This window comes from Paraliobacillus quinghaiensis, from assembly GCF_003426025.1.
GTDB lineage: Bacteria > Bacillota > Bacilli > Bacillales > Amphibacillaceae > Paraliobacillus_A > Paraliobacillus_A quinghaiensis.
Genome location: NZ_QJSH01000004.1, coordinates 173,014 through 230,684, shown reverse-complemented (window position 1 = coordinate 230,684; position 57,671 = coordinate 173,014). Strand labels below are relative to the sequence as shown.

Annotated in this window: 51 protein-coding genes, 1 tRNA gene and 1 riboswitch (2 of these 53 only partly in view); of the genes, 39 read left to right on the top strand and 13 right to left on the bottom strand. The window is 34.9% G+C overall.

Annotated features, from left to right (window positions below):
* A protein-coding gene (locus tag D2K40_RS04790; protein WP_117153512.1) for a hypothetical protein crosses the window boundary here: on the bottom strand, window positions 1-100 show its beginning. The gene continues 230 nt to the left of window position 1, outside the view; 100 of the gene's 330 nt are visible here — the first part of the coding sequence; the start codon lies at window positions 98-100; its stop codon lies off the left edge, out of view.
* A gap of 102 nt (window positions 101-202) precedes the next feature.
* Window positions 203-311: riboswitch (SAM riboswitch) on the bottom strand.
* A gap of 221 nt (window positions 312-532) precedes the next feature.
* Between D2K40_RS04790 and D2K40_RS04785 the strand changes: the two genes are divergently transcribed.
* From D2K40_RS04785 to glsA, 3 genes are all read left to right on the top strand, one after another.
* Entirely contained in the window at window positions 533-1,132 is a 600-nt protein-coding gene (locus D2K40_RS04785; protein WP_117153510.1) for a DUF6438 domain-containing protein, read from the top strand.
* A 132-nt stretch (window positions 1,133-1,264) separates the two neighbouring features.
* Window positions 1,265-3,463, top strand: coding sequence for an alpha/beta hydrolase family protein (locus D2K40_RS04780; protein ID WP_117153508.1), 2,199 nt, complete (start codon window positions 1,265-1,267; stop codon window positions 3,461-3,463).
* Window positions 3,464-3,623: 160 nt separating this feature from the next.
* Complete coding sequence (glsA, locus tag D2K40_RS04775) at window positions 3,624-4,592, top strand: glutaminase A (protein WP_117153506.1); 969 nt, start codon at window positions 3,624-3,626, stop codon at window positions 4,590-4,592.
* A gap of 164 nt (window positions 4,593-4,756) precedes the next feature.
* Here the strand turns inward: glsA and D2K40_RS04770 are convergent, their stop codons facing one another.
* Window positions 4,757-5,335: a Maf family protein gene (locus D2K40_RS04770; RefSeq protein WP_117153504.1), complete on the bottom strand. Its 579-nt coding sequence runs from the start codon at window positions 5,333-5,335 to the stop codon at window positions 4,757-4,759.
* A gap of 161 nt (window positions 5,336-5,496) precedes the next feature.
* Between D2K40_RS04770 and D2K40_RS04765 the strand changes: the two genes are divergently transcribed.
* A complete protein-coding gene (locus D2K40_RS04765; RefSeq protein WP_117153502.1) occupies window positions 5,497-5,790 on the top strand; it encodes a hypothetical protein in 294 nt (97 codons plus the stop codon).
* Between the two features lie 136 nt (window positions 5,791-5,926).
* On the opposite strand, the gene D2K40_RS04760 is transcribed toward D2K40_RS04765, so the two are convergent.
* Both D2K40_RS04760 and mscL read right to left on the bottom strand, forming a co-directional pair.
* Window positions 5,927-7,654, bottom strand: a complete 1,728-nt coding sequence (locus D2K40_RS04760) for a methyl-accepting chemotaxis protein (protein WP_117153500.1) — start codon at window positions 7,652-7,654, stop codon at window positions 5,927-5,929.
* 437 nt (window positions 7,655-8,091) lie between these two features.
* Complete coding sequence (gene mscL, locus D2K40_RS04755; RefSeq protein WP_117153498.1) at window positions 8,092-8,586, bottom strand: large conductance mechanosensitive channel protein MscL; 495 nt, start codon at window positions 8,584-8,586, stop codon at window positions 8,092-8,094.
* 177 nt (window positions 8,587-8,763) lie between these two features.
* On the opposite strand from mscL, the gene D2K40_RS04750 reads away from it, so the two are divergent.
* From D2K40_RS04750 to D2K40_RS04740, 3 genes are all read left to right on the top strand, one after another.
* Window positions 8,764-9,831 (top strand): LLM class flavin-dependent oxidoreductase, encoded by a 1,068-nt coding sequence (locus D2K40_RS04750; protein WP_117153496.1) that lies wholly within the window; start codon window positions 8,764-8,766, stop codon window positions 9,829-9,831.
* Between the two features lie 3 nt (window positions 9,832-9,834).
* A complete protein-coding gene (locus D2K40_RS04745; protein ID WP_117153494.1) occupies window positions 9,835-10,401 on the top strand; it encodes an NADPH-dependent FMN reductase in 567 nt (188 codons plus the stop codon).
* A 76-nt stretch (window positions 10,402-10,477) separates the two neighbouring features.
* Window positions 10,478-10,768 carry a hypothetical protein gene (locus D2K40_RS04740; protein ID WP_117153492.1) on the top strand — a complete coding sequence of 97 codons (291 nt, stop codon included), beginning with the start codon at window positions 10,478-10,480 and terminating at the stop codon, window positions 10,766-10,768.
* A 198-nt stretch (window positions 10,769-10,966) separates the two neighbouring features.
* On the opposite strand, the gene glnA is transcribed toward D2K40_RS04740, so the two are convergent.
* Window positions 10,967-12,274 carry a type I glutamate--ammonia ligase gene (gene glnA, locus D2K40_RS04735; protein ID WP_117153490.1) on the bottom strand — a complete coding sequence of 436 codons (1,308 nt, stop codon included), beginning with the start codon at window positions 12,272-12,274 and terminating at the stop codon, window positions 10,967-10,969.
* 164 nt (window positions 12,275-12,438) lie between these two features.
* A complete protein-coding gene (locus D2K40_RS04730; RefSeq protein ID WP_117153488.1) occupies window positions 12,439-12,771 on the bottom strand; it encodes a YppG family protein in 333 nt (110 codons plus the stop codon).
* Window positions 12,772-12,971: 200 nt separating this feature from the next.
* On the opposite strand from D2K40_RS04730, the gene D2K40_RS04725 reads away from it, so the two are divergent.
* Window positions 12,972-13,814, top strand: a complete 843-nt coding sequence (locus tag D2K40_RS04725; protein WP_117153486.1) for an MBL fold metallo-hydrolase — start codon at window positions 12,972-12,974, stop codon at window positions 13,812-13,814.
* A 210-nt stretch (window positions 13,815-14,024) separates the two neighbouring features.
* Window positions 14,025-14,924 (top strand): 5'-3' exonuclease, encoded by a 900-nt coding sequence (locus D2K40_RS04720; protein ID WP_117153484.1) that lies wholly within the window; start codon window positions 14,025-14,027, stop codon window positions 14,922-14,924.
* Between the two features lie 106 nt (window positions 14,925-15,030).
* Here D2K40_RS04720 and D2K40_RS04715 read toward each other — a convergent pair whose 3' ends face one another.
* Window positions 15,031-15,564: a CueP family metal-binding protein gene (locus D2K40_RS04715; RefSeq protein WP_117153482.1), complete on the bottom strand. Its 534-nt coding sequence runs from the start codon at window positions 15,562-15,564 to the stop codon at window positions 15,031-15,033.
* Window positions 15,565-16,037: 473 nt separating this feature from the next.
* On the opposite strand from D2K40_RS04715, the gene D2K40_RS04710 reads away from it, so the two are divergent.
* Together D2K40_RS04710 and D2K40_RS04705 are read left to right on the top strand one after the other, a co-directional pair.
* The gene (locus D2K40_RS04710; protein WP_117153480.1) at window positions 16,038-18,680 is read left to right on the top strand and encodes a cation-translocating P-type ATPase; all 2,643 of its coding nucleotides are present in this window, start codon (window positions 16,038-16,040) and stop codon (window positions 18,678-18,680) included.
* Window positions 18,681-18,825: 145 nt separating this feature from the next.
* On the top strand, window positions 18,826-20,493 hold the full coding sequence (locus D2K40_RS04705; protein WP_117153478.1) for a sensor domain-containing diguanylate cyclase: 1,668 nt from the start codon (window positions 18,826-18,828) through the stop codon (window positions 20,491-20,493).
* Between the two features lie 79 nt (window positions 20,494-20,572).
* Here the strand turns inward: D2K40_RS04705 and D2K40_RS04700 are convergent, their stop codons facing one another.
* Complete coding sequence (locus tag D2K40_RS04700) at window positions 20,573-20,707, bottom strand: lmo0937 family membrane protein (protein WP_117153476.1); 135 nt, start codon at window positions 20,705-20,707, stop codon at window positions 20,573-20,575.
* A 940-nt stretch (window positions 20,708-21,647) separates the two neighbouring features.
* Here D2K40_RS04700 and D2K40_RS04695 point away from each other — a divergent pair.
* From D2K40_RS04695 to D2K40_RS04645, 11 genes are all read left to right on the top strand, one after another.
* Window positions 21,648-21,721 (top strand) — tRNA-Gly (locus D2K40_RS04695).
* 152 nt (window positions 21,722-21,873) lie between these two features.
* Window positions 21,874-23,574, top strand: a complete 1,701-nt coding sequence (locus D2K40_RS04690) for an ABC-ATPase domain-containing protein (protein WP_117153474.1) — start codon at window positions 21,874-21,876, stop codon at window positions 23,572-23,574.
* Between the two features lie 24 nt (window positions 23,575-23,598).
* Window positions 23,599-24,744: a tRNA epoxyqueuosine(34) reductase QueG gene (gene queG, locus D2K40_RS04685; protein ID WP_117153472.1), complete on the top strand. Its 1,146-nt coding sequence runs from the start codon at window positions 23,599-23,601 to the stop codon at window positions 24,742-24,744.
* A gap of 60 nt (window positions 24,745-24,804) precedes the next feature.
* Window positions 24,805-25,677 (top strand): amidase domain-containing protein, encoded by an 873-nt coding sequence (locus D2K40_RS04680; protein WP_117153470.1) that lies wholly within the window; start codon window positions 24,805-24,807, stop codon window positions 25,675-25,677.
* A 95-nt stretch (window positions 25,678-25,772) separates the two neighbouring features.
* Window positions 25,773-26,252 carry a tRNA (cytidine(34)-2'-O)-methyltransferase gene (locus tag D2K40_RS04675; protein ID WP_117153468.1) on the top strand — a complete coding sequence of 160 codons (480 nt, stop codon included), beginning with the start codon at window positions 25,773-25,775 and terminating at the stop codon, window positions 26,250-26,252.
* Window positions 26,253-26,411: 159 nt separating this feature from the next.
* Window positions 26,412-28,307: a PrkA family serine protein kinase gene (locus D2K40_RS04670; protein ID WP_117153466.1), complete on the top strand. Its 1,896-nt coding sequence runs from the start codon at window positions 26,412-26,414 to the stop codon at window positions 28,305-28,307.
* Window positions 28,308-29,051: 744 nt separating this feature from the next.
* Entirely contained in the window at window positions 29,052-31,931 is a 2,880-nt protein-coding gene (locus tag D2K40_RS04665) for a 2-oxoglutarate dehydrogenase E1 component (RefSeq protein ID WP_117153464.1), read from the top strand.
* Between the two features lie 34 nt (window positions 31,932-31,965).
* Window positions 31,966-33,201 carry a 2-oxoglutarate dehydrogenase complex dihydrolipoyllysine-residue succinyltransferase gene (odhB, locus tag D2K40_RS04660; RefSeq protein ID WP_117153462.1) on the top strand — a complete coding sequence of 412 codons (1,236 nt, stop codon included), beginning with the start codon at window positions 31,966-31,968 and terminating at the stop codon, window positions 33,199-33,201.
* A 416-nt stretch (window positions 33,202-33,617) separates the two neighbouring features.
* Window positions 33,618-34,775 carry a sporulation protein YhbH gene (gene yhbH, locus D2K40_RS04655; protein WP_117153460.1) on the top strand — a complete coding sequence of 386 codons (1,158 nt, stop codon included), beginning with the start codon at window positions 33,618-33,620 and terminating at the stop codon, window positions 34,773-34,775.
* A gap of 99 nt (window positions 34,776-34,874) precedes the next feature.
* Window positions 34,875-35,609, top strand: a complete 735-nt coding sequence (locus D2K40_RS04650; protein WP_117153458.1) for a sirohydrochlorin chelatase — start codon at window positions 34,875-34,877, stop codon at window positions 35,607-35,609.
* 146 nt (window positions 35,610-35,755) lie between these two features.
* Window positions 35,756-36,259: a hypothetical protein gene (locus D2K40_RS04645; RefSeq protein ID WP_117153456.1), complete on the top strand. Its 504-nt coding sequence runs from the start codon at window positions 35,756-35,758 to the stop codon at window positions 36,257-36,259.
* Window positions 36,260-36,292: 33 nt separating this feature from the next.
* Here D2K40_RS04645 and D2K40_RS04640 read toward each other — a convergent pair whose 3' ends face one another.
* The gene (locus tag D2K40_RS04640; RefSeq protein WP_117153454.1) at window positions 36,293-37,657 is read right to left on the bottom strand and encodes an MATE family efflux transporter; all 1,365 of its coding nucleotides are present in this window, start codon (window positions 37,655-37,657) and stop codon (window positions 36,293-36,295) included.
* A 439-nt stretch (window positions 37,658-38,096) separates the two neighbouring features.
* Between D2K40_RS04640 and D2K40_RS04635 the strand changes: the two genes are divergently transcribed.
* The 6 genes from D2K40_RS04635 to D2K40_RS04610 all read left to right on the top strand — a co-directional run bounded on the left by D2K40_RS04635 (window position 38,097) and on the right by D2K40_RS04610 (window position 44,126).
* On the top strand, window positions 38,097-39,167 hold the full coding sequence (locus D2K40_RS04635) for an undecaprenyldiphospho-muramoylpentapeptide beta-N-acetylglucosaminyltransferase (protein WP_117153452.1): 1,071 nt from the start codon (window positions 38,097-38,099) through the stop codon (window positions 39,165-39,167).
* Window positions 39,168-39,215: 48 nt separating this feature from the next.
* Complete coding sequence (locus tag D2K40_RS04630) at window positions 39,216-39,545, top strand: hypothetical protein (RefSeq protein WP_117153450.1); 330 nt, start codon at window positions 39,216-39,218, stop codon at window positions 39,543-39,545.
* Between the two features lie 312 nt (window positions 39,546-39,857).
* Window positions 39,858-40,850: an ABC transporter substrate-binding protein gene (locus tag D2K40_RS04625; RefSeq protein ID WP_117153448.1), complete on the top strand. Its 993-nt coding sequence runs from the start codon at window positions 39,858-39,860 to the stop codon at window positions 40,848-40,850.
* 250 nt (window positions 40,851-41,100) lie between these two features.
* Window positions 41,101-41,958, top strand: coding sequence for an ABC transporter permease (locus tag D2K40_RS04620; protein WP_117153447.1), 858 nt, complete (start codon window positions 41,101-41,103; stop codon window positions 41,956-41,958).
* Complete coding sequence (locus D2K40_RS04615; protein ID WP_117153445.1) at window positions 41,958-43,193, top strand: quaternary amine ABC transporter ATP-binding protein; 1,236 nt, start codon at window positions 41,958-41,960, stop codon at window positions 43,191-43,193. The genes D2K40_RS04620 and D2K40_RS04615 overlap by 1 nt, the downstream gene beginning before the upstream one ends.
* A gap of 108 nt (window positions 43,194-43,301) precedes the next feature.
* Window positions 43,302-44,126: an aldo/keto reductase gene (locus D2K40_RS04610; protein WP_117153443.1), complete on the top strand. Its 825-nt coding sequence runs from the start codon at window positions 43,302-43,304 to the stop codon at window positions 44,124-44,126.
* A gap of 52 nt (window positions 44,127-44,178) precedes the next feature.
* Here D2K40_RS04610 and D2K40_RS04605 read toward each other — a convergent pair whose 3' ends face one another.
* Window positions 44,179-44,727 (bottom strand): beta-class carbonic anhydrase, encoded by a 549-nt coding sequence (locus D2K40_RS04605; RefSeq protein WP_117153441.1) that lies wholly within the window; start codon window positions 44,725-44,727, stop codon window positions 44,179-44,181.
* 889 nt (window positions 44,728-45,616) lie between these two features.
* Between D2K40_RS04605 and D2K40_RS04600 the strand changes: the two genes are divergently transcribed.
* The 3 genes from D2K40_RS04600 (at window position 45,617) to D2K40_RS04590 (ending at window position 48,378) form a co-directional block, all read left to right on the top strand.
* Window positions 45,617-46,429 (top strand): S1C family serine protease, encoded by an 813-nt coding sequence (locus tag D2K40_RS04600; RefSeq protein ID WP_117153439.1) that lies wholly within the window; start codon window positions 45,617-45,619, stop codon window positions 46,427-46,429.
* Between the two features lie 251 nt (window positions 46,430-46,680).
* Window positions 46,681-47,415 (top strand): RNA polymerase sigma-I factor, encoded by a 735-nt coding sequence (gene sigI, locus D2K40_RS04595; protein ID WP_117153438.1) that lies wholly within the window; start codon window positions 46,681-46,683, stop codon window positions 47,413-47,415.
* 48 nt (window positions 47,416-47,463) lie between these two features.
* Entirely contained in the window at window positions 47,464-48,378 is a 915-nt protein-coding gene (locus D2K40_RS04590; RefSeq protein ID WP_117153437.1) for a Gfo/Idh/MocA family protein, read from the top strand.
* A gap of 53 nt (window positions 48,379-48,431) precedes the next feature.
* Here D2K40_RS04590 and D2K40_RS04585 read toward each other — a convergent pair whose 3' ends face one another.
* Entirely contained in the window at window positions 48,432-48,668 is a 237-nt protein-coding gene (locus D2K40_RS04585; protein ID WP_117153534.1) for a YhdB family protein, read from the bottom strand.
* A 246-nt stretch (window positions 48,669-48,914) separates the two neighbouring features.
* Here D2K40_RS04585 and D2K40_RS04580 point away from each other — a divergent pair, with 246 nt between their 5' ends.
* The 5 genes from D2K40_RS04580 (at window position 48,915) to D2K40_RS04560 (ending at window position 53,574) form a co-directional block, all read left to right on the top strand.
* The gene (locus D2K40_RS04580; protein ID WP_117153436.1) at window positions 48,915-49,601 is read left to right on the top strand and encodes a YhcN/YlaJ family sporulation lipoprotein; all 687 of its coding nucleotides are present in this window, start codon (window positions 48,915-48,917) and stop codon (window positions 49,599-49,601) included.
* A gap of 205 nt (window positions 49,602-49,806) precedes the next feature.
* Complete coding sequence (locus D2K40_RS04575; protein ID WP_117153435.1) at window positions 49,807-51,177, top strand: dipeptidase; 1,371 nt, start codon at window positions 49,807-49,809, stop codon at window positions 51,175-51,177.
* Window positions 51,178-51,389: 212 nt separating this feature from the next.
* Window positions 51,390-51,755, top strand: a complete 366-nt coding sequence (locus D2K40_RS04570) for a hypothetical protein (protein ID WP_117153434.1) — start codon at window positions 51,390-51,392, stop codon at window positions 51,753-51,755.
* A gap of 25 nt (window positions 51,756-51,780) precedes the next feature.
* On the top strand, window positions 51,781-52,041 hold the full coding sequence (locus D2K40_RS04565; RefSeq protein WP_117153433.1) for a metal-sensitive transcriptional regulator: 261 nt from the start codon (window positions 51,781-51,783) through the stop codon (window positions 52,039-52,041).
* A 108-nt stretch (window positions 52,042-52,149) separates the two neighbouring features.
* A complete protein-coding gene (locus D2K40_RS04560) occupies window positions 52,150-53,574 on the top strand; it encodes a SpoVR family protein (RefSeq protein ID WP_117153432.1) in 1,425 nt (474 codons plus the stop codon).
* Window positions 53,575-53,688: 114 nt separating this feature from the next.
* Here D2K40_RS04560 and D2K40_RS04555 read toward each other — a convergent pair whose 3' ends face one another.
* On the bottom strand, window positions 53,689-54,006 hold the full coding sequence (locus tag D2K40_RS04555) for an ArsR/SmtB family transcription factor (protein ID WP_117153431.1): 318 nt from the start codon (window positions 54,004-54,006) through the stop codon (window positions 53,689-53,691).
* A 21-nt stretch (window positions 54,007-54,027) separates the two neighbouring features.
* Entirely contained in the window at window positions 54,028-54,924 is an 897-nt protein-coding gene (locus D2K40_RS04550) for a cation diffusion facilitator family transporter (protein WP_117153430.1), read from the bottom strand.
* A 359-nt stretch (window positions 54,925-55,283) separates the two neighbouring features.
* On the opposite strand from D2K40_RS04550, the gene D2K40_RS04545 reads away from it, so the two are divergent.
* From D2K40_RS04545 to qoxA, 3 genes are all read left to right on the top strand, one after another.
* The gene (locus D2K40_RS04545; RefSeq protein WP_117153429.1) at window positions 55,284-56,360 is read left to right on the top strand and encodes a metal ABC transporter solute-binding protein, Zn/Mn family; all 1,077 of its coding nucleotides are present in this window, start codon (window positions 55,284-55,286) and stop codon (window positions 56,358-56,360) included.
* Window positions 56,361-56,482: 122 nt separating this feature from the next.
* On the top strand, window positions 56,483-56,947 hold the full coding sequence (locus D2K40_RS04540) for a GNAT family N-acetyltransferase (RefSeq protein WP_117153428.1): 465 nt from the start codon (window positions 56,483-56,485) through the stop codon (window positions 56,945-56,947).
* A 230-nt stretch (window positions 56,948-57,177) separates the two neighbouring features.
* On the top strand, window positions 57,178-57,671 hold the 5' portion of the coding sequence (gene qoxA / locus D2K40_RS04535; RefSeq protein WP_229666618.1) for a cytochrome aa3 quinol oxidase subunit II. The gene runs 481 nt beyond the window's last position; 494 of the gene's 975 nt are visible here — the first part of the coding sequence; it begins with the start codon at window positions 57,178-57,180; its stop codon lies off the right edge, out of view.

The following is a 57,671-nucleotide window of genomic DNA, read 5'->3' as shown; positions in this document are numbered from 1 at the left end:
CCTGAAGTTGCTGCTCAACCACCCTAACTACATGATACAAATATTTTTCTCCTTCTTGATTTTTAGCCATATAGCCGCGAATAAATCCAGTCGTGTTCATTTAGCATTCCTCCTATTATTTTCATACCAATAGGTTTCAAGACCAATGAGATTGAAAAAGCCCTTTGCAGCAATGAATGCATACAAAGGGCTAAAGCACCGTTCGTTATCATTCAAAGCAAATTTTGCTTTGCTGGAGGGAGCACCTTACCTGTTCAGGTAGGTTGCTGTGAAGTCATAGAGCCAGTACTCTCGTTCACTCTTGATAACCATATTGAATTAGTTATATTCTACCATGAAATATGCTATGGTGCAAAACTTTTACCTATAGTAAAAGGAACCCCATTTGTAAGTGACCCTGAAGGTGTAATAGCTAAATATAAAGTTTATAACTCATTGTGCAACATAATAGAAAATAAGTATGCTCTTTTATTATGTTTTAATTATGTCTATAGTATTGTATAGATAGATTAAATGAAAAGGTGATGAGACAATGTTTACTGAAATATTTATATCCAGAACACCTTGTATGGGTGACTGTCCAGAGTATCAAGTAATAGTGAACAACATTGGAAATGTTCAATGGAACGGTCAATGGTCCGTTTATCATCTTGGGAAAGCAGATTTTAACATAACTAAAAGCAAAATAAAGAAAATCGAAATGCTATTAAAAGAATTTGATTATCGCTCGTTTACTTATCCCGAACCAGATATGTTTGCTACCGATCAACCTTCTTGTATTACAAAAGTTATTTTTGATGATGGATTTGTAAAAGAAATTGACCATTATTTAGGTGATACACAAAGCTACGATAAAGAAAGTAAACACTCCATAGCAAACTTAGAGAAATTCGAAAAAAAGTTAGAGCAAATTCTTGGTTTGCGCAAGTATATCAAACACCCACCATTTTATTTATATTATTTAAAATGTACTACTTGCAATGGTTATGAATCTGTTATATCTGCACCTAACGAAAATCAGGCTATTCAATTGGCGACTGAACATCACTATCATCATCAATGGGAAGTGAAGAAGATTGGAAAAGATGTTAGAAATACTTGCATGCCTCATCTTGTTATTGGTAACAGTTAAAAATGAAGGTTACAGGTTTAGCAGACACACCAACAACATAAAGACATTAAAAGTCCATGCTTATCGCTTATATAAATGGTAATATAGAAACATATAATAGTAATCTACATCGGAATTTTAGGTGGTGGAGTAGTGAGAAATTTTTTTGTTAAGGTAGGACAATGGTTATGTCGACGACTGGTAAGAACTCCAGAAAGAGATCGTATCATTGCAACTTGGTTTATTATTGGTTTATTCATGGCGACAACTATAGCTAGTATAATAGAAGCGCTGGGAAATCCAACAGGTGTAGGTTTTGTTTCGCGGTACATGGATATATGGAAGGCAGTTTCAATTAATGGACTCTATTTTCTCTTATGGACGGTCATTATTGGTGTATTCCTATCTCTTATTTACCTTCCCTTACCACGTCTGTTTTTGGGGAGTATTAGTTATGCAATATATTCTAGTATTGTCATGTTACTAAATGAAAATAGTGGGGAAGTCTTTTCCTATATTGTGGGTGTTAGCTACAGCATAGTTAGCTTATTAGTTGTCCTAATTTTGCTCCTTATTTGTCATAAAAGAATGAGGAAAGTAGTTATTCTATTTCTTCTGCCTACAGTACTTATATCGACTACCATTTATCTTGTTTTTTATACAATAGAAAACAAAAATCAAAGTGTAAAATCGCAACCGGCTTTTGCAGATGTTACAGATATGATTTTAGATGAAAACCCTGCTGAAAAAGGGGATTATCCTTATACATTTTTAACTTATGGTAATGGAAACGATAAATATCGAAAAGAGTTTGGTGAGAGTGTTGATATTACTACCAAAGCCGTAGATGCTTCTAGTTTTATAACTAAATGGGGTGAAAAACGACAAGAGTTTTGGGGATTTGATCAATCAGAGTTACCTGTTAACGGAAGGGTATGGCTTCCCAAAGGCGATGGACCTTTTCCAGTCATACTAATTGTCCACGGAAATCATACAATGGAGGATTTTTCAACCAGTGGATATGATTACTTAGGAGAGTTATTAGCAAGTCGAGGCTTCCTTACCATTTCTGTTGATGAGGATTTCATTAATTATTCAAATACTTCAGGGAGTCCTAATCGTAATTATGAATTGCGTGTCTGGACGATACTGGAACATTTTATTCAACTACAAGAAATGAATCAAAATACTGAAACTGCTTTATTCAACAAAATAGATTTCGAACGGGTTGGTTTAATCGGTCACTCACGAGGAGGTCAGGCTGTTCAGATGGTTGCTGATTATGAAAGATTTTTTGATGATAATAGATTCGTAGATAGTATGGAAAACATTCAAATTAAAGGAGTTGTATCACTTGCCCCAACAGATAAAATAATAAAAGGAAAGCGTCCTCGTTTAGATAATATTTCTTATCTACTATTGCAAGGAGCAAGAGATGGTGATGTGAATAATCTACGTGGTGAGCGACAATTTTATCGTACCAATTTTGATAAGGAGAGCGATGGATTTAAAGCTTCTCTTTATATAGAAGATGCAAATCATAGTCAATTCAATACAAACTGGGGACGAATGGACAATAGCTTACCAAGAGGGCTTTTTCTGAATCAGGCGCAAATAATGGAACCAGAAAGTCAACGTCAAATAGCTAAAGTTTATATTTCAGCATTTTTTGAAAGAGTATTCCATAATAAAACCTCCTACGAAAAACTTTTTCGAGACTATCAATATGGAAAACACTGGTTACCTGATACGACTCTAGTTAGTAAATACCAAAATTCAACTTATACGCCGATCATAGAACATCAAGATGATAAAGCGGTATTTGAAAATGGAGTTATTGCTACTGCAGATGGATTTAATGTATGGAAATGGATCACACCAGAGGACCGACGTGGTAATAATCGACCTGTCGATGCGACTCTGCTTGAATGGGAAGATCATGCGACATACAGTATTAGTCTACCAGACAACTATTTAAGCAATCTTGATTCGGAGAACATCAGATATATCTATATAAGAATGGCGAATTTGCAAACTGAAGAAGACATACCAGATATTCAGGTTGAGTTAGCAGCGGATGGTATTTTTGTAGAGCATTCATTAGATGACTTTATTCCATTTCCACCAGTTATTTTAACAAAGTATACCCACTTTGGATTAATGGATAGGTATTTTAGAGATGGAAAATACGAAAACGCATGGGAGCCTATTTTTCAAACTTTTGCAATACCAATTGAAGCATTTGAAGAAGTAAACCAAGAATTTGAGAAAGAAGACATAAACAATATAACATTACATTTCACCTCACACTCAGGAAAAGTATTGTTGGAAGTAATTGGAGTTGGTTCGTAACACATAACGAAAGATATTGGATATTAACGTGGAGGCATTTTCCTTTTCCATATCGGAACAGGGGAATGCCTCCACTTTGTTAGATTATTAAATTTTTGTTTGTATATCTTCTTATAATATTAGCAACACTAACTGTTCATACTAGTAAGGGGTGATGTGTATGTTTTGTGAATCAAACAAGGAACTTAAGACATTAGTTGAGGAAGCAAGGACTTATACAAAGGATGGAAAAGTTGCCGATTATATCCCTGCACTTGGAAAAGCAAATCCAAATGATTTATCAATTGCTATTAACTATCCCGATGGTCACTGTGTCTCAGCTGGTGATGTAAGCGAAAAGTTTACCCTTCAAAGTATTTCAAAAGTAATTAGTTTAGCACTTGTTTTGATAGATAGAGGGTCAAAAGAGGTATTTGAACATGTTGGGATGGAACCAACTGGAGACCCATTTAACTCGATTGCTAAATTAGAAACAATGATCCCTGCTAAACCACTTAATCCTATGATTAATGCTGGTGCTCTAGTTGTTACACATTTGTTAAAAGGGAGTACAAATGATGAGAAGCTTGACCGACTTTTAGCGTTTATTCAAACATTAGCAAACGATTCAACAATCGGTTATAGCGAGGAAATAGCTCGTTCTGAATATGAAACAGCTGATTTGAATCGAGCGTTATGTTATTTTTTAAAACAGCATAACCGCATGAATGAGGATGTAGAACAACTATTGAATCTATATACAAAACAGTGTGCGATTGAAATGAACTGCTTGCATCTTGCTCGCATTGGTATGGTGTTTGCGATGGATGGCGTAGATCCAGAGACGTCTAAACAAGTGATACCGAAAGAAGTGGCGCGTATTTGTAAAACATTTATGGTGACATGTGGCATGTATAATGCTTCTGGTGAATTTGCCATAAATATTGGGATCCCTGCCAAAAGTGGCGTAGCTGGTGGTATTATGGGGGCAGTCCCGGGAAGATTTGGTATTGGTATTTTTGGTCCAGCATTAGATGATAAAGGAAATAGTATTGCTGGCATAAAGTTATTGGAAATGTTATCAAAAAATTATCGGTTAAGTATGTTTGGAGCTACGCACGAAAATATTATTAACGTTTTTAACAACTGATAAAAAGGCTGATTGTAATAACAGCCTTTTTTACACTGATAGGAAAGTATAAAATTTTAGCATGGGTGAATATTCAACGTAGTAAAAATTTCTAGGAAATCAGTATAAGTGCAACTAGGCAATCACTGGCGCCAGGAGGCTTGGTGCTAGCTAAGTTTTCTTTATTAGCTATTTTTCGGGTAAATAGAAAAATTCCTCAATTCCCTAACAACGCGTGAGATAGGTAACCCAACAACATTGTAATAGTCACCAAATATTTGTTTAACAAACATTGCTCCATAACTTTGAATTCCGTAAGCACCTGCTTTATCATAAGGATCTTTTGTGGATATGTACCAATTGATTTCATCTGATGATAAAGGCCAAAATTCAACCTTTGTTCTTTCAACAAATACAACCTCATTATCTAATGATTTAATCATAAAACCGGTAAATACCTCATGTATCTCTCCACTTAGGGAAGCAATCATTTTATAAGCTTCTTCTTTATTTTTTGGTTTCTCAAATATAGTTTGATTATAAGAAACAACCGTATCAGCAGTTAAGATTACTTCATCCTCAGTTTCAATTTGAACTTCTTGAGCTTTTCGTATCGCTAATTGCTTTACTTTTTCATAAGGATCATTTGTTTTAATTTGCGATTCATCTATGTCCGGTTTTCGAATGCTGAAGGGAATATTAACTTGTTCTAAGAGTCCCTGTCTCCTTGGGGATGACGAGGCCAATATCAACTGTTTTGACATAGTAATACCCTCCTTTTAAAATGTAATAATTTTTATTCTACCCAGATTAACAGATTTTCATTAAGAGTAAAGTTTCCGGTGAAAATTTTGAAAAGTAAAGAGTATGATTTAGGAATACGGTAAAAACTATTGATTGACTATAGATATGGAGGAAAAAAATTATGCCTATTCAAAATGAATTTGAGATACAGCAACTCACAGAAGTTTCTCGAAAATTAGAGGATGCAGCTAACCATGCGAAAAATAATGCAGACCTTGATAAGATGCAACAGCTTCATGAAGAGTTACGAAATGTTCAAGACAAAATTCAAGGTGCACGTGGTAAAGCGATTAATGGAAGCGGCACATCAACTGAACCGTTATTCGAAGCACAGTTACGTGTGGAAGAAGCACAGCAACAGATGGAAAGAGCGATTCTGAATTTGAATGCGCAAGAAGATAATACACACTATTAAGTATAATTTTACTTTTATTAGACAAAAAGTGGTGCTCTAGCAATATAAGCTGTCCGTACCACCAAGTTTTACTGTAACAAAAAAGGATGAGGTAAACCTCGTCCTTTTTTTATAGTTAATTAAAATTCCTAGTTAGTTACAATTTAAATTTGTTGATTAGGTTATTTAAATTATTTGTAAGGTCAGTTAGTGACTTAGAAGCAACTGATACACGGTCCATTGCTTCTTTAGTTGTTTCAGTAGAAGCGGTAGTCTCTTCAACACCAGCTGCAGACTCTTCTGAAATTGCAGCAATGTCTTCTATAGCAGTATGCATTTTTTCACTAGAGTTTTTAATTGTACCTAAGTTATCAGAAATGGCTGTAACATCCTTACGCATGTCGCGAATAGCAGTTTCTATACTTTGGAATGTTTGCTTAGTTGTAGTTAAATGACTGGTTCCTTTTTCAACTTGTTCATAACCTGTCTCTAATGTTTTAGTAACTGAATCAGTTTCTTTTGTTATGTCGGTAACAATTGAAGTAATATCAGAGATTGAAACAGATACTTGTTCGGCTAATTTTCTTACCTCATCTGCAACAACCGCAAAGCCTTTACCGTGCTCACCAGCTCTTGCAGCTTCAATTGCAGCGTTTAAGGCTAATAAATTTGTTTGATCAGCTATATCTTTAATTACATCTACAATCTTATTTATTTTTGTAGATTGGTCTCTTAAATCACTTACTTTGTTGACTGACTTTTTCACTATCGCATCAATTGCCTCCATTTGTTGGACAGATTGTTGCATAACATTACTTCCATCTTCCGTCAATTGAACAACATTATTTGCACCTTCACTGACTTGATTTCCTTTTTCATTAGCTTCTTGGATGATTGTATGGAAGGAGGCCATATTTTGTGCTAAGTCTGTAGATGTATTAGCTTGATTTTGTGCACCTAAAGACAATTCTTGCATTGTCGCTGCAATTTGTTCACTACCCTTGTTTACCTCATCAGTAGTAAAATTTAGATGATTGGTTTGTTTTTTTACTTCCCCAGAAGTTTTTTTAATTTCCTCTAATAATTCTTGTAATTGAAATGTCATATCGTTGGTGGCATGAATTAAATCACCAACTTCATCATTTCTTTTTGTTTGTAATGGCTCGTGATTTAATTCTTTTTGCGAAATCGATTGCATTCTTTCGCTGACTTTTTTTATAGGATTACTAATAGAACGAGATAAGAAAAATGAGATAATTAATCCAATAATAGTGATTACTACAATTAGTGCGATACCGACGATTAATAAATAGTTAGTATTTGATATAAGTGTCTCACCACTAGAAGTGATCTTTGCATCTTGATTGGCTGCAAGTTCATCATAACCATTTATAATCCGATCGGTTAATGTGTTTACAATAGTTAAATTTTCAATTGCTAATGTGTTGTCGGAAGTATCATATTTGTTAAATATATTATTTTGCGTTTGTATTGCTAATGTTTTGCTATGCTCAATTGTTTTGTCTAAAATCTCATGGTCTATTTTTGATTGCAATTCTTCTTCCAATTGATTGCTTTCTTCTATTAAAATGTTATAACGTTCCAAATACGCTTCATAACCAAATACAACATACGCCCGGGTTAAACTAACTCGCTCGGAGACATTTAAACGCAATTGATCAATTAAAAGTAATTCAGAAAGTTCATGATCCACAATGTTTTCTGTTTCTTTCTTAATATTATTTAATGAGTATAAATTAAATGCACCAAAAAAAATCGTTAACATAATGATAATTAAAAAACCTGACAGTAACTTTCCATAGAGAGATGTAAGAGAAAAAAATGTTTTTTTGTTTTTTGTTTTTATTTTGTTTTTTTTCAACAATGGTTCTCACTCCTTAATTTTGTGAAAGCGGTTGCGCAAATTAGTTAAAAAAATTTGCAATTGAACAAATCCTATAAAGGTGTATTTAAATAACTAACGAATATTAAATAGGAACATATTTCGAGTGTTAATGTTTATTATACGACATATTTCCATGTTTTGCACTCACTAATTGTATCTCTAAGTTTATTGAATTGATAGATAGTAGACCAAAAAAATATGTTATATATTAACATAAATATAAAAACAAAAATATTTTTATCCCAGTGTTATCGTCCGTAAGACTCCCACTTCAAAACATCGAGAAAAATTAAAGTTGTTTAACAGGGAATAAACGTACGCTAACACCCCGAATGGTTCAGAGGACTTTAGGTCAAGCTTTAGGGCTAACAATCAGTGAGGGTAGGGCAAAAACCCCCACTGATTGAAGGTTCACTTTATCTGATTCTCAATCGTGGTTTACTTTGTTTATTAAAATTATCAGGTGGATCACTAATAGATGAGGAACAATTTGGACATATAATTGCTTGATTGGGAATGGATGTAAAACAATAAGGACAATCTTTTTTTGCCATTGCATCTAACGGATGTAAATGTGGTTTTTTCCATCGATTAATTTGACGAATAACGAGAAATATTACAAATAAAACAATTACGAATCTTACGGTTGCAGTAATGAACAAGCCATAATTTATTGTTGCAACACCAGCTTCTCTAGCATCTGCTAAGGAATCATACTGATGTCCACTTAATGTAATGTGTAAGTTTTCAAAATTCATTTTGTTGTAAAATATTCCAATTGGTGGGAGGAGGATATCTTTGACTAGTGAATCAATAAATCCACTAAAAGCAGCTCCTAATACTACACCGACCCCCATATCAACTGCACTACCTTTCATCGTAAACAGGCGGAATTCATGAAAAATCCCCAATTTGTCTACCTCCTTTTCTGTTTTATCCTATGAGTCAGCTGGACAAACTATGAAGATTATTAGGTGGAATGATTTATCTTAAGCATTTTATTGTACAAGTAACTTTTGAGGGTATAGATTATAAAGAGAATTCTACAAAAAGTATAGTTATAACATAAAAGAGGTTGAAAAATATATATGGAAAATTATCGTATTGATCAAAGTAAAGGTTTAGAATTTGGAATTTATACATTAGGCGATCATTTGGCGAACCCTTTAACGGGGGAGCGTATTTCTGCAGAACAACGCATTCATGAAATTATTGAATACGCAAAGCTAGCAGATCAGGCTGGACTTGATTTTTTTAGTGTTGGGGAAAGTCATCAAGCATATTTTGCAACACAAGCACACGCTGTTGTTCTTTCAGCTATTGCACAGGCGACAGAAAAGATAAAAATTGGCAGCTCAAGTACAATTATTTCTACATCTGATCCAGTTCGTGTCTATGAGAATTTTGCAACGCTTGATTTGATTTCAAAGGGAAGAGCAGAGCTGATTGCTGGACGTGCTTCAAGAATTGGACTTTTTGATTTATTGGGTTATGATGTTAGAGATTATGAAGGATTGTTTGAGGAGAAATTTGATTTATTGCGAAAGATTAATGAAGAAGAAGTAGTAAATTGGAGTGGTGAATATCGCGCTGCTTTAAATAATGCAGAAATTATTCCACGTCCACAAAATGGTTCATTACCGATTTGGCGTGCAGTTGGTGGAACACCTGCTAGCGCGATTAAAGCAGGATATGCTGGTGTTCCAATGTTCATGGCACATTTGGGTGGACCGGCATCAATATTTAAACGGACAATTGATGCTTATCGTGAGGCTGCAAGTCGAGGTGGTTTTGATCCCGCACAGTTACCTGTTGCAACAGCCGGTTTCTTCTATGCAGCTGATACATCACAACAGGCGTTAAAAGATTTGTATCCTCATATTAATGAAGGTATGAAGAAAACGAATGGTCAAGGTTTTCCAAAACAGCACTTTGCCCAAGGAGTAGATCCGCATAATATAATGAATATTGGTAGTCCACAAGAAATTATTGAAAAAATACTTTATCAACATGAACAGTTCGGTCATCAACGTTATATTGCCCAAATTGATTTTGGTGGCATGCCGTTTGATAAATTGATGAAAAACATTGAATTGATAGGATCAGAAATTTTACCAGCTATTAAGAAATATACAGCAAAGAAATTGGAGGGTTAGTAGATGAAGGTTGCTGCACTATCAGGTTCTAATGTTGGGTCGAAAACGAGAACAGCGATGAACTACACAATTAAAGCACTTACTGAAAAATATCCTGACACTGAAGTGACATTACTTGATTTAGCTGAATATGAGATTCAATTTAGTGATGGACGTAATTATTTGGAATATCAAGGTGACACTGGACATGTGACCAAAACTATTATGGAAGCCGACGCTATTATTATTGGAACACCAATTTTTCAGGCATCTATTCCAGCCACATTAAAAAACATTTTTGATTTACTTCCGGTTAATGCTTTTCGAGATAGAATAGTCAGCATGCTTGTAACAGCTGGTTCACAAAAGCATTACTTAATTGCAGAAAACCAGTTGAAACCAATATTAGGTTATATGAAAGCACAAATTGTGCAGACCTATGTGTTTATTGAAGAAGCTAACTTTTATCGAAAAGAACTTACAAATGATGATGTGCTATTCCGAATTGAACGGTTAGTAGAAGATACTGTTTTATTAACAGAAACCTATGCAAAAATACGAGAAGAAAAAGAAGCGGAATACGATTTCTAAAAGCTGGTGACATTTTTTAATATCAATTATCCATGTTATGCTTGTAAATAATAGATAACAGAATGGAGTGATAAAGTTGACGAAACAACAAAAAATAATGTGGAGTGTTGGCAATATCATCTTAGGTATTATCAGTTTTCCTGTTTATTTATTTTCGGTTTTTCAGGCGTGGGCAAATCAGGGTGGAATTGCGCTATTTGGAATTGGCTCAATAGTATTGATGTTAATTATCTTTATCGTTTTTAATTTATTCGTAATAAAGCAGGATAAGGTAAAATATTGGGGGTTATCTGTTTTGTTATTTTTAGGTTCAGCTACCATTACAATTTTAACGCATGGAATTTTACAAAATACGATTTTTGAATAATTGAAACGTGAAAAAACAACCTACAATGCAGGTTGTTTTTTCTTTTATCCCGGTGTAATCGTCCGTAAATCTCCCACTTCAAAACATCGAGAAAAATCAAAGTTGTTTAAGTGGGAGTAAACGGACGCTAACACCCCGAATGGTTCAGCTAACAATCAGTGGGGGAAGGGCAAACCCCCCACTGATTGAAGGTTCACTTTATCTACTCATATACTTTTTTCGTTCCCATTCGGTTACTTGAAGGTTGTAATCCAACCATTCATCTTCTTTTTCTTCAATAAATTTTTGGAATGCATATTTTCCAAGTGCATCGGAAATAACGTTATCTTTTTTTAGAAACTCAATTGCTTCTTTTAGATTGGTTGGTAATGTTGGAACATCATCTGATTCGACTTCAAACAAGTTGCGTGTCTCAACAGGCCCAAGTTCATATTGTTCTTTTATGCCATAAAGACCTGCATAAATAAGAGCAGCTATTGCTAAATATGGATTTGCTGTAGGGTCAGGGCTTCTCACCTCGAAACGAGTACCTTGACCTCTTGTTGCAGGGATACGTATCATACAACTTCTGTTAGAGTGAGACCATGCCACACTAACAGGAGCTTCATATCCAGGTACAAGTCGTTTATAAGAGTTGATGGTTGGATTGGTGATAGCTGTTAATGCTTTCGCATGCTTCAAGACTCCTGATATAAAATATCTTGCTGTTTCAGATAGCTTGTCTTCTTTATTCTCATCAAAAAATGCATTCTTATTATCCTTAAATAGAGAAATATTAATGTGCATACCTGAACCATTTTGGCCAGATAGGGGTTTTGGCATGAACGTTGCATGCATGTTGTAATTTGCAGCAATATTACGGACGACATATTTAAATGTTTGAATTTTGTCGGCTGTGTTTAACCCGCTATCAAAACGCCAATTAATTTCGTGTTGCCCGTTTGCTACTTCTTTATGAGAAGCTTCCATTACGAATCCGAACTTTTGTAGTGTTTTAGCAATATTACGCCTGCAAGTTTCTCCTCTATCAAATGGAGAAGTGTCAAAGTATCCAGCTCGATCATTTAATTCATTCGTGTGATAACCACGCTCATCTTTTTGAAATAAGAAAAATTCAGGTTCAGGTCCAAGTTTAACATCATACCCTAAATCAGAAGCTTCTTTTAGAGCACGTTTTAAAATAGAACGAGGATCACCTTTAAATGGCTCTCCTTCTGGTGTGTAAATGTCACAAATAAAACGAGCAACACTTTCACCACCCTCAAGTGCTGGTGGGACAATATTAAATGTTTCTAAGTCTGGATGTAGGTTCATATCACTAGCCTCAATCGAGGTGAAACCAACTATTGAAGAGCTATCAAACATCACTTTCTTTTCTAACACCGCATCAATTTCGCTAACAGGAACCTCTACATTTTTCGTATCACCTAACAAATCGGTAAATTCAAGCCTGATAAATTCAACATTCTCTTCTTTAATTGCATTAACGATATATTCTCTATTCATTATTAAGTAAATGCCTCCATTAAATAGATATTCAAAGTATGAACATCACTTTATCTTGATCTTAATTTGTTACAGATGATTAATTTCATTCTAGTTTTTTATATTTTAAGCAATAAAAAAAGGAATAAGCCTAAAGTTATTCCTTTAAACAACCAACTATAATTTTAGAAAAATCCGCGCACCATTTTTATTAATGGGGCAGCTTGCCCGTAAATGCCCATTACTTGCTGTACACTGCTGCCAACCTTATTCATATCTATATTTCCGTTTTCATCTTTAATAAGAGATGATAACCCTTCCACCGGACTTTGTTTTGTTTGATTTTGTTGATTATAAGGTTGCGGCCTTTGAGGCATCATAAAATCTCTTTGGAATGGATTCTCACTTTGTCTAAAAGGACGTCTATTTTGAGGCGGAAAGTTCATGGCTGATTGTTGTCTTCTTCGTGGCTGTGGACCTCTGTATGGGTTGCGCTGCGGTGGTGGTCCAAATAACATGAGGATTCCCCCTTTTAATTGTATTTCACTCAGCTAGTATACAGTATGGTTTATAACTGAACGTTGGCACGGTAAATGCACCAAAAAATGAAAATATCGACATACAAGAGAAGTTTAGTTTAATACATAAATTCCGTTTAAATCCTAATAGTATAAATATCCTTATAATAAATTACGTGTTTTAAAAGGAGATCATTTAAATGGAAAAAGAAATGAAGTATGGAGATGATTACAAGTTCATTCCAGCAACATCTATTGGTAATGGAGTAGGTGTTGAAGTTTTATCTGATATATACTGTTATACTATACAAATTGTTAATATCTGTTTATTTGGTGAGAAAGACGCTGATGATTTTGTCTTGATTGATGCAGGTATGCCAAATTCAGCAGAAGAGATTATAAAAGTAACAGAATCTAGATATGGCAACCGTCAACCAAGAGCAATTATTCTGACACATGGACATTTTGATCATGTGGGAGCTATTTTGGAATTAGTTAATTATTGGAATATTCCTGTTTACGCACATGAATTAGAAATTCCGTATCTGACAGGTGTGAAAAGCTATCCTGAACCAGACCCGAGTGTAGAAGGTGGGGTTATTGCAAAAGTTTCAGGTTTATTCCCAAATGAACCAATAGATTTAACAAATCATGTGAAGCCCTTGCCAGCTGATGGCACTGTTCCTTTCATGGCAGATTTTAAATGGTTGCATACACCTGGTCATACAGATGGGCATGTCTCTTTCTTTAGGGAAAAAGATCAGACATTAATTGTTGGTGATGCATTTGTTACAGTAAAACAAGATGCGTTATATAAAGTCTTTACACAGGAGGTCGAGGTTAATGGACCACCTAGATATTTCACTCCTGATTGGGAAGCTTCAAGAAAATCCGTTGAGAAATTGGCGGAACTAAATCCAATTGTTGCGGTGACCGGTCATGGTCAACCTGTTTCAGGAGAAGGATTGAAAACAGGATTAAAGAGATTAGTGGATGGTTTTGATAATATAGCAGTTCCAGATCACGGAAAATATCTGAACTAAACAAAAAGCAGGAGCCATATTATATGACACCTGCTTTTTTGTTTAATCTTACCTGTAATTGCTGAATGTTGTTTCTGACTACAAGATAATTTCAGACCAAATTCAGATATTATAAAAAAAATAGACAGGAAATGATTGAGCAGAGATTTTGTTTTTTAAAAAAAGTCGACGAAGTGGTACAATAGAATTTATCGACGAGGGGGAGTCAGGATGACGCAACAGAACTTATTATTAATTGACGGTTTCAATCTATTAAGTAGAGGCTATTTTGCAACTGCTTATAATAAATCAGAAGACCAACTTACGAAAACAAGTGATGGATTATATACAAATGCATTACGTGTATTTTTCCAAAAACTATTTAATTTAATAGATGGACACGGTGTTAGTCATCTTGCAATTGCGTGGGACGTAAAGCGTGAAGAGACAAGTAGAAGAGTGAAATATGACTTCTACAAAGCTAGTAGAAATGAATTGCCAGCACCTCTTATTCAGCAGTATGAAACATTAACGAAAATTCTTGATCAAATGGGAATTAATCAGTTGGTGGTACCTCCTCATGAAGCGGATGATGTGATTGGTTCATTGTCTACGAAATGGACGAGTGAAACAGAAGATAACTGCTTGATCTATAGTAATGATAAAGATTTATTACAGCTTTTAAATAAACAGACGTCACAAATTATTGCACAAAAACGTCAGGAAACTGTCTATACCATTGATCACTTCCGAGAAGAATACGGCATCGATTCAAGTCAGTGGGTTGATGTGAAGGCGTTGTTAGGTGATGCTAGTGATAATATCCCAGGCTGCCCTGGTGTTGGAGTGAAATCAGCACTTCCACTAATACAACAATATGTAAATGTAGAGCAATTGTTCGAGCAACTTGATGGGTTAGATCCGAAGTTTAATCGGTATAAAAAGAAATTAACAGAAGGTAAAGAATCTGTTTTTATTAGTAAAGAGCTTGCTACGATTGAACGAGGAATCCCGGTATTTGATACATTTGATTTGAATGACTTAAAGCTAGCAATTGAGCATGAACATGTTGCAGATGCGATGAAGGCATTAGAATTACGAATGAAGTATCAAGGCGTTCAAGTAGGGTAGAACCAAATAGCTAGTTAGTGAAGGGGAGATAAAGCTGTATATTTGAGTTATATCTTCCCTTCAACGAAAAGTAACAAAAAAGCACCCGTATTTGGGTGCTTTTTTGTTACGTTAACTGTATCGTTGTAATGCAAGTATTGTCATTTTCAAATGTAGAAAACTGTGACCTTTGTTTTTTTCCGTTATTTGAAATTGTTATTTGATACGTTTTATCACGCGGTAGCCATAAATCGATAAAGCCGTTTGCTTGTGATTGCATTGTTTCGTCAATTACCACGTTACCATCCATGTCTTCGATATATACATTAAATTCTTCATTAACCAATTCACCTTGGCAGCCAGTTAAGCTGTGGATAGCACAAGGATGTGTTTGTGTGACATATGGTGCAATAGAAACAAAAAATTCATCTTCAGGTAAAGCGTAGGTCGACTCATTTTCATTGCTGTCTGTTATGATCAATTGCTCTGGTGTGATTGAAGCAGTTTCATTATTTATTTCACCAACACTATAGTCATTGACTAATTGTTTAATATCCTGGGTTTCATTATTACTTGGTGTACTTTTATAGTTTACTGCAACAATTAAAGCGACTATTAAAACGGAAATTAATCCAGATGCGACAATTACTTTCTTTTTCAATTTATGTTCAACTCCTGTTTTTTTTGGATGTAAGATCAATAAGTATCTAGGATATAAACTACTTTTGAAATCTTTTCCTTAGACATTTTTCATTATAAGGGATAACTGAGTATATTAAAAGTATTTATAAATAGTAAAGTATATTTTGAATACCATAATTTAACTTGACAAAAAAAGTGATTAGTCGTATGATGAATTCAATATTAAAGGGGAGTAGCTGCTACAATTATGTCGTCATTACGAGAATAATCTCCGGCATAATTGGCAACCGACGTTGTTAGCAAGACCTTTACCGTTTGAGTGTGCTTTCAAACGGTAAAGGTCTTTTTTTATGGTTTAAACAGCGATTTTTGTCTAAACTATAAAGAAATGACTAATTATTATATGTAATAATGCTGCATTGCTACAATATTTCTATGTTAAATTGCATTTGCTTAACTAAGCTAGCTGACCTGAAGGAGATGGTGAAAAGAATGGAGTTTTATCGTAAAAGTAAGGCTGATGTTCTAAAAGAAATTGAAGCAACTGAAAAAGGGCTGTCAACTGAGGAAGTAAGAAAACGGATTGAACGAGATGGCTATAATGAATTTGAAGATAAGGAAAAAGTTCCAACTTGGAAATTATTTTTAGAAACCTTTAAAGACGCAATGGTAATTGTCTTATTAATTGCTGCTGGTGTGCAGTTAATTTTAGGTGAAATTGTTGAGACTATTGTTATTGTAATTGTATTAATTATGAATGCAATAATTAGTGTTGTGCAAACGAAAAAAGCAGAAAGTTCATTAGATGCACTTCGAGATATGTCTGCTCCTGAAGCCAAAGTGTTGCGTAATGGTACAAAGCAAACGATTCCTGCAAAAGAGTTGGCACAAGGAGATATCGTATACTTAGAAGCTGGTGACTTTGTTCCAGCGGATGGTCGTATTTTAGAAAGTGGATCATTAAAAGTAAATGAAGGAATGCTTACTGGAGAATCAGAAGCTGTAGAGAAAATGACAGATGTTATTGAGGAAGAAGCCGCACTAGGTGATCGAATTAACATGGTATTTAGTAGCTCCCTTGTTGTATATGGACGTGCAACTTTTGTTGTTACGGGCACTGGGGAAAATACTGAGATTGGTAAGATAGCAAACTTGCTGTCAACAGCTCAAGAAAAACAAACACCACTGCAACGAAAATTAGATGCGTTCAGTAAAAAATTAGGGTTCGGTATATTGCTACTATCGGTTGTTATCTTCGCAGTGCAAGCCGCACGTATTTGGCTTGGAGATGCGGAAGTCGATGTTACAACGGAAATTCTTAATGCATTAATGTTTGCTGTTGCTGTAGCAGTTGCAGCCATTCCTGAAGCGTTACAATCAATTGTAACCATTGTATTATCTGTTGGGACGAACAAAATGGCAAAGCAACATGCTATTATTCGAAAGCTGCCTGCTGTTGAGACGCTTGGTTCAACTAGTGTTATTTGTACCGACAAAACAGGCACATTAACACAAAATAAAATGACAGTTACAGATTACTTCGTTCCAGAAGGTGAGCAAGAGCATTTACCTGAAAGTCCTGAAAATTGGAGTGAATCAGAGCGTCTTTTAGTTAATATATCAGTGTTATGTAATGATTCTTATATCAATAATGATGGAAAAGAAGTTGGTGATCCTACTGAGGTTGCGCTAATTAATTTTTCAAATGATAATAATCAAGATTATCATGAATTGCGTGAGACACATAAAAGAATTGCGGAGTTACCATTTGATTCAGACCGTAAGTTGATGTCTACACTTTATACTATTAAAGGTGAAAGGTTGATGTTAACTAAGGGTGGACCTGACGTTATGTTCAACCGTGCAAGTCATATTCTAGTAAACGGAGAAGAACAAGAATTAACAGCTGAGTGGAAAGAAAAATTACACGTTGCTAACGAAGATTACTCAAAGCAAGCACTTCGTGTGTTGGCATTTGGTTATAAACGCTTTAATCAAGATAAAACAGCTTTAGAATATGAAGATGAAAATTCAATAGTTTTAGTTGGACTTACTGCAATGATGGATCCACCACGTGAAGCTGTATATGGTTCAATTGAACAGACCAAAAAAGCAGGCATTAAAACGGTTATGATTACTGGTGACCATAAAACAACTGCAGAAGCAATTGGTCGTAAAATCGGCTTGATGGAAGAGGACGATATTGCTTTAACTGGCCAGGAACTAGATGCATTATCCGAACAAGAACTTGATGATAAGTTAGAACATATTTCTGTTTATGCACGAGTGTCTCCTGAAAACAAAATTCGGATTGTAAAAGCGTGGCAAAGAAAAGATCAAATCTCAGCCATGACTGGGGATGGTGTTAACGATGCACCAGCATTGAAGCAAGCAGATATTGGTATTGCAATGGGAAGCGGAACGGATGTTGCAAAGGATTCAGCTGCTATGATCTTGACAGACGATAATTTTGTTTCGATTGTAAATGCAGTTGGTGTTGGACGTACTGTCTTTGATAACATTAAAAAAGCCATTAGTTATTTATTTGCTGGAAATTTAGGTGCGATTATTGCGATATTGTTTGCTGTAGTGGCTGGATGGGCTAATCCATTCACGGCTTTACAACTATTGTTCATCAACCTAGTAAATGATTCACTGCCAGCAATTGCGCTTGGTATGGAGAAATCTGAACCAGATGTGATGAGTCGTAAACCTCGACGTGTTGATGAGGGTATTTTTGCAGGTGGGACAATGCGTTCCGTTGCTACACGTGGAACGATGATTGGTATTGCCGTAATTATTTCACATTTCATTGGTTTACAGCATTCAGATGAAATGGGTGTTGCAATGGCATTTACAACCTTGATTTTATCAAGAACACTACAAACCTTTGCTGCAAGGTCTAATACGCAAACGATCTTTGGCGTAGGGGTATTCAGTAATAAGTATGTACTTGGTGCAGTAGCTGTATGTTTCGCGCTATACAGCCTAACAATTTTACCATTTACACGTGATATCTTTTATATACCAGCAACATTTGGTTGGAACGAATGGGTGATTGCAACTGCATTAGCAATTGCTGCAGTTATCATGATGGAAATAGTAAAAGTTATCTATCACAAAATTTCTAAATAATATTAAAGGTCTTTAGTTCTTAAACTAAGGGCCTTTTCTTATGTGAAAATATGATATTTTAGGTGTAGTTATATGAATATTAATGCTATAATTTAATAGGTGAAATCGGTAAAATAGAACTATTGATCTAAAGGGGATTAAGCGCATGGAAAAAGCAGAATTATATTATCAATCTGTTATAGATGGAATGCAGGATATGGTTTTTGTGATGCGCGTGAGTAATGATGGCCAGTACTTTTATTATGAGTATATCAATAAAAAAGCTATAGAAGTATTAGGGCTTACAACAGAGATCGTCGGGGAAGAATTGGCTAGTGTAAATCCTACACATGTAACAAGTGTTTTGTATGATAAATATCGTGAAGTAGTAGTAAGTGAAAAACCACTTACCTATCAAGACACTTTTCACAGATATGAGAACGAGCAAATGGTTAGCGAGACCACTTTAACCCCTTTATGGGATAATAATGTAATAAACAAAATAGTCGCAGTAACGCGCGATATTACTAAATTAAAGATCGCAGAATGGGAAAGAGAACATTTAGAAGAGAAAATGAAAATTAGTAGACGACGCTATAAGTCTTTATTTATCCATAATCCAGAAGCAATTTTTCATATAGGTTTAAAGGGTAACTTAATAAGAGATAACAATGCATTAGAAAAGTTAACAGGAATAAAAGCAAATTTTATAAAAGGGATCTCTATACTAGATATAATTCCAGAACAAGATAAGGGCAAGGTGAAAAAAGCATTTTATCAAGCAATTCAAGGAAAACCAGCATATTTTAATACTGTAATAAATACCTACTTCTTAAAAGATGCTTTTTTACAAGTTAAATTAGCACCAGTTATATTAAACAGAAGTGTACAAGGCGTTTATGCAATTATAAAAGATATGACTGTGGAGAATAAGGTGAAGCAAAAATTAATCGAGAATGAGGAGAAATTCCGGCTTATTACGGAGTATTCTTATGATCTAATCGCATTAATAGATAGATCTGCAGATATCATCTATGCATCGCCTTCACATGCCTATGTACTCGGTTTTCCAACTGAGGATTTTATTGGAAAATCATTGCTTGATTTAGTTCACGAGGATGACCATTCACTGCTGCGTCAAGCAATTGTAGATTCAATTGAAGATGAATTTGCTTTTACTATAGAATATAGGATCAGAGACAGTCAAAATGAGTGGTATTGGTTTGAATTAAATGGTCAACCAGTTTTTAAGAAAAATGGCCAATTTCAACATATGGTTACTGTAGGGCGTGACATCACTGTACGAAAGCGATATGAAGAAAGACTAAAAAATTATGCTTATCATGACTATTTAACAAATTTACCAAATCGTCGTTTATTTCAAGATCATCTAACAAAAATGTTAGCATTATTTGAGCGGAATGAAAAAGCTTTTGCTGTTATGATGTTAGATTTAGATAATTTCAAGGAAATTAACGATAAGTTGGGGCATGATGTTGGTGATGAAGTAATTAAAGAGTTTGGACATAGATTACAAAGTACAATTCGAGAAATGGATATGGTAGCTCGAATGGGTGGCGATGAATTTGTTATTTTGATATCAGAAGTTGAATCATTGCAAAATGTTAAACAAGTAGTTAACCGTATTGAAATGAGCATTGCAAAACAGTGGAATATAGCAGGGTTTAATTTTGAAATGAGTTCAAGTATTGGAGTAGTTGTTCCAAGTTATAACCAATTCACTGTGAAAGAATTAATTAAACATGCGGATGAAGCATTATACGAAGCAAAAAATACGGGGAAAAATAGATCAGTTATTACAATCTGTGAATAGTTAATAACATGAAAAAAGTTGTCAGTTAACTGACAACTTTTTTTGTAGGTAAATCTTAAACAAATGATGTCTATTTTACTTAACTTCGTAGCATTTTTGCTATAAATACGACTAGAGCAATTACTAATAAAATGTGGACCAGTCCACCAGCTATCTCAAATAAGAACCCAACGAGCCAGATTAATAATAAAATACTAATAACTGTCCAAATCATCCAATTCACTCCTTTATAATTAACATACCCATAGGTTTAGACAATTAAACTGATAGAGTTTTTTCTAATAAATTGTATAAATCCTTTTTTAGTTTTCGCTTTTTTCTAAAAGATTGTTGCTTATGATACAATTTATATAAAGTGCGCATTATGTTACTCGCTACGTCACCAAAGGCTTTCCCTTTCCACGGGCACGGCCTCAACTAATTTTTAAGTAAAAAATAGTAAGAGATAAAAACGTATTGGAATATCTGTGTATTGTGATATCCAGTTATCTATTTTTAGCCTATCTAGCGTATCAAATGAAATTGACGAGACTCCTGTGGGAACAGCGCGAGCTGAAGATCCACTCGGAGGTGGTTTTTTGCCTCCGAGTTAGCTGAAGCCGTGGGGCTGCGATTACTCGCCCCATCATAAAGCCCTGCCCACGGAAAGGGAGCCAAATTCATTTGAGTAGCGGGTTAGTAATAGTAAATTGCGTTACTGGTTATTGCACTTTTTATATCAAGTCCGAATATTTAGAAGCAACAATATTTATGAAAAGAGCCTTAGTTTTTTTGCTAAACAAGCACATAATAAACTCTTTGAATGCATAAAATCAGCCTAAGATAGATGTAAATCAAGAAAAGTGGAACAAATAACGTCATGTTATCAAAAAAATCGACATAAACTAGCAAAAAGGGGTTGCATCCAACCTGTTCGATTAGTATAATGTAAAACATCAACTCCTTTCGAGCCAATATTTTAGTTAACTCAGAGAAAAAGAACACTTTAGAATGCGGGTGTAGTTTAGTGGCGAGCGATACATCACCGAATATACTCCGAGTTGTCCCGAAGCATAAATCATCTATGAGTATCCTAGCAGATGCAGGGACAGTGTAACCACAGTTTAGATTTAGTATTTACGGGCGCGGATTAGAGAAAAAGAACATTTTAGAATGCGGGTGTAGTTTAGTGGTAAAACCTCAGCCTTCCAAGCTGATGTCGAGGGTTCAATTCCCTTCACCCGCTCCATAACATATGTGAACAACGCAGTATTTCGTTGAATGACAACGAAGTATTGCGTTTTTAAATGTCCAGATTCTTTTGGTTTTCTTGAAGCTACCTTGATTTGCTTGCTTCAGATGTACCGAATGTTTGAACACGCACTATAAGGAGATTTTAAATTGAAACAATTACAAGATATGTTACAACAAATAGATGGAAATAGTTATAAATCTTATAAGACAATTCAAGGCAGGTATTCATTTCATCGTTATGAATTGCATGTTGACTATGTCCAAGGTGATCCATTTGCAGCACCTTCAAAAATTAGAATTATCATTCCAACTGCCTATCGAAATATCAAAGCAGAATGGAAGAATGACAGCAATAGAAAAGTATATGTAGAGGATAGAATAGCACGCTCTATTGGTAAAGCAGTTTCTCAAAATAAGATTCAACCAAGAGGAACTGGGAAAAGTGGTTTAATTGCTATTGATGCACCGGGTCAAGAAATACTAGAACGTACTGCTGTTTCGTTAGACCCGGAACACGTAACCATTTGTTTAACAGTTGGTTTGCCAGCAAATGGTCGTCGAATTAATGGAAAAGAAGCGAAAAGGCTGTTCTTTGATGCAATACCAGCAATATTATCCGATTCAATCTTTTCAATAAAAGATGATGCACTTGAAGAAGTAGCTGAACTGTCGGATCAACATCAGGCTATAAGATCAGAGATGAAGAAAAATAACTGGATTACATTTGTGGCAGACGGATCAATTCTCCCCCGAGAAAGTGGTATCAGTAATCGTCCATTGAAAAACGCTGTCCCTTTTAACAGTCCGACTGCTAATTGCGTTTCAATTGACGTACCACATCGAGATCAACCCGTTCATGGTATGGCTATACCCAAAGGGATTACTTTAATTGTTGGCGGTGGTTATCACGGGAAAAGTACTTTACTACAAGCAATCGAACGTGGTGTCTATCATCACATCAAAGGTGATGGACGTGAGTATGTTTTGACTGATCCTGCAGCAGTAAAAGTTCGTGCCGAAGATGGAAGGAAAGTGAGTGGTGTGAATATTTCTGCTTTTATCAATCACTTACCACATCAACAGGATACAACACACTTCACGACTGATAATGCAAGTGGTAGCACATCACAGGCCACCAATATAATAGAAGCACTTGAAGCGGGAGCACGAACATTGTTAATTGATGAGGATACAAGTGCAACAAACTTTATGATTAGAGACCGACGAATGCAAGAACTTGTTGCTAGAGATAAAGAGCCGATTACACCATTTATTGATAAGATTAAACAGTTACAAGATCAGCTAGATACGTCAACTATATTTGTGATGGGTGGTTCAGGCGACTATTTTGATGTGGCAGACCAAGTAATTATGATGGATCAATATAAACCTACTAATGTAACCGAAAAGGCGAAAGACATCGCAACAAAATATCCTGCATATCGCGAGGATGAAATTGAGCAGTCTTCTGGTAAAGTATCAAATCGAGTATACCTACAAAATAGCTTGCAAACCTATAAAGGTAAGAAATCGAAAGTGCAAGCAAAAGGATTATCCACTATAATAATGGGTGAAACTGATATTCAATTGGATTATCTTGAGCAACTTGTCGACAGTTCCCAAACAAATATGATTGCTGAAATTATTCGTTATTTGGATCAGAAACAAATTTTGAAAAAAGAACTTACAATCACACAATTATTAGATAAAATAGAGAAGCAAATTGAAACAGTAGGTCTTGCTTCATTTGCAACACGCCCTAATGAACATCCAGGAGAACTAGCTAGACCAAGGCGTTTTGAAATAGCAGCAACGTTAAATAGAATCCGAACAGCAAAAGTTAAATAAATCCGTTAGAAAGGTGGGGGAGAAATGGCTTATGAACAATTAAAAGAAGAGATTGTTGCTTATAGTAAGGAGATAGGCATTGATAAAATTGGTTTTGCTGCTGCTAATGAATTTTCAGAAATGAAATCTCGATTGGAACTACAACAAGAAGCTGGATACCAGTCTGGATTTGAAAAAGGGACAAATGAAGAGCGGACACAACCAGAATTATTATTGTCTAATGCCCAATCAATTGTGGCAATTGCTGTTGCATATCCCTCACGAATGAAGAACCCACCTAAAAGTAAAAAAGGTGAGCGCCGTGGTAATTTTTGTCGTGCATCATGGGGAACAGATTATCATGATGTGTTGAATGAAAAATTAGATAAATTAAGTACTTTTATCGCAACAAAAATAACAGGCTTTCAATTCCGTTCTATGGTTGATACAGGGGAATTGTCAGACAAGGCAGTGGCCGAGCGAGCTGGGATTGGCTTTAGTGGGAAAAATACGTTGATCATTACCCCTGAATTTGGTTCTTATGTTTATCTAGGTGAGATGATAACAAATATTCCATTCCCTCCTGATGAACCTGTAGATGATGGGTGTGGGGATTGCACAAAATGTCTGGATGCTTGTCCGACCGGTGCTCTTGTTGCACCAGGTAGATTGAATGCACAAAACTGTATTGCTTTTGTTACACAAACAAAAGGGTTTTTACCAGATAATTACCGTGAAATGATGGGAAACCAACTATATGGTTTTGATACGTGTCAACTCGTTTGTCCAAGAAACAAACAAGTAGATACGCATCTACATCCAGAACTCGAGCCTGATCCAGAATTAGTTAAACCACAATTAATCCCACTATTGTCAGTATCAAACCGTGAATTTAAAGAGAAATTTGGATCAATGGCAGGAAGTTGGCGTGGCAAAAAACCGATTCAACGTAATGCTATTATAGCGTTAGCGCATTATAAAGATGAAGCGGCTGTAGATGAATTGATTCGTTTAATGAAAGAAGATCCGCGACCTGTTATTCGTGGTACTGCAGCATGGGCAATTGGAAAGATTGGTACAAGCGATGGTTTTGATGCGATCCATGCAGCGAGAGAAAAAGAAACGGATGAGGAAGTAATAATTGAGATGGATAAGGGATTAGCCTTTGAAAAAGTTAAACAGAATATCTAATATATACTTCATGCTTTGCTATGCTCCTTCATACGCTTAAGGTAAGAGGAGTTGGTAAGCATGGAACTAATGAAAAAACTGACAGACTATTGGCAGGATAACCTGGCAATTGACCGTAAAGAGGAATCTGAGAATTGGATTCAAGCGAAGAAAGCATTACATGAACAAAGAGGACATAAAGTGCCACATATCTCTGGGCAAGGGAAAGTTATTCGGGATATGGTACTTGAACGAGATGAAATGAAAGTAAACTATTTACTTGGTGTAACATTTCTAATTAAACAAGGCGATCATTTTTATCGAGAAGAAGAACAAAGAGAACATGTAGCCTCTTTTTATAAAGGAACCCTTGTAGAGGATCAGTTGAAATCAGACGAACCATCTAGTCAAGAAGACACACCTAATATTGAAAAAGACGTGTTGAGTCGATCACAAAAAGAACAAAGATTTTCGTATGATCGGCATGCAACTGTCCAATATGCTGAGCGTTGGTGGAATGATTATAACCCAGCTTACAAGCAATTTGATGTCGATTGTACCAATTATGTTTCCCAATGTTTACATGCTGGTGGTGCACCGATGCGTGGCTATCCAGATCGATCAAAGGGTTGGTGGTACCAAAATGAAAAATGGAGCTACAGCTGGTCTGTTGCACATGCTTTACGATGGTATTTAAGTGGATCAAAACAAGGCTTAAAAGGGAAGGCAATTGAAAAACCGGAGCAACTTATTCCTGGTGATGTCATTTGCTATGATTTTGAGGGTGATGGCAAATGGGATCATAATACGATTGTCGTAAGTAAGGATGCGAATGGTATGCCGTTAGTAAATGCGCATACCAATAACAGCCGACATCGTTACTGGGATTATAAAGATTCATATGCATGGACATCTAATTGCCAATATAAATTTTTTCGAATTGGTGAAGATTGAGGATTGTGCTATAATAAGTGAGTTATTAAATCGGTCGTTCTTTAAAGTTTCTATTCTTTTTTGAACACGCACTTATATTTTTGAGGTGAAGAAAAGTGGGCTTACATGTCGTATTATATCAACCAGAGATCCCTGCAAATACCGGAAATATTGCTCGGACTTGTTTAGCAGCAAACGCTACATTACATTTGATCCATCCATTAGGTTTTTCAACAGATGATAAAATGCTTCGTCGTGCAGGGTTAGATTACTGGCATGATGTGAATATCTTCTATCATGATTCTCTTGAACAATTGTATGCGGGTTATCCAGATGGTAACTTTTATTATATTGAAAATTTCGGTGAAAAATATTATTCGGATTTTGATTTTAGTGATCCTGAGAAAGAGCTGTTTTTTGTTTTTGGTAGAGAAACAAACGGCATTCCTAAATCCTTACTAGAAGGAAAAGAAGATCGTTGTCTCCGAATCCAAATGGCGCAAAATGATAAAGTTCGTTCTTTAAACCTGTCTAATACTGCAGCAATTGTTGTCTATGATGTTTTAAAACAACAAGGATTTCCAAATATGCATTAAGAATTGAAGCACAGTTTTCTAGTATATCACTAGCGAACTGTGCTTTTTTTATTAGCAGAGCATTTCAATTGTTATATCTAGTGAAAAATCATTTTCTCTCTGTTCCAGACATAAAGTATAAGTATCAATTAATTGGGATATTTATGGGGAGGCAACTTGATGGACATTTTAAGAAAGGCAAAAGGATACCGTGAAGAACAAGAAAAGTTAAAATGGGAAGGTACACTAGCCGATTATTTAGAGCTTCTAAAGATGCGCCCATATCTTGCGCAATCTGCACATTCACGGGTATATCAAATGATTAAAGATCAAGGGATAGAAGAAATAGAAGGAAAGAAAAAATATCAGTTTTTTCAAGATCACATCTTTGGGTTAGAGGAAGCATTAGAACGTTTAGTTGAAGAATACTTACACCCAGCAGCAAAACGTCTTGATGTTAGAAAACGAATTCTTTTGTTAATGGGACCAGTCAGTGGTGGGAAATCAACCTTGGTTACATTACTCAAAAGAGGTTTAGAAGCGTACACATTGACGGATCGAGGTGCAGTTTACGCTATAAAAGGCTGCCCGATGCATGAAGATCCGCTTCATTTGATCCCACAACATTTGCGAGCTGATTTTGAACAAGAATTTGGTATAAGAATTGAAGGACATCTTTCTCCATTAAATACAATGCGTTTAGAAAAGGAGTATGGAGACAGGATTGAAGATGTAATGGTGGAGCGGATATTTTTTTCTGAAGACAAACGTAAGGGAATTGGAACATTTAGTCCATCAGATCCCAAATCACAAGATATTGCGGATTTAACAGGATCAATAGATTTCTCTACGATTGCAGAGTTTGGTTCCGAATCAGATCCGCGTGCGTATCGGTTTGATGGTGAATTAAATAAAGCAAATCGTGGTATGATGGAGTTTCAAGAAATGTTGAAAAGTGATGAAAAGTTTCTTTGGCATTTGCTATCCTTAACACAAGAAGGAAACTTCAAAGCAGGAAGGTTTGCGTTAATCTCTGCTGATGAATTAATTGTTGCGCACACGAACGAAGCAGAATATAGATCTTTTATTGCAAATAAAAAAAATGAAGCCTTACATTCACGAATGATTGTGATGCCTGTTCCGTATAACCTTAAATTGAGTGAGGAAGAGCGGATCTATCAAAAGATGATTCAAGAAAGTGATATGAAGAATGTGCATATTGCCCCACATACGTTAAGGGTTGCATCAATGTTTACCATTTTAACGCGACTAAAAGAATCTACAAAAGGAAATATAAGTTTACTTAAGAAAATGTATCTATACGATGGACAGACGGTTGATGGATTTAGTGAAGCTGATCTTCCTGAACTAAAGAAAGAATTCAATGATGAAGGAATGAGCGGGGTCGATCCGCGCTATGTGATTAATCGGATATCCTCTACTATTATCAAAAAAGAAATGACAGCAATTAATGCGCTTGATGTGTTGCGTTCATTAAAAGATGGTTTAGATGCTCATCCATCTATTACAAAAGAGAATAAAGCTAAATATTTAAATTTTATTTCTATTGCTCGCAAAGAATATGACGAATTAGCAAAAAAAGAAGTCCAAAAAGCATTTGTTTATTCGTATGAGGAATCAGCTAAAACATTAATGGATAATTACTTAGATAATGTAGAAAGCTTTTGCAATAAATCAAAATTAGAAGATCCATTAACCGGGGAAGAAATGCAGCCTGATGAAAAGCTGATGCGTTCCATTGAAGAGCAAATTGGTATTTCGGAAAATGCTAAAAAAGCTTTTCGGGAAGAAATTTTAATTCGCATATCAGCATATGCTCGTAAAGGTAAGAAATTTGATTATCAGTCACATGAACGCTTGCGTGAAGCAATTCAGAAAAAACTATTTGCAGATTTGAAAGACGTTGTTAAAATTACGACGTCAACCAAAACACCTGATGAACAACAATTGAAAAAGATGAATGAAGTTGTTGCTACTTTAATTGATACGTATGGTTACAACTCAACATCTGCTAACGATTTGCTACGTTATGTTGGAAGTTTATTGAATAGATAAACTCTTTTCGTTGCATTTAAAGTTCCGACTTGAGGTAAACTCCGTCGTAACTAGTAACGTAAGTTACTAACCCACTACGGAATCAAAGGCTTTCCCTTTCCACGGGCACGGCCTCAACTAATTTTTAGAAGAAAATGCACTTCTAAAAATGGATTTTCGGCTCGTGGGACTGCGATTACTCGCCCCATCGGAAACATTCGCTGTACCCGTAGGAGTGAAAAGCCTTTGATTCCTTCGCTAGATAGCGCATCTTTTTTCATATACCTTGCACTCTCTATTACTGCTATCTTATGTTTTAATAAAATAAAGCATTTTAAACTCTTCTTAATTTGTGAACAACACTAGCGTATCAAGCGAAATCGGTGACACTCCTCGGAAATATAGTTCAATTTCCTTCGTGCGATGTGAGTTCATTGAAGCATTCCTTGTCCTGCAGGAACAGCGCGAGCTGAAGATCCACTCGAAGGCGGTTTTTGCCTTCGAGTTAGCTGAAGCCGTGCCTGCGGAAAGGGAGCCGATTTCGCTTGAGGAGCGGGTCCAAAAATTCTTTTTACGACGTAGTTTATATAAATTGTGTCATAAAGAACAATCTTTTAAAATAAAGATAATAGTTAAAATAAAAACCCTCCTTGTGAGGGTTTTTTAGACTAGGAAATTATGTGTGAAATCTAATGGATAGCACGTTGTTTCCATAAGAAGAATAGGGTATATTAAGAAAGAGTAAGACAGAATTTAAGCAAGATTATGGGGGTCTCATACGTGACGGAAAAAGAATCTAATAGAGGATTCTGGCATACTATTCATGACGCAAATAAAGGGTACATCGAAGAGCAATATCGTATGTATTTACAACAATCTGAAACTGTTCAAAATTCTGTTCGTGATTTGTTTGAGCGATATGGTCCTCCAATATGGACAACGAATCAAGAGAGTGAGCATAATCAAGATAATGTATCACTTAATACTATAAAAAAAGTAACAAAAGCTATACGGTTCATTGACGCAATAAGACGTTCTGGCCATTTAGCAGCTAATATTTATCCAATACAAATGAAACAAGAACAAGATAACACATTAATTGATGAAGCAACCTACGGGTTAACTGTAGCCGATTTAAAAAATATTCCTGCATCATTTATTTGGGAAGAATCACCCAATCACTTAAAAACTGCATGGGATATAGTAAAAGAGTTAAAGCAGCAATATAGTTCTACAATCTCTTTTGAGTATGATCATGTAAATAACGAAGTTGAAAAAAGCTGGCTTCAAGACCAAATTGAATCAGGTACTTACAAAGCTTACCTCTCAAATGATGAACAAAAGGATCTATTAAAGTTGTTAGTTGATGTAGAGGAATTTGAGCGGTTTTTAGCAAAAACATTTGTTGCTCAAAAAAGATTTTCAATTGAAGGATTAGATGTATTGGTTCCAATGTTACAGTATTTAGTCCAACAAACACTCTACGATAATACAGACAATGTATTAATTGGTATGGCACATCGTGGAAGATTAAATGTCTTAACGCATATATTAGATAAACCGTTTGATAGATTACTCTCAGAATTTTACCATGCTCAAGGCAAGGTGTTAATGCCGAGTTCACCTACAGATTCTACTATTGGTTGGACTGGTGATGTAAAATATCATTTTGGTACAAAACGACATATTGAAAACGGAAACAACGCTACTAAAGTGACGCTTGGACATAATCCATCCCATTTGGAATTCGTTAATCCTGTTGTACAAGGTTTTACAAGAGCATGTCAGGACATGCGATATCAAAGTGGCTATCCAATACAAAATCAAGATAAAGCTTGCAGCATATTGATTCATGGTGATGCAGCCTTTACAGGACAAGGTGTTGTTGCCGAAACATTAAATTTAAGTGGATTAACAGGTTATCAAACAGGTGGAACAATTCATATAATTGCGAACAATCAAATTGGTTTTACGACGAATTATAATCAAAGTAGATCTACACAGTATCCAAGTGATCTAGCTAAGGGATTTGAAATTCCAATTATTCATGTTAATGCTGATGACCCTGAAGCCTGTCTGTCTGCAATGAAAATGGCATATGCTTACCGGAAGAAATTTAATAAGGACTTTTTAATCGATTTAGTCGGGTATAGAAGATATGGGCATAATGAGATGGATGAACCACGTGCGACACAACCGACACTATACCGAGAAATTGACCAACATCCTTCGGTTACAAAGATTTATGCAGAAAAGTTATTAGATGAATCTGTTATTCCTAAAAGCAAACTTAGTCAGTTGCAAAAAGGTGCATCTCATCATTTTCAATCAATCTATTTTAATATGATACAAAATAATAATACAAATCAAGAACAGAATGTAGCACCAACCGCATTGAAAAATGATCTATATAAAAGTGATACAGCTGTATCTTTTGACTTACTTCATACATTAAATCAAGAGTCATTAATACGGCCAGCTAACTTTAGTGCTTTTAAAAAGATTGAAGGGATTTTTAAGAGAAGGGCTCAAGTATTTGAAGAGAAGCAGAGAGTAGATTGGTCGAGTGCTGAATTTTTAGCATTTGGATCTATTTTAGCAGATGGCATTTCCATTCGATTAACAGGCCAAGATACAGAGCGTGGTGCATTTGCGCATCGTCATCTTGTTTTACATGATATAAATTCAGAGAAAACATACAGTCCATTACATGGTTTGTCGTCTTCACGAGCTTCATTTGATATCCATAATAGTCCACTTTCTGAAATTGCTGCTTTAGGTTTTGAATATGGCTATAGTGTTCAAGCATCTAAAACATTAGTGATATGGGAAGCACAGTTTGGTGATTTTATGAATGTTGGGCAAGTAATGTTTGATGAGTTTATTACAGCTGGTCGAGCGAAGTGGGGAGAAAAATCTAATATGGTTATTTTATTGCCACATGGGTACGAAGGGCAAGGACCTGATCACTCTAGTGGTCGTTTGGAACGATTTTTAACTGCCGCTGCAGAGAATAATATGATCATTGCTAATGTCACGACAAGTGCGCAATATTTTCATCTATTACGTCGTCAGGCAACTTTGTTAGATAGTGATGCTGCTCGACCGCTTATTGTTATGACACCGAAAAGTTTATTACGTCATGAAGCAATTACCTCAGAAGTATTTGCTTTGTCAGATGGGGAATTTCAGACTTGTTTAGAACAAGATGTAGATAAAGGTAATCCAAAACAGGTGAAACGAATTGTTATTGGAACTGGTAAAGTCATGGTTGATTTAGCTGAGTTAATGAAAGAAAAAGCAGACAATACAGATTATACGTGGTTACGAGCGATACGTTTAGAACAGATTTATCCTTTTCATGAAAATAAAATTCAAGACCTTTTAACTGATTTTCAAAATATAGAAGAAATTGTTTGGATACAAGAAGAACCAGAAAACATGGGGGCTTGGCGTTTTGTGAAAGATAAGATTCATCAACTATTACCTGAAAAAGTGAAACTACGCTATGTTGGCAGGTGTGAACGATCTTCTCCAGCTGAAGGCGACTTAACAAGTCATCAAAAAGAACAAAAGCGTATTATTCAAACAGCATTAGAACTAACACAATCTGAAACTAATTCATATGTGTCGATAGTGAAATAATAGAGAAGTATTTGGAAATTGAAAGGGTGCCCTTATGACGGAATTAAAGATCCCGGAATTAGCAGAGTCAATTAGAACAGGAACAATTGCAACCTGGCTTGTAGCTATAGGTGATCCAGTAGAAGCTGGAGGACCTGTATTAGAATTAGAAACAGATAAAATTAATATTGAAATTCCTGCTGAAACAAACGGTGTTTTAACTTCTATAAAAAAAGAAGTAGGGGAACAAGTACAGGTAGGTGATGTGGTTGCTATTATTTCTAATACAACTGAAGGAAAAGAACACACAGAGATTGAAAATCGTGATAAGGAAAAGACACATAACACAACAATTCACACTGGGAAATTAAAGCGTGCGGAGGACTATATCGTCGCTTCACCAGCTACTAGAAAAAGGGCACGGCAATTAGGGATTAATTTAAAAGACATTTCAGTTAGTGATCCATTAGGTAAAATCAAGATGAGTGATGTTGAATCGTTTAAAAAAAGAGAAGTGTCTAATTATGGAAAGTTTGCAGAGCCTTTAGAGCAGCAAGTATCTACTGACTCAGCTGACCTTGAAAAACCAATTGAAAGAATTAAGATGTCACAGCGTCGCCAAACAATTGCAAAACATTTAGTTGAAGCACAGCAACAAGCTGCAATGCTCACAACCTTTAATGAAGTTGATTTATCTGTTGTGATGGATATACGCCGAGAGCACAAGGAAGCATTTATTAAAAAGTATGGTGTTAAATTAGGATTAATGTCATTCTTTACAAAAGCAGTTGTAACAGCCTTAATGGATTTTCCTTATTTAAATGCAGAACTGCTTCATGATGAAATATTATTGAAAAAGTTTTATGATATTGGGATTGCGGTTTCCACTGATGAGGGTTTAGTTGTTCCGGTGGTTCGTGAGGTAGATAAAAAAGGATTTGCAGAAATCGAAACAGAAATTAGCCACCTAAGTGAAAAAGCAAGGAGCCGAAATTTAGACCTTAATGATATGGCAGGAAGTACATTCACGATAACAAATGGAGGAGTATTTGGTTCTTTATTTTCCACACCAATATTAAACACTCCAGAGGTTGGTATACTTGGCATGCATAAGATTCAAAAAAGACCAATTGTACTTGAAGACGATACAATTGCTGTTAGGCCGATGATGTATATCGCCTTATCCTATGATCATCGCATTATTGATGGAAAACAAGCGGTACAATTTTTAGCACGTATAAAACAATTATTAGAAGATCCACAAGATTTAATCTCAGATTATCTAGATTAAAAAGGGCCGTTTATGGCTCTTTTTTTATGGGCTCTTTTCGTGAACATTGTTAGTGTAAATATTCAGACTTGATATATAAAATGTATCGTAACTAAAGATATAAATTTCACACTCGCTCCATAAGTGAAATGGCCTCGCTTTCCGTGGACTATTTTTAGAAGTGTCCTTCTTCTAAAAATTAGTTGAGGCCGTGCCTGCGGAAAGGGAACCAATTTCATTTGAGGAGCGGGTCTGGAAATTCTTTTTACGACACATTTTATATAAATTGTGTCGTAAAGAACAATCTTTTAGAAAAAGGTATTTTTATAAGATAAAAAAGCATATCCTTACTCGGAAATAAGATTTCTAAATTTTTAATCAAACCAATTCCTACTGCATAAAATATGTAAACAGATAAAAAAGGAGGGGGATTACCGATGAAAGAGAAAAATTTTCTGATTTCTGAAGAAGATTGGTCGCTGCATCGTAAAGGCTATGATGATCAGAAACGTCATCAAGATAAGATTAATGACGTACTAAAACAAAAGCTCCCCGACCTCGTAAGTGAAGAAAATATTATAATGTCTAAAGGTAAAGATGTTATTCGGATTCCAATTCGTTCATTGGATGAATTCAAAATTCGTTACAGCAAAGAAAAAAATAAGCATGCTGGTCAAGGAGATGGTAATAGTAAGGTAGGTGATACAGTTGCCAAAGGAGACGCTTCTAAAAGAGCTGCTAGACCAGGTGAGGGTGCTGGCGATCAGCCAGGAGAAGACTATTATGAAGCAGAGATATCAATGGAAGAATTACAGGAGGCATTTTTTGCGCAGTTAGAGTTACCTAATTTACAAGAAAAAGAGAAAGATAACATCGTAACAAAAGACATAACGTTTAATGATATTCGAAAAAAAGGTTTGGAAGGAAATATTGATAAAAAGCGAACATTATTAGAGGCATACAAGCGAAATGCCATAAAAGGTAAAGCACAATTTCACCCAATTTATCCTGATGATTTACGTTATAAGACATGGAATGAAATTGAAATACCAGAATCAAAAGCAGTTGTCCTTGCTATGATGGACACAAGTGGAAGTATGGGGCAGTTTGAGAAGTATATGGGACGGAGTTTCTTTTTTTGGATGACGCGTTTTCTTAGAACAAACTATGAGACTGTAGAGATAGAATTTATTGCACATCATACAGAAGCAAAAGTAGTTGACGAAGAATCATTTTTTTCAAAAGGGGAAAGTGGTGGGACAATTTGCTCATCTGTATATAAGAAAGCATTGGAGTTAATTAAAGATAAATATTCTCCGGATCGGTACAATATTTATCCATTTCATATATCGGATGGAGATAATTTAACTTCAGATAATCGACGTTGTGTGGGATTGGTAAAAGAGTTATTATCGTATGCTAGTCTATTCGGATATGCTGAGGTAAATCAATACCAAAGACATTCCACATTAATGCAAGTATTTAAGGATTTTTCAGAGCCTAATTTTGATTACTTTATATTGCGAAAGCAGGCAGATGTATATTATGCAATGCAACACTTTTTTAATAAAGAAAAAGAAAACGTATATGAGTAGAATAAAATTCAGCTTTCAGATACGTTGAGAGCTGGATTTCTTTGTATATACTTATTCGTTTGTTAATATTAAAGTGGGTTCCATGAAAGGAGATAAATTATGAAAGCAGTTCTTTACATAGCACATGGTAGCAAAAATGAACAAACAAATAAGAGGATGCGATTAGAATTAGAAAAGCTAAGTTCACTAGTTGATATGCAAATCCAGCAGGTTGCATTCCTCGAAGCAGATCCAAATATTAAAGAAGGGATTGCACAATGTGTAAAAAAAGGCGCAACAGAAATTATCCTTATGCCTGTATTTCTTTTACCAGGTGTGCACGTTATCAAAGATATTCCGGAGCAAGTACATAGTGCACAACTTACTTACCCAGATGTTACTATTCATATCGGTGAACCGTTAGCTGCAAGTAGTCAGCTTATAACTGATACTGCAGATCGGATATTCAATAAGAAAATAGAGACAAAGGAGAAACAAGCTGTATTACTTGTTTCGCATGGAAGTAGATATAAGGAAGCAAGTGAGACTTTTCAACTTTTTACAGAACAATTACAAAAAGAATTAAAAGATATTTCAGTCTATGATTCTTACTTAAAAACTTCTGAACCGAGTTTTAAAGCCAAACTAGAAGAATTAGTTAAAACAGATTATCAGGTGATTTATGTTGTTCCACATTTCTTTTCTATTAATTCCTTCCCAGAGAAGATAGAGCAGACAGTTACTGCGTTTCAACAAATGTTTAATGAGAATTCAATTGTGTGTATTGATCCGATTGATTTTAATGAAAACATTAAAATTGCCATACAAAACAGAGTGAAAATGATTGATAACTAAACTATAATAATCATTCATAATACTGATTAATGATGTCTGAAATTAAATTTTTATGCGGAAAATTGCAACATAAACGTAATTGCATTCGTCTAAACTATAGGGTGAAATTCAACAAGTTTAGAGTATGGAAGGAGAGACCAGTCATAATGAGGAAGTATCTTATTTTTTGCTTAATAAGTTTCCTGGCATTAATTGGATGCAAACAACAAGAACAAGTATCCATTCCAGAGGGCTATTATGATTATGAAAAAACAGAAGTAAATGAGAGAGTGGAGAGTTTGTCATTTGAATCACAATTACCTCAATTTCTTCCATTTCAAGTTGAGTTTATTATTTCTGATCAGTACATCATTACTGGAACAGATCAAGAAGCGTTAGATATTAGCTTTTATTCAAGTCAAAACGATCTGTTAACCCTTCAAGCAGTTGACGGACATTTTCCAGAGGATATTAGCGGAGAGTCAGTTGAGATTAATCAACAGATAAGTGGTACATATGTTGATAATAGTTTTGCAAAAACACTCTATTGGAGTATGGAGGGCATATCTTATAAATTAGTATTCCGTTCCGGAGTGATTGATAGTGACAATGGCTCTAACACGGTAACGAAAACTGAATTAGTAAAAGTGGCAAAATCGTTTCAAGCATAAAAAAAGCACCTTTCTCAAAAAGGTGCTTTTACTTTACGATTGAATCTGATTTTCTTGTAAGAGCCTGCGCTGTAAATACAGCATTCGTATTACTAATGCAACTGCCCCTACACTTAAACCAATAATTATCCCAACCCAATAACCATAAGGCCCTAGAGTTGTAAATTGTGCTAACAGCCAACCACTTGGTAATCCAATTAACCAATACGAGACAAGTGACATCCAAAAGGCAACATCAACATCCTTGTATCCACGTAAAATACCCTGTATTGGTGCGCCAAATGCATCAGCAAATTGATAAAAGATAGCAAAGAAAATGAAGTTTTTGGTTAAGGAAATAACTTCAGGATTCTGGTTATAAAGACGCGCAACTGGTTCATCAAAAGCATATAGAATGAATCCTGCTAGAAAAGCAATGATGACTCCAGTAATGATTCCCATAAAGGAATAAGTGCGAGCATGGTTTTGTCTATTTGCACCAACCTCAAAACCGATTACAATAGTTAAAGTGGTTGCAATGCTGAGTGGTATCATGTATAGAAAGGAAGCAAAGTTAAGTGCAGCTTGGTGTGCTGCAATGGTATACGTATTATATTCACTCATAAATAGTGTAACAGCTGAGAAAAAGCTTACTTCAAAAAACATAGAGAAGCCAATTGGAACACCAATCCGCAATTGTTCCCACCAGACTCGAATCGAAGGAAGTGTCCAATTACGAAAAATGTGTTGATTTCTAAATGGTCGTACTTTCCAGATTACCCAAACAGCGATTCCGTTACAAAGCCAGTAAGTTAAGGACGATGCTACACCAGCACCAATACCACCTAAGGCAGGAGCACCAAATTCACCAAAAATAAACATGTAGTTAAATAGAATGTTTAAAGGTAACGATAGTAAAATGATAAACATAGATATCCTTGTTTGCCCTAAAGCATCAATATAGCACCTAAGTAAGTTAAAAATAAAAAGTGGAATAATACCAGTACCAATTGTAATTAAATAAAACTTAGCCACATGACTTACTTCGGCTTCTAAATCCATAATTCGTAATATTGGATTGATTAGGAAAAATCCAATGACACTAACAACAATTGCTAATCCGATGGCTAAATAGATTCCTTGTCGTACAGTTTCAGGAATATCTTTTTCCTTTTTGGCACCAAGTAATTGTGCCACCATTGGTGAGATCGCAATTAGAACACCATTTATACCAGTTGAAATAGGGATCCATAAACTAGAACCAATTGCAACACCAGCTAATTGCTCCGCACCAGCATTCCCTGACATAATCGTATCAAAGAAATTCATTGCATACATACTTAGTTGCGTGATTAAAATAGGAAGAAGAATGGTAATAAAAAGATTTATTTTTTGCCTAATCGTTGTCGTTTCATACATATACGTCATCCTTTTATGCTAAAATTCCTTTAGAGGATAAAAAGGATTATAACATAGTTTTATCCCGGTGTAATCGTCCGTAAAACTCCCACTTTAAAACATCGAGAAAAATCAAAGTTGTTTAAGTGGGAGTAAACGGACGCTAACACCCCGAATGGTTCAGCTAACAATCAGTGGGGAAGGGCAAAAACCCCCACTGATTGAAGGTTCACTTTATGCAGATAGTGCCATTTATCCCGGTGAAATCGTCCGTAAACTCCCAATTAAAAACATCGAGGAAATCAAAGTATTTAAATGGGAGTAAACGGACGCTAACACCCCGAATGGTTCAACTAACAATAAGTGGGGGAAGGGCTAAGACCCCACTTATTGAAGTTTCACTTTTTCTTATATTAACGGCAGTGAACTCCCCATGCGGGAAAAAGAAAGGATTTTATTAATGACTGATAAGCGTATTGTATTTACTGGTGGGGGAACAGCAGGACATGTAATGGTAAATGTTGCCATTATACCTACTTTTCAAGAGCAAGGATGGAAAATAGATTATATTGGTTCAAAGTCAGGTATAGAACGTGAATTAATCGAGAGATTGCAAGGTGTTACATACCATCCAATTCAAACGGGAAAACTACGTAGATATTTTTCAAAGGAAAATTTTAAAGACCCGTTTAAAGTGTTAATTGGGATTGAGCAAGCGTATCGTATTTTAAGAAAAATAAAGCCAACTGTAATTTTCTCAAAAGGAGGATTTGTTTCGGTCCCTGTATTAATTGCAGCACGGATGAGTCGTATTCCAGCTGTGATTCATGAGTCAGATATTACTCCGGGATTAGCTAATAAATTAGCGATGCCTTTTGCGAAAAAAATACTTGCAACATTCCCTGAAACGATGCAACATTTACCAGAAAAGAAAGCAGAATGGATTGGCGCAGTTGTCCGGCCTGAACTTTTACAAGGTAGTAAACAGAAGGGGCTTGTGTATGCGAATTTAACTGGGATGAAGCCTGTTTTGCTTATTATGGGCGGAAGTGCTGGTGCACAACGGATCAATCAAGCAGTAAGAACAAAACTAGAAGAATTAACGAAACAATTTGAGATCATTCATATTTGTGGAAAAGATAATGTTGATGAAACAATTAACATGGCAGGTTATACACAATTTGAATATGTTCATGATGAATTACCTGATTTATTAGCAGCAACGGATTTTGTTTTATCACGTGCAGGTGCTAATGCCATTTTTGAATTTCTGGCATTAAGAAAGCCAATGCTTTTAATTCCATTATCTCGACAAGCAAGTAGAGGTGATCAACTATTAAATGCGGATTCTTTTGAAAAACAAGGTTATGCACATGTATTAGATGAAGAAACTTTAAAACCTGAAAAGTTAGTTGAAGCTTTACGAAAGTTGAAACAAGAAGGTAAGACACTTCAAAAAAATATGCGTAAGTATGAGAGTCATGAAGCAAAGGATAAAGTAATTAAAATAATTAAAGATACAGCTAAATAGTGGTTTATAATAGAAAATTAATACCACAAAGCTTGTGGGAGGAAAAAATTGAAGCCAGTTATATGTCCATATTGTCAGAAGCCAATCGAAAAAAGAGATCAACTTGTAACAGTAAGTAATATGTTTAGAATACGTCCTTATCATTATGTTTGTTATCAAACAGTAGAAAGAGAAACAAGAACTATTTGGAGTTTTTGGACACCGGTAAATGGTGTAGCAGGTAACATACGCTTCGTCTTTTTATTAGGAATAGCTATATGGTTCCTCACCACAGATTCACTGGGAATGGGCGGTGAGTTAGTAGGTGTGATTGCGTTTTATAATGTAATGATTCATTTGACAGCTTATTTTTTATATGAAAGACGAGTACCTAAATAGATATAAATAACCACCAATTGGAAAAAAGCTATTCCAATTGGTGGTTATTTTTATATTGAATTTTCAGTTAATATAGGAAATGTGTTAGATGGTGTCGTATTATGCTGTATTTCCCTTTAAATGTTTCACTGGCATAGTTATTCGTGTGAGATGCTATTTTTTTAATGTAAATCATTGAATCTTGTTGTTTATCGAATTTGGGAATTAACTAATAAGTAAACTATAATTAAGTTTGTTGCGTAATCGGAAATATGAATAATATGATTTATTTCATATTAAAAAATATATAAAACATTGAAAAGGGGAAACAAAATGAAAAAGGTACTTATGATTTTATCGCTTGTATTGCTAGGACTATTAGCAGCTTGTGGGGGAGATAATGAAGAAACAATTGATACAATAACACTTGCTGATGCAGGTTGGGATAGTATTAGATTCCATAATAGTGTTGCACAAACAATTATTGAAAATGGTTATGGTTATGATACAGAGGTAACACCAGGTTCAACTGCTGCAACAATTCAAGGTTTACGTGAGGGAGATATCGATGTCTATATGGAAGTATGGACGGATAACATAAAAGAAGTCTATGAAGAAGCAACAGAAGCAGGTGAATTTGAAACGCTATCAGTTAACTTTGATGATAATGAACAAGGTCTCTACGTTCCAACATATGTAATTGAAGGTGATGAAGAACGTGGGATAGAGCCATTAGCACCAGGCTTAGAAACTGTAGAAGACTTAAAAAACTATCCAGAGGTATTTGAAGACCCTGAAGATCCTGGACGAGGAAGAATTCTTAATGCGCCTAGTGGATGGGCAGTAGCAGAACAAATTGATGCAAAATTTGAAACATATGGATTAGATGAAACAATGAATAACTTTATGCCAGGTTCAGATGCCGCTATTATTACATCTCTAGCTGACGCGTACAATTCAGGTGAAGCATGGGTTGGGTACTACTGGTCACCAACAGCTGTTACTGCAATGTATGACCTGACATTGTTGGCTGAACCTGAATATGATGAAGATACATGGAATGAAACGCGTGGTACAGAATTTCCACCGAATGACGTAGTTGTTGCAGTGCACAAAGATATTCCAGAGCTAGCTCCAGAGGTAACGGAATTTTTGAGTAATTATGAGACAAGTAGTGCATTAACTGAGGAAGCATTAGTTTATATGAATGAAAATGAAGTAGATGCAGATGAAGCTGCACATTGGTGGATGAATAAAAACCAGGATATATGGACACAGTGGGTTCCAGAAGATGTAGCAAATGATGTTTTAGAAGCAATTGAATAAAGTAAATAGCTGGTCTAAAGGGCCAGCTGTTTTTTATCCCGGTGTAATCGTCCGTAAAACTCCCACTTCAAAACAACGAGAAAAATCAAAGTTGGTTAAGTGGGAGTAAACGGACGCTAACACCCCGAATGGTTCAGCTAACAATCAGTGGGGGAAGGGCAAAAACCCCCACTGATTGAAGGTTCACTTTATCAGTAAATAAAATAAAGAAATGAGAGGTGAAAAGGCTGCTATATAAGCAGTCATGCCTATGGGGATTTTTCCAAATATACAAAGTAATTTAGGAGATTATGTTAGTGATTTTGTTGATTTTTTAGATACAACATTAGATCCATTATTTGATTTAATATTTTTTATTTCATCAAGAATAATTAATGGTATTGAAGGATTACTACTTATTTTACCTTGGTGGGTATTTATTTTTTTAATCTTTCTTTTAGGATGGTATATTAAGTCAGTGTCATCAGGTATTTTATATGGGGCTTTTATCTTTGTTATCGGAACTTTTGGACTTTGGGAAGAAATGATGATGACAATATCAATTGTACTTAGTGCGGTAATTATTTGCTTATTAATCGGTATACCACTAGGTATCTTAATGTCATTTAGTAAAGGTTTTTCTACCATCATGCGTCCTATCTTAGATGCAATGCAAACAATGCCTAGTTTTGTTTATTTAATTCCAGCAATTTTCTTCTTTGGATTGGGTAATGTTTCGGCTATATTTGCAACATTAATTTATGCGCTACCACCAGTTATTCGTTTAACCGAACTAGCTATTAGGGGGGTAGATCCAGAAGTTATCGAATCAGCACAATCTTTTGGGTCATCTCGTTTACAAATGTTGAAGAAAGTTCAATTACCTCAAGCCTTACCAACCATAATGGCTGGTGTAAACCAAACAACAATGATGGCTTTAGCGATGGTTGTTATAGCGTCAATGGTTGGTGCACAGGGCCTTGGTGAACAAGTATTGATTTCAATTAATCGAATTGATATTGCTTTAGGTTTTGAAGCGGGAATTAGTATTGTATTTTTAGCTATCATTATTGACCGTGTTACAGGTGGAATAGCTGATAAATTTCAGAAACACAGGGGGGCTAAATAATGACTAAGAAAATTCAAATTGAACATGTTTCTAAAATTTTTGGCCCAAAACCAAAATCAGTTATACCAATGATTAAAGACGGCATGTCAAAAGCTGAAATTTTAAAGAAAACAAACCATACTGTTGGTGTTTATGATGCATCAATGGAAATTAATGAGGGCGAAATTTTTGTTATAATGGGTCTATCCGGTAGTGGTAAATCAACATTAATCCGTTGTTTTAATTTGTTAAATAAACCAACAGATGGTGCAATAAAAGTTGATGGAGAAGACATAGTCAAATATTCGGGCTCGGAGTTAAATCATTTCCGTCAGAATAAAATTGCAATGGTATTTCAACATTTTGGCTTGTTTAATCATCGTACTATATTAGGTAATGTTGAGTATGGTCTTGAGATAAAAGACGTACCGAAAGAGGAACGTCAAAAAATAGCGCAAAAAAATATTGATTTAGTTGGTTTAAAAGGATATGGAGATAAGTATCCGGATGAACTATCTGGCGGTATGCAGCAACGTGTAGGTTTAGCACGTGCCTTAGCTAATGATCCAGATATTTTATTAATGGACGAACCGTTTAGTGCGTTAGATCCACTTATTCGTAGAGATATGCAGTTAGAGTTACTTGATATTCAAGATCGTTTAAAGAAAACAATTATCTTCATCACCCATGATGTTAACGAAGCATTTAAGCTAGGTGACCGTGTAGCGGTAATGAAGGATGGTAAAGTAGAACAAGTAGGAACACCAGAGGAAATAATTGAGGCACCAGCTAACGATTATATATCTGACTTTATTCGGGATATTGATCGTTCAAAGATATTACAGGCCGAGCATGTTATGACAAAACCAAATGCATTAGTTTCAATGAAAGATGGTTTAAACGTAGCTGTAAAAGAAATGCGAGAAAATGGTATTTCAAGTGTGTTTGTAGTAGATCGAGGTCGTCACCTAAAAGGTATTGTCACAATAGATGCAGCTATAAATGGTATTAAACAGAAAAAAACACTAGCAGACGTACTTGATACAAATATTACAAAAGCAAGTAAAGATGAATATGTTAGTGACATTATACCAAAAGCACTTGAGTCTAAGTTTCCTTTAGCTGTAGTTAATGAAGAAAACAAACTTGAAGGACTAATCTTACGAGTTCACGTACTATCAGGTTTAGTTGCAGAAGATATTGAGGAAAGCAAAGAATACCATGGTTATTATCAAGAAAAGAAAACAGAAGAGTAAAATCAAAAGCAAAGGGCTTAAGCCTTTTGCTTTTTTGGGTTCAATTATTTTAAATTAGACATGGATTAAAGTACAATGGAAGATATAGATAATGAAAGGAGTTTTTCCATGAGTTTAACTACAACAGCTACTTTGCATAATGGTATTGAAATCCCTGTTTTAGGTTTAGGTGTTTACAAAATGGAAGAAGGTGAAAGTGTTTATGAAGCAGTTAAATCCGCTCTTGCACTTGGTTATCGTCACATTGATACTGCTTCTTTTTACCAAAATGAAGAAGGTGTTGGCAAGGCAATTCAAGATAGTGGAGTTCCACGAGATGAAATTTTCGTAACAACCAAGGTGTGGAATGATCAGCAAGGTTATCATAATACATTAGATGCTTTTGATCAAAGCCTTGAAAAGTTAAACTTAGACTATATCGATCTTTATTTAATTCATTGGCCAGTTCCAGGTAAATATAAAGAGACGTGGAAAGCATTAGAGAAATTTTATAGAGATGGAAAAGCAAAGGCGATAGGTGTGAGTAATTTTCTTCCGCATCATTTGGATGATTTAATTCAAGAGTCAGAGATTAAACCAATGATAAACCAAATAGAGTTACACCCGCAATTGGCACAAACTGAAACAAGAAAATTCTGTAAAAATCATGACATAATAGTAGAGGCATGGTCTCCTATAGCAAAAGCGAAGTATCTAGACGACCCAACTTTACAGAACTTAGCAAAAAAATATAGTAAAACACCTGCCCAGATTATTTTAAGATGGCACTATCAAAATGATATCGTCTCTATTCCAAAGTCTGTTCATGAAAAAAGACAAAAGGAAAATGCAGCAATATTTGACTTTGCATTAACTAGTGAAGATATGACTGCAATTGATATGTTAGATCAGGACAACCGTATCGGCCCACATCCTGACCACTTTCCATATTAAAGAATAATGGACTGTATCTTTTATTAGATACAGTCCATTATTCTTTAGAATTTTATTCATATCCATTAGTTACAAGATCCAACTTACCTGTGTGAGGATCAATTATTAATCCGTGGACAGGAATATCTACTGGAAGTAATGGGTGGTTTTCAATTACAGAAACGGATTGCTTAACAGCTTCATCAACTTGATCAAAGCCTTTTAGCCATTCATTAGGATCGACGGTTAGTTGTGCAACCTGTTCTTCTGTAATTCCTTGTATCTTCATTCTTTCTAATAATGTTTCTGTATCAAGTTGATTCATGCCACAATTATGGTGCGCTATAACAAAAACTTCTTCAGCTTGTAAGGCATGAATTGCTACCAATATACTTTTCATTGCACTGTCATACGGATCTCTAAGAATTGCACCTGCATTTTTAACGATTTTCACATCGCCATTATGGATATTTAAAGCCTTTGGTAATAATTCAATTAAACGAGAATCCATACATGTAAAAATAACAGCCTTTTTATTTGGTATACTATCTGTTTCATAAGGCTGATACGACTTGTTTTCGACAAATTGGTGATTGAAGCTGAGTATTTCCTCTAAAAGCATGTCCATTCCCCCTATATGTACTTCATTATATCTTAGACGATAGCACATATACTTTTCAAGTCTTTTACGATAATAGTTAACTTGGATCAATGTAACATTCTTCACAGATTGTATTTACAGCTAATAGTATAATGTGATTAGTAAATTGTAGAAAGGAGGTCATGAAAATGAAAAATAAGCTTAATCTAGTAGTAGTTTCAACTAACTTTATAACTGGCGTGACCTCCTCGGATAACTTTTCTTAAATTAATGGGATAAATTATTACATTAAAATTTTGGGAAATAAGTCTAGTTAAGTTTGAGTCACGCATAATGTCCGTGACTTTTTTTGTGTTTATGAATAGCACACATGTCCTTGGACGTGTGTGCTATTTTTTATATAAATTAATATTTATGATTAAGACTAATTAAAAAGGAGATGTGAATTATGTTGAAATTCATTCTAACACAAGCAGGAGTAATGGTGAGAAAAGATGACAGTTGATAAAAAGAATAATTATTGAAACGGGTGATATTGTGTATTTATTAAAACAATTAATGAAACGATACGCACTAATATGTGTTGTTACAAGAAGAGAAAAAAGTTTCAAACTTGATCAAGTTGTTTTTATTATTTGCCGTAAATAATGATGATACTGAAAGGAGAGTAAGAATAATGATAATATTTGAATCAAAGGAAATAGTGATGATTAAAGTGAAATGGTGGAAAGGAAGCGGTTAGTAGATATATTTCCTGGGAAATCAATGTGCACTTTTGTTAGTATTGAAAATCTTGTCGCTGATTAAATTTCAGAAAATATTTAATTAAAAAATATAATCCTCAGTATAATAATCTGTTAAAATATCTGTATAGTTTAAAAAGGTGCTGTTTCGATACTGAGGTGACAGGATGGATGAACGAAATAAATTAGATGTTATTGATGAAGATTTGTATGAAGAAATAGATGATGATGAGTTGCTTGAAATATTGGAGCAAGAACGTCAAAAGGTTATAGAAAAAGAGAAAGCTGAAAAAGAAAAACCTACAAAGCGTCCCTTCCCTAAATGGGCGTTTTGGATGATTGCAAGTGCAATGTTTTTAAATGTTATTGCAATTTTTCCACAAACATTTTCTATTCCAGCTATAGAATTTTTAGTTACATCTGCAAAATTATCAGTTGATCCAGTGATTGATGAATACCAAGAATCGGTTGTAGTTGTAAGTGCGGGAAATTCTAAAGGAACAGGTTTTTCTATTTCGCCAGAGGGAACGATTATTACAAACCACCACGTTATTGAAGACGAAAAAGTAATCTCAATTGCCTTTCCGGAAGAGGGATTATTTGCAGCAGAAATAGTTGCAACCTATCCGTCTATTGATTTAGCCGTGTTACAAGTGGATGGAAATGAACTTCCCTTTTTAGAGTTAGCAAAAGAGACTACGTTTGAGTCAGATGAGCATATTCATTTTATTGGAAATCCATTGCGATTTAATGGAATAGCTAATCAAGGTAATATTATCGGTTATACAGATCTAAAAAGTTGGGAGCAACAGGTGCTTATGTTAGATGCACCTATATATCGTGGGAATAGTGGTAGTCCTGTTATTAATCAAAATGGAAAAGTTATCGGTGTTATTTTTGCAACATTAAAACATGATGAACATGGTAAGGTAGGTTTAGCAGTTCCGGTTGATTATTATTATCAAGCATTAGAAGAGTGATACGAAAAACCACGCACATATTAAGTTATGAGTGTGGTTTTTAAATTGAAGAGAAGGAAAATAAGACCAGTTTATTATCAATTTAATTTTAAATTAGGTTTAAAGACCTAAATTTTGATATCTATTTTTAATGAAATGTTAAGTACCTGTGATGGTTTCCGGTATAGATGTTTTATATGATATAAGAGCAAAGCAGATCTAGATAATAACTCATTAAATAGATAAAGTTAAATTGATGGTGGTGAAAAAAGATGAAAAGTCTCGCAGTTTTAGAAACAAGGGAGAATACGTTAGAAGAAAATGTTCGATTAGTCCAATTAGGTGATCGGAAATTACAAAATAGATTACTAAAAGTTTATAAGCCGTTTATTGTGAAAACTGTTTCCGAAGTATGCAAAAGATATATTAGTTCAACAAGTGATGATGAATTTAGTATCGGACTAAGTGCATTTAATGAAGCAATGATTGATTTTTCTCCAGAGAAAGGTTGCTCCTTTTTAGCATTTGCTCGGTTAGTTATAAAGAGAAAAACAATTGATTATATTAGAAAAGAAAGTAAACGACAACTGCCTGTATATTTAGATGATGGTTATAATGATGAACAAATGGATAATGCAATTGAAGTAGAAATTGCAAGCAAAATATATCATTTGAAAACAGAACAATGGCATCAACGTGAAGAAATAAAGGCTTTGGTTCAACAGTTGAATAATTATCAAATAGGTTTTAATGAACTTATAAATAATGCGCCAAAACATAGAGATGCTCGCAATTCGGCTATTAAAGTTGCTCTAACCTTATATCAAAATGAAACAATGCGTGAATATGTGAAGTTGAAAAAGCAAGTCCCAATTAAAGATTTAATTCCTCATGTAACCGTAAGTAAAAAAACGTTAGAACGAAATCGTAAATTTATATTGGCTTTATTTGTTATTTTGGATGGAGATTACATTTATCTGAAAGAATATTTAAAAGGTGTTGGATAACAGAAATATGCTACAATATGGACAAGTTCTATAGGGTGGTGAAATAATATGACAACTAAGGTACGTGTTGGAATAGTTGGATTAGGTGGTATTGCTCAAAAAGCTTATTTACCGATTTTATCAAATGAAAAAAATTGGTCTTTGGTCGGAGCTTATACACCAAATAAAGCAAAGCGTGCTATCATTTGTGAGAATTATCGTATGCAGTCTTTTGACAGTTTAGAATCTTTGAGTAAAGCGTGTGATGCTGTGTTTGTACATAGTACCACTGAAACGCATTATCAAGTCGTGTCTTATCTATTAGACCAAGGTTTAGATGTCTATGTTGACAAGCCGTTAGCAGCTAACTTAGAAGATGCGTCACGTTTGGTGGAAAAAAGTGAAAAGTTAAAACGTATTTTAATGGTAGGTTTTAATCGACGTTTTGCGCCAGTGTATTTACAAGCGAAAGAGTTGGCAGGTAATTTTGATTCAATGCATATTGAAAAGCATCGGCCTAAGGGGATTGGTCCTGCTTCATTTTCCGAGACGATGTTAGATGATTATTTACATTTAGTTGATACAGTTCGTTGGTTTGCGACTGATGATCTTGAAGTAAGACACTTTTTTTCAAAAAGAACAAAAAAAGAAGAGATGATTTTTGCTAATCATACTTATGAAAGTGAAAGTCGCTTATTTTCATCTAGGATGCACCGGCAAGCAGGTGTAGATTTAGAAAAACTAGAACTGACAACAGATGGTGGAATTCTAAGTGTAACAAATATGCGTGATCTCGTTTTTAACAAAGATAACGCATCCCAACTAACAACACCTGGCTCATGGCAAACTGTTGGAGATTTAAGAGGATTTGAAGGTGCAATAAATCATTTTATTGATTGTATTGAAAGACAGAAGAAGCCAGATGTCGATGGTTATGAAGCATTGAAATCACAACAATTATTACAAGATATGGTTGAGAATTAAGTAATATAAGAAAGGGAAGGAACTATGAAAAAGTTTCCTTCCCTCATTAAATATTAATAATCGACTGTTGCAATAGGTGTATAGCTCATTGCATGATCGATATAGTGTAATAATGAATCGTGATTATTCATAATTTGTTGATCATCACGACTGTAATGAAAAGCATGTAAAAATGTTTCGATTTTTTTAGATAAGATGTCATCATTAGTGCGTACCATTAGCACTAATAAATCATCCCATTGTCCCCAAAGCGTAAAGTATAGTGCCTTATCATAATCGGGAATTTCCATCATATTTTATCCCTCTTTCATTAAATGATCCCGTTATCCGGAAATATTTAAAGGGTTACTAGTAGTATGACTCAATTCATTAATATAACGCCAATACATTCTTGGCTTAATTTCCATTTGTTTTATCTTATGCGAATAATAAGTCTTTTGTGTTAATTTTAGGCTGATTTACTGCTTTTAAAGAATGCATAAAGGTAAAATACATTCGCATACTATGCATGACTCTAAAAAAGGAGGAGTTAGTGTATGGAATGGAAAAAAGTAAGTATTGCATTACTGACAGCGTCTACCTTGGTTGCTTGCGGTGCTCAAGATAATAATGAAGTGGGTCAACAAGGTATGAATAATATTGATCCAGTTCGGAATGACACAACGTTAGATACACCGCTTCGCAATCAAAATGTTGGGAATGGACAGGATGATCAACTTACAAACAACAGAGGTAACACTACCTATGATGGTAACTATCAAATTGGTTACGACCCGACAGCAGAGAATAACGGTGCTCAAAATAATGTAATCCAAAGAGATAACATGAACAACATGAACAACAATGGCAAAAGAGCAAATAATGGGTATCATGTAGCTGATAGAGCTGCTGATCGCGTTAATGATGAGGTGCAAGGTGTTGATAATGTTTATGTTGTAACAAAGGGTAATAATGCGTATGTAGCTGCTGATTTAAATCGACGTGGCAATACAAATGGTACAAATAACGATGATGGGCTAACTGACAGGATAAAACGACAAATTGCCAAAGTAGTAAAAGCTGAGACACAGAATGTTGATTACGTCTATGTATCAACAAATCCTGACTTTATGAATTTGACGACAGATTATGCAGATAACGTTGAAAATGGCGAACCAATTGAAGGTTTTTTTGATCAATTCGGTGAAATGATTGAACGTGTTTTTCCACAACAAGCAGATTAATTAAATTTGATTAGTAAGCGGCTGTTCTTATTAGGACAGTCGTTTTGTTATGCATTAGTGAATATCTTCCCGTGAAACTTTTTTTGTGTTATGTTAATTCTACATAAAGCTATAAACAAAATTATCAAGAAGAGTGAAAGAGCAAATCATGAAGATCAGAAATATACTGCTCTTCTTATTTAAATAAGGAAAGGGAAGTGTAAAAATGACTGAAAAGGTTTTACAGTATTTAAGAGACAATCGGGAAGCTCAATTACATGCATTACATAATTTTTTATCTATTCCAAGTGTTAGCACTGACAGTAAACATAAAGAAGATGTGCATCAAGCGGCACAATTTGTTAAGGAATATTTAGATAAAATTGGATTTGATAAGGTCCGAGTACAACCAACAAAAGGTCATCCATTAGTTTATGGCGAATGGTTAGGTGCTGGAAATGATGCGCCAACAATATTATTATATGGTCACTATGATGTGCAACCTGCAGATCCATTAGAGTTATGGGATAGTGAACCATTTAAACCTGAAGTACGTGATGGACGTTTGTATGCGCGTGGTGCTAGTGATGATAAAGGTCAGGTATTTATGCATTTAGCTGTCTTTGAAGCATTTATGAAGACAGAGGGTACCTTGCCAATTAACGTGAAGGTTTGTATTGAAGGAGAAGAGGAAATAGGTAGCGAAAATTTATATGATATATTAACAAAAAGAAAAGAACAGTTTCAAGCAGATTTTGCTGTTATTTCTGATTCAGGGATGGTTGCAAGTGGACAACCGACTATTTTGTATGGTTTGAAAGGTTTTACAGGTCTTGAGTTCACGTTGCATGGCCCTTCTAATGACCTGCATTCCGGATTATATGGTGGTGCAGTAAGAAATCCTGCAATAGCGATGGCCCATTTGTTGGCTTCTTTAAAAGATCAAGAAGAAGTAGTGCAGGTTGCAGGGTTCTATGATGGTGTAGAAGCATTAGGTGAGGAAGAGAGACGATTAATTGATAATGTACCAGGTGAAAATTATCAAGAATCCACAGGTATACCAGAGACAGTATCTGAAAAAGGGTATACAGCAAAAGAACATACAATGGCTCGTCCAACGTTAGAAGTAAATGGTTTATTTGGTGGCTATCAAGGAGAGGGTACAAAAACGATTATTCCGTCTGCTGCTACTGCTAAAATCACATGCCGTTTGGTACCTGGACAGGACCCTGATGTAATCCAAGGTTTGTTGGTCAAACATTTAGAAGAAAACGTTCCAAGAGGAGTTAAGCTTGAGGTAAAGCGCGAACCATTGTCCGCAAAGGCTTATAAAGTAGATCCGAACCATCCGTTGATAGAAAAAGCTGCTGAAAGTTATACAAAAGCATTTGGTAAAGAAACTGTTTATGTGCGTATGGGTGGTTCTATACCAGTTGTAGAGTGGATTGAATCAATTTATCACATGCCGATTGTTTTATTAGGTTTTGGTACACCAGAAGATCGCCTTCACTCACCTAATGAGAGCTTTGCATTAGATAGTTATGACAAGGGAATGGAAACATTGGTATACTATTGGAATGCAGTCAGAAATGATTAAGAATAAGGAATTGATATAAGTAAAAAACGCTCATCTGAGCGTTTTTTTTGTATTCTAATAGTTAACAAGTAGAATGAACGTATATTGTAGTTATTGCGAAACCAAATTAATAATATTGCATAGTATAAAAGAAATTCGTTTCTATTGACTTTTATACCTAACAGGGTATAAAATGATTGTCGGAAAAAGTTTTAATAATAGGAGGTTTTAAAATGATTTTTTTGTCATTGACCTTATTTAGTATTATAGGATATATGTTATATTTACGATACTACCCTGTTAAAGGGGTACCGTGTATAGATAAAGATAAATTAGAAGTCCGAAACAAAAGTGTTACACTAGACATACGAGATTATAACACATCAGCAAAAGAGACGGTTGACAATTCTGTTTTTATGCCTGTGGCTTACTTGAATCGCTATCATCATGAAATACCATCAAAGTATATTTATTTGATTGCTTCTGATAAAATAGAAAGAAACTTAGGTATTCGTATTTTAAAACATAAAGGATACCAGGTTATTGGGTATAAAATCACTAATTGCACATGTAAGGATAAATTAGGGAAATTAGCTTAAAACTATTATAGCTGGAGGGATTACAGTGGAATACACAGATCAGATGAAAAATAGAGTAAAACGTATTGAAGGTCAATTACGTGGGATTTTGAAAATGATGGAAGAGGGTAGCGAGTGTAAAGATGTGATTACACAAATGTCTGCAGCTCGTACAGCAATGGATCGCACGATGGGAGTTGTTGTAAGCTCTAACTTAGTTGAGTGTGTTAAAAGAGCTGAAGAAGAAGGGGAAGATACAGCTGATTACGTCAATCAAGCTGTTAATTTATTAGTAAAGAGTAGATAATTTCCGAGTTGAAATAAAATCCTCAAAATAATCAAGTCCAATACCTTTTCATCATTCGCTTGCCTGAATCATATACTGAAGATAATTCAGTAAAAGGGGAGATCACGGATGAAGCAAGCAGATCAGAAACAATTGGAATACGCAATTGATGAGATCACTGAAATCGCGAAAGGGTTTGGGCTTGATTTTTTTCCTATGCGATATGAAATCTGTCCTCCTGAAATTATCTACACATTTGGTGCTTATGGCATGCCTACTCGCTTCTCACATTGGAGTTTTGGTAAACAATTTCATATGATGAAGTTACAATACGACTTAGGGCTGAGCAAGATATATGAGCTGGTTGTTAATTCAAACCCTTGTTACGCTTTTTTATTACATTCAAATAGTTTAATCCAAAATAAAATGATTGTTGCACATGTCTTAGCACATTGTGATTTTTTTAAAAATAATGCACGTTTTCAAAACACGCAACGTGAGATGGTGGAAAGTATGGCAGCAACTGCAGAACGAATTGCTGCTTATGAAAAGCAACATGGTATTGAAGAAGTAGAGAAATTTCTAGATGCAGTTTTAGCAATTCAAGAACATATAGATCCATCCCTGATAAAAGCTGAATTAGACTGGAGCCTTGATGATTCAGATGATCATGATGTTGTCGTACAATCTAGCTATGAAGACTTGTGGGAATTAGATGAAGTTCCATCGACTGGATATAACTCAAAAAACAAAAATAAAAACAAAAAGAAAAAAATGTTCCCTCCTAAGCCTGAAAAGGATCTTGTTCTTTTTATTGAGGAATATAGTCGTAACTTAGAGGATTGGCAACGTGACATCATGACCATGATGCGAGAGGAAATGCTTTATTTCTGGCCTCAATTAGAGACGAAAATTATGAACGAAGGCTGGGCTTCTTACTGGCATCAAAGAATTTTGCGAGAAATGAATTTAGGTAGTGGAGAAGCAGTTGAGTTTGCTAGTCTAAACGCCGGTGTTGTGCAACCATCTAAGACTCAAATTAATCCCTATTATTTGGGCGTGAAAATGTTCGAGGATATAGAGAAGAGATTTGATCATCCTTCAGACGAAATGAAAAAGTGGGGAGCAGTTCCTGGAAAAGGTCGTGAAAAGATATTTGAAGTAAGAGAGATTGAGTCAGATATATCTTTTTTGAGAAATTATTTAACAAAAGATTTAGTGGAAAGAGAAGACTTATATCTTTTCCAAAAAAAAGGAAATGATTATAAGGTGATTGATAAAAATTGGGAAAGGATTCGTGACCAATTAATTACAATGCGTGTAAATGGTGGATTTCCATATATCACTGTCCAAAATGGAGATTATTTTGGAAATGGTGAGCTTTATTTAAAGCATCATTATGAAGATATAGAACTTGATCTGCACTATCTAGAGAAAACATTGCCTTATATTTATCAACTATGGGGTAGGACAGTTCATATAGAAACTGAAGTTGAAGACAAACTAGCATTATTTACTTATGATGGCACTAGGGTTAGTAAGAAATATATCTGATCACTTCATTTTTAACTAAGCGATAATTCGGTGAAATGGGTCGTTAATTCAGCTTAGTATAATCAAGACAGGGAAGCAGTTAGGGATTACTAACTACTTCCCTGTCTTGATGTATTATTCGTGTAAGGCATGGTGAATTGTTTGCTGAAGTGTTTTCATTACATGTTCATCATCATGGGAATAATAAATTGTTTTACCTTCTCGTCGATATTTCACTAAACGTAAATTTTTTAAGAAGCGTAACTGATGAGATACATTGGATTGTTTTAGTTCTAAACAATCCGATATTTCTGTAACAGAGCACTCTTTTTCAAATAGTAAATGTAAAATCCGAATACGTGTTGGATCAGATAATGCCTTAAATGTCTGAGAAACAATAAAAAGCGTCTCCTCATCAAGGCTGTGATAATCTTCTTTTCTTATTTGGTCCATTATGCTCACCCCTTATTTCAATCAATTACAGCAATCTTCATGATCTTGTATTAACGATCCTTCACCTTCAATTTGAATGGTTGTGTGTTTTAATTCAAAGTTGTCTAATAGTAATTTGGAAGCATTTTGTAAAATCTCATCTCTGTCATAATCATGTTTAACAATTAAATGACAGCTTAATGCAGGAAAATCAGAAGTAATTGCCCAAACATGCAAGTCATGGGTACTCTTAACGCCATCAATTGAATTAAGTTTTTCTTCAACTTTTGTAATATCAATTCGTTCTGGTATACCTTCCATTAAAACGTGAAAAGAATCCTTAGTGACACGCCAACCACTAATTAAGATTAAGACAGCGACAATGACACTTGCGATTGGATCAGCTATATTCCAATTAAACAATAGAATCAATATCCCAGCAATGATCGCCCCAACAGAACCGAGTAGATCCCCAAACACATGTAGTAATGCACTGCGTAAATTTAGATTATCTTCCGTATCACCACGCATTAAAATCCAAGCAACTAATATATTTACTACAAGCCCAATAATTGCTATAACCATCATACTTCCATTAACACTAGGAGGCTCTAAGAAACGGTTATATGCCTCCCAGAAAATATAGATAGATATAGCTAATAACGTAATTCCATTAATAAATGCAGCTAAGATTTCAAATCGTCGATAACCAAAAGTTTTGGTAGAGCTTGCAGCCTTCTCACCAAATTTGAAGGCTAACAAACTAAGCCCTAGTGCTCCAGCATCACTTAACATGTGACCAGCATCAGATAATAGTGCTAAACTGTTGGTAATTAACCCACCAATGACTTCGACTACCATAAATACAAAAATTAAAATAAAGCTTAATAATAAGGCTTTTTTATTCGCATTATGAGTATGATCATGCTCATGTCCCATTATATCCCTCCTATAATAACTCATATGTTCATGTATTCATATTATAATATATATGATTAGTTAGATCAAGAAGTTACCATTTAATAAAGTACAGGTAAATCTGTGTGAATTTTTTGGGTTAGTTATTATTAATTAAACGAAACTAACGTAAGTTAATATTTATAATTTCTCCCAAAGAGTAACTAATATTGTTTTTATATGAATTTTAATCTGTTCCAAGTTATATATTATTTTGTACCTATAGTTTTTTGTAGCACCGTACTAAGTTTGATGAAAATAAAACGTAACGATTACTATTTACAAAACGTAATGGTTACGATATAATCTATCTAGACGTTAAAGTAGAGGGAGAGAAAGTGATGAAGTTATTATATAAATTATTACTATTATTAGTAGTAAGTGGTTTATTGTTTGCTTGTGGAACAGAGGAGCAAACCCAATCAGAATTAGAGTCTGAACAAGAACAAAAACAAGAACAAAAACAAAAACAAAAACAAAAACAATTGCAAGTATATACTACGTTATATCCATTAGAATATTTTGCGAATGAAATTGGAGGAGCATATGTAGATGTTATCTCAATTTTACCAGCAGGAGCTGATCCGCATACTTATGAACCTACATCAAAAACTATGGTTGACATTGCAACAGCGGATGCGTTTATATACAATGGGGCAAATTTGGAGACGTATGCAGAAAAGATTCAAGCAGCATTGAGTGAAGAAAATGTAAAAATGGTTGAAGCAACGGAAGGCATAGATTTACTTAATACTATCCATGCACATGAAGAAGAAGCAGTACACGTGTCTACAGAAGAGAGCAATGACCATGACCATGAAGATGAAGGACATGATGAAGAAGAACACGCAGAAGCTGAAGAGCATATAGAAGATGATGGTCATAATCATGGAGATGTTGATCCTCATGTTTGGTTGGATCCTATTCTAGCCCAAGAATTAGCAGAAAACGTTAAAAATACTCTAGTAGGTCTAATGCCTGAGCAAAAAGAGACGTTTGAAACAAATTACCAAGATTTAATTTTACGTTTAAATGATTTAGATGCCGAATTCCATGAGACAATTGAAAGCTATGAACAAAACAAAATATTAGTCTCGCATGCAGGATATGGTTATTGGGAGAAGGCATATGGATTAGAACAAATTGCAATATCAGGTCTATCATCATCCAATGAGCCGTCACAAAAGGAATTAGAAAGAATTATTGAAGCTGTTAGAGAAAATAATATTGAGTATTTGTTTTTTGAACAAAATATCACACCTAAAGTGGCAACTGTGATACAAAACGAGGCTGGTATCGAGTCGTTGGAACTACACAATTTATCGGTATTAACTGAGCAGGATATTGAAAATGGTGATGATTACTTCACTTTAATGGAGAGAAATTTAAAAGCAATAGAAACAGCTTTATCAGAATAAAAAAGAAATTGATAATCATCTTCCTAACCATAGGTGAATATAGTGTTATAGACGATAACCGCTTGGAATGAATCATTCCAAGCGGTTTCTTTATAAAAAATTAAAAAGGAAGTATGATCCAATTGCAAATATTAAAAACACAGGATTATCACACGATAGCAAAATTAAATAAGTCGGTGCATGATTTGCATGTTCATTTATATCCAGATCTTTTTAAGCCTTATGATCAAGAACTTGTATTAAGTTATATGAAAGAGATGATGAAAAATCCATCATTCATTTTTTTGCTAGCACTAGATGAAGCTTTAGGTCCTGCTGGCTATGCATGGATCGAATTTATCAACTATCCAGAAAGTCCATTCAATTATGCCTATAGTGCAATTTTTATTAGGCAAATTAGTGTTGAGCCTTCAAAAAAACAACAAGGTTATGGCTCTGCTTTAATGAATTTTATTACAAGATTAGGGAAAGATTCGGGAGCCAATCGAATAGAATTAGATTACTGGGGTGCCAATCAAGAAGCTGATCGTTTTTATCAGAAACATGGATTTATAAAAGATCGTATATTTATTTCAAAGCGTATCTGATTTAAAGCCTTCAATAGCGGATTCGTCCGTTTTTGAAGTTTTTTTATGGTGATTATGATAAATAATAATTGTGAACTTTTTGTGACGTTTTTATTTTAGTCACAATTCGATCACATATATTGGTATAATTAAAATACAAACTAATTATTTACACTTTATAAACATTTAAGTATAATATCTTAGGTTATGAAAAAAGTTTTTTATGAAGATGTAAGAAAGGAGAAGGTTTAATGAAGCGCATGCGTACTATCTTTTATATGATTGCAATACTTATGACAACATTGACATTAACGGGTTGCGAGTCAAAGTTAACAGTGTTTGATCCACAAGGACCTGTTGCTCGTAACTTAACAGATTTGATTTTATTTTCGATTATTTTTATGGCCATAATTGTACTTGTTGTTTTTGTTTTATTTGGAATTATTGTTTGGAAATATCGTGAGAAACCTGAAAATAAGGACTATGAACCTCCACATGAAGAGGGGAGTACAGCTCTAGAGATAACATGGTTTCTAATTCCTGTATTAATTGTGATAGCTTTAACGATTCCAACTGTGATTACCATTTCAGATGTTGAGGACATACCTGCGGGATATGAAGACGAAGAACCATTGGTTATTCATGTTACTTCTGCAGACTGGAAATGGATCTTTAGTTATCCTGATCAAGATATTGAAACCGTGAATTATGTTAATATCCCTGCAAACCATCCAATTGAGTTCAA

What these genes read in the sequence shown, in the direction of transcription:
- D2K40_RS04700 (WP_117153476.1), bottom strand. Translation starts at nt 20,707, where the DNA reads ATGATTTGGACAGTTATTAGTATTTTATTATTAATCTGGCTCGTTGGG.
- D2K40_RS04650 (WP_117153458.1), top strand. Translation starts at nt 34,875, where the DNA reads ATGAAAGCAGTTCTTTACATAGCACATGGTAGCAAAAATGAACAAACA.
- D2K40_RS04620 (WP_117153447.1), top strand. Translation starts at nt 41,101, where the DNA reads ATGGGGATTTTTCCAAATATACAAAGTAATTTAGGAGATTATGTTAGT.
- D2K40_RS04745 (WP_117153494.1), top strand. Translation starts at nt 9,835, where the DNA reads ATGAAGGTTGCTGCACTATCAGGTTCTAATGTTGGGTCGAAAACGAGA.
- D2K40_RS04545 (WP_117153429.1), top strand. Translation starts at nt 55,284, where the DNA reads ATGAAGTTATTATATAAATTATTACTATTATTAGTAGTAAGTGGTTTA.
- sigI (WP_117153438.1), top strand. Translation starts at nt 46,681, where the DNA reads ATGAAAAGTCTCGCAGTTTTAGAAACAAGGGAGAATACGTTAGAAGAA.
- queG (WP_117153472.1), top strand. Translation starts at nt 23,599, where the DNA reads ATGGCTTATGAACAATTAAAAGAAGAGATTGTTGCTTATAGTAAGGAG.
- D2K40_RS04730 (WP_117153488.1), bottom strand. Translation starts at nt 12,771, where the DNA reads ATGTTATTTGGACCACCACCGCAGCGCAACCCATACAGAGGTCCACAG.
- D2K40_RS04550 (WP_117153430.1), bottom strand. Translation starts at nt 54,924, where the DNA reads ATGGGACATGAGCATGATCATACTCATAATGCGAATAAAAAAGCCTTA.
- D2K40_RS04555 (WP_117153431.1), bottom strand. Translation starts at nt 54,006, where the DNA reads ATGGACCAAATAAGAAAAGAAGATTATCACAGCCTTGATGAGGAGACG.
- D2K40_RS04725 (WP_117153486.1), top strand. Translation starts at nt 12,972, where the DNA reads ATGGAAAAAGAAATGAAGTATGGAGATGATTACAAGTTCATTCCAGCA.
- D2K40_RS04705 (WP_117153478.1), top strand. Translation starts at nt 18,826, where the DNA reads ATGGAAAAAGCAGAATTATATTATCAATCTGTTATAGATGGAATGCAG.
- D2K40_RS04625 (WP_117153448.1), top strand. Translation starts at nt 39,858, where the DNA reads ATGAAAAAGGTACTTATGATTTTATCGCTTGTATTGCTAGGACTATTA.
- D2K40_RS04590 (WP_117153437.1), top strand. Translation starts at nt 47,464, where the DNA reads ATGACAACTAAGGTACGTGTTGGAATAGTTGGATTAGGTGGTATTGCT.
- D2K40_RS04585 (WP_117153534.1), bottom strand. Translation starts at nt 48,668, where the DNA reads ATGGAAATTCCCGATTATGATAAGGCACTATACTTTACGCTTTGGGGA.
- D2K40_RS04640 (WP_117153454.1), bottom strand. Translation starts at nt 37,657, where the DNA reads ATGTATGAAACGACAACGATTAGGCAAAAAATAAATCTTTTTATTACC.
- D2K40_RS04575 (WP_117153435.1), top strand. Translation starts at nt 49,807, where the DNA reads ATGACTGAAAAGGTTTTACAGTATTTAAGAGACAATCGGGAAGCTCAA.
- D2K40_RS04600 (WP_117153439.1), top strand. Translation starts at nt 45,617, where the DNA reads ATGGATGAACGAAATAAATTAGATGTTATTGATGAAGATTTGTATGAA.
- D2K40_RS04720 (WP_117153484.1), top strand. Translation starts at nt 14,025, where the DNA reads ATGACGCAACAGAACTTATTATTAATTGACGGTTTCAATCTATTAAGT.
- D2K40_RS04605 (WP_117153441.1), bottom strand. Translation starts at nt 44,727, where the DNA reads ATGCTTTTAGAGGAAATACTCAGCTTCAATCACCAATTTGTCGAAAAC.
- D2K40_RS04765 (WP_117153502.1), top strand. Translation starts at nt 5,497, where the DNA reads ATGCCTATTCAAAATGAATTTGAGATACAGCAACTCACAGAAGTTTCT.
- D2K40_RS04645 (WP_117153456.1), top strand. Translation starts at nt 35,756, where the DNA reads ATGAGGAAGTATCTTATTTTTTGCTTAATAAGTTTCCTGGCATTAATT.
- D2K40_RS04610 (WP_117153443.1), top strand. Translation starts at nt 43,302, where the DNA reads ATGAGTTTAACTACAACAGCTACTTTGCATAATGGTATTGAAATCCCT.
- glnA (WP_117153490.1), bottom strand. Translation starts at nt 12,274, where the DNA reads ATGAATAGAGAATATATCGTTAATGCAATTAAAGAAGAGAATGTTGAA.
- D2K40_RS04670 (WP_117153466.1), top strand. Translation starts at nt 26,412, where the DNA reads ATGGACATTTTAAGAAAGGCAAAAGGATACCGTGAAGAACAAGAAAAG.
- yhbH (WP_117153460.1), top strand. Translation starts at nt 33,618, where the DNA reads ATGAAAGAGAAAAATTTTCTGATTTCTGAAGAAGATTGGTCGCTGCAT.
- D2K40_RS04785 (WP_117153510.1), top strand. Translation starts at nt 533, where the DNA reads ATGTTTACTGAAATATTTATATCCAGAACACCTTGTATGGGTGACTGT.
- D2K40_RS04750 (WP_117153496.1), top strand. Translation starts at nt 8,764, where the DNA reads ATGGAAAATTATCGTATTGATCAAAGTAAAGGTTTAGAATTTGGAATT.
- D2K40_RS04680 (WP_117153470.1), top strand. Translation starts at nt 24,805, where the DNA reads ATGGAACTAATGAAAAAACTGACAGACTATTGGCAGGATAACCTGGCA.
- glsA (WP_117153506.1), top strand. Translation starts at nt 3,624, where the DNA reads ATGTTTTGTGAATCAAACAAGGAACTTAAGACATTAGTTGAGGAAGCA.
- D2K40_RS04770 (WP_117153504.1), bottom strand. Translation starts at nt 5,335, where the DNA reads ATGTCAAAACAGTTGATATTGGCCTCGTCATCCCCAAGGAGACAGGGA.
- odhB (WP_117153462.1), top strand. Translation starts at nt 31,966, where the DNA reads ATGACGGAATTAAAGATCCCGGAATTAGCAGAGTCAATTAGAACAGGA.
- D2K40_RS04635 (WP_117153452.1), top strand. Translation starts at nt 38,097, where the DNA reads ATGACTGATAAGCGTATTGTATTTACTGGTGGGGGAACAGCAGGACAT.
- D2K40_RS04560 (WP_117153432.1), top strand. Translation starts at nt 52,150, where the DNA reads ATGAAGCAAGCAGATCAGAAACAATTGGAATACGCAATTGATGAGATC.
- D2K40_RS04710 (WP_117153480.1), top strand. Translation starts at nt 16,038, where the DNA reads ATGGAGTTTTATCGTAAAAGTAAGGCTGATGTTCTAAAAGAAATTGAA.
- D2K40_RS04665 (WP_117153464.1), top strand. Translation starts at nt 29,052, where the DNA reads ATGGGGGTCTCATACGTGACGGAAAAAGAATCTAATAGAGGATTCTGG.
- D2K40_RS04570 (WP_117153434.1), top strand. Translation starts at nt 51,390, where the DNA reads ATGATTTTTTTGTCATTGACCTTATTTAGTATTATAGGATATATGTTA.
- D2K40_RS04580 (WP_117153436.1), top strand. Translation starts at nt 48,915, where the DNA reads ATGGAATGGAAAAAAGTAAGTATTGCATTACTGACAGCGTCTACCTTG.
- D2K40_RS04615 (WP_117153445.1), top strand. Translation starts at nt 41,958, where the DNA reads ATGACTAAGAAAATTCAAATTGAACATGTTTCTAAAATTTTTGGCCCA.